At 69.2% G+C, this 56,396-nt stretch carries 47 protein-coding genes, 11 pseudogenes and 1 riboswitch; of the genes and pseudogenes, 29 read left to right on the plus strand and 29 right to left on the minus strand.

The window, feature by feature from the left end:
- Window positions 1-986 precede the first annotated feature (986 nt).
- Window positions 987-2,021: an IS110 family RNA-guided transposase gene (locus tag LMU33_RS04405; protein WP_228617640.1), complete on the plus strand. Its 1,035-nt coding sequence runs from the start codon at window positions 987-989 to the stop codon at window positions 2,019-2,021.
- Window positions 2,022-2,465: 444 nt separating this feature from the next.
- On the opposite strand, the gene LMU33_RS04410 is transcribed toward LMU33_RS04405, so the two are convergent.
- Entirely contained in the window at window positions 2,466-3,962 is a 1,497-nt protein-coding gene (locus LMU33_RS04410; RefSeq protein ID WP_228617507.1) for a carboxylesterase/lipase family protein, read from the minus strand.
- A 42-nt stretch (window positions 3,963-4,004) separates the two neighbouring features.
- Window positions 4,005-4,652 (minus strand): TetR/AcrR family transcriptional regulator, encoded by a 648-nt coding sequence (locus LMU33_RS04415; RefSeq protein ID WP_228617509.1) that lies wholly within the window; start codon window positions 4,650-4,652, stop codon window positions 4,005-4,007.
- A 343-nt stretch (window positions 4,653-4,995) separates the two neighbouring features.
- Here LMU33_RS04415 and LMU33_RS04420 point away from each other — a divergent pair.
- Window positions 4,996-5,259: pseudogene (locus tag LMU33_RS04420) on the plus strand (AMP-binding enzyme); the annotation flags it as partial.
- Window positions 5,260-5,465: 206 nt separating this feature from the next.
- The gene (locus LMU33_RS04425) at window positions 5,466-6,482 is read left to right on the plus strand and encodes an extracellular catalytic domain type 2 short-chain-length polyhydroxyalkanoate depolymerase (RefSeq protein ID WP_228617511.1); all 1,017 of its coding nucleotides are present in this window, start codon (window positions 5,466-5,468) and stop codon (window positions 6,480-6,482) included.
- Between the two features lie 154 nt (window positions 6,483-6,636).
- On the opposite strand, the gene LMU33_RS04430 is transcribed toward LMU33_RS04425, so the two are convergent.
- Complete coding sequence (locus LMU33_RS04430; RefSeq protein WP_228617513.1) at window positions 6,637-8,244, minus strand: GMC family oxidoreductase; 1,608 nt, start codon at window positions 8,242-8,244, stop codon at window positions 6,637-6,639.
- A gap of 73 nt (window positions 8,245-8,317) precedes the next feature.
- Window positions 8,318-9,754, minus strand: a complete 1,437-nt coding sequence (locus tag LMU33_RS04435) for an aldehyde dehydrogenase (protein ID WP_228617515.1) — start codon at window positions 9,752-9,754, stop codon at window positions 8,318-8,320.
- Between the two features lie 435 nt (window positions 9,755-10,189).
- Here LMU33_RS04435 and LMU33_RS04440 point away from each other — a divergent pair, with 435 nt between their 5' ends.
- Window positions 10,190-10,801: a TetR/AcrR family transcriptional regulator gene (locus LMU33_RS04440; protein WP_228617516.1), complete on the plus strand. Its 612-nt coding sequence runs from the start codon at window positions 10,190-10,192 to the stop codon at window positions 10,799-10,801.
- A 128-nt stretch (window positions 10,802-10,929) separates the two neighbouring features.
- Here LMU33_RS04440 and LMU33_RS04445 read toward each other — a convergent pair whose 3' ends face one another.
- Window positions 10,930-11,916 (minus strand): NAD(P)H-dependent flavin oxidoreductase, encoded by a 987-nt coding sequence (locus LMU33_RS04445; RefSeq protein ID WP_228617518.1) that lies wholly within the window; start codon window positions 11,914-11,916, stop codon window positions 10,930-10,932.
- An 894-nt stretch (window positions 11,917-12,810) separates the two neighbouring features.
- Between LMU33_RS04445 and LMU33_RS04450 the strand changes: the two are divergent.
- Window positions 12,811-13,176, plus strand: a pseudogene (locus LMU33_RS04450) (hypothetical protein); the annotation flags it as partial.
- Between the two features lie 195 nt (window positions 13,177-13,371).
- On the opposite strand, the gene rpsN reads toward LMU33_RS04450, so the two are convergent.
- Window positions 13,372-13,677: a 30S ribosomal protein S14 gene (rpsN, locus tag LMU33_RS04455; protein WP_228617520.1), complete on the minus strand. Its 306-nt coding sequence runs from the start codon at window positions 13,675-13,677 to the stop codon at window positions 13,372-13,374.
- Window positions 13,677-13,913 (minus strand): 50S ribosomal protein L28, encoded by a 237-nt coding sequence (rpmB, locus tag LMU33_RS04460; protein WP_228617521.1) that lies wholly within the window; start codon window positions 13,911-13,913, stop codon window positions 13,677-13,679. The genes rpsN and rpmB overlap by 1 nt, the downstream gene beginning before the upstream one ends.
- Window positions 13,914-13,993: 80 nt before the next feature.
- Here rpmB and rpmG point away from each other — a divergent pair, with 80 nt between their 5' ends.
- Genes rpmG through rpsR form a run of 4 tightly spaced genes read left to right on the plus strand, consistent with a single transcriptional unit; the run spans window position 13,994 to window position 15,850 of the window.
- Window positions 13,994-14,158: a 50S ribosomal protein L33 gene (rpmG, locus tag LMU33_RS04465; protein WP_014150502.1), complete on the plus strand. Its 165-nt coding sequence runs from the start codon at window positions 13,994-13,996 to the stop codon at window positions 14,156-14,158.
- 5 nt (window positions 14,159-14,163) lie between these two features.
- Window positions 14,164-14,421 (plus strand): type B 50S ribosomal protein L31, encoded by a 258-nt coding sequence (locus tag LMU33_RS04470; RefSeq protein WP_228617523.1) that lies wholly within the window; start codon window positions 14,164-14,166, stop codon window positions 14,419-14,421.
- On the plus strand, window positions 14,418-15,587 hold the full coding sequence (locus tag LMU33_RS04475; protein WP_228617524.1) for a CobW family GTP-binding protein: 1,170 nt from the start codon (window positions 14,418-14,420) through the stop codon (window positions 15,585-15,587). Before LMU33_RS04470 ends, LMU33_RS04475 begins: the two co-directional genes overlap by 4 nt.
- A gap of 20 nt (window positions 15,588-15,607) precedes the next feature.
- On the plus strand, window positions 15,608-15,850 hold the full coding sequence (gene rpsR / locus LMU33_RS04480) for a 30S ribosomal protein S18 (RefSeq protein ID WP_228617526.1): 243 nt from the start codon (window positions 15,608-15,610) through the stop codon (window positions 15,848-15,850).
- A 30-nt stretch (window positions 15,851-15,880) separates the two neighbouring features.
- On the opposite strand, the gene infA is transcribed toward rpsR, so the two are convergent.
- The 4 genes and pseudogenes from infA to rpmF form a co-directional block, all read right to left on the minus strand.
- On the minus strand, window positions 15,881-16,105 hold the full coding sequence (infA, locus tag LMU33_RS04485) for a translation initiation factor IF-1 (RefSeq protein ID WP_228617527.1): 225 nt from the start codon (window positions 16,103-16,105) through the stop codon (window positions 15,881-15,883).
- 73 nt (window positions 16,106-16,178) lie between these two features.
- Window positions 16,179-16,975, minus strand: a pseudogene (locus tag LMU33_RS04490) (GNAT family N-acetyltransferase).
- 145 nt (window positions 16,976-17,120) lie between these two features.
- Window positions 17,121-18,301, minus strand: a pseudogene (locus LMU33_RS04495) (GTP-binding protein).
- Between the two features lie 6 nt (window positions 18,302-18,307).
- Complete coding sequence (gene rpmF, locus LMU33_RS04500) at window positions 18,308-18,478, minus strand: 50S ribosomal protein L32 (protein ID WP_069782271.1); 171 nt, start codon at window positions 18,476-18,478, stop codon at window positions 18,308-18,310.
- Between the two features lie 53 nt (window positions 18,479-18,531).
- Here rpmF and LMU33_RS04505 point away from each other — a divergent pair.
- Both LMU33_RS04505 and LMU33_RS04510 read left to right on the plus strand, forming a co-directional pair.
- A pseudogene (locus LMU33_RS04505) lies at window positions 18,532-18,696 on the plus strand (transcriptional regulator); the annotation flags it as partial.
- Window positions 18,697-18,698: 2 nt separating this feature from the next.
- Window positions 18,699-19,008: pseudogene (locus LMU33_RS04510) on the plus strand (cation transporter); the annotation flags it as partial.
- A 385-nt stretch (window positions 19,009-19,393) separates the two neighbouring features.
- Here the strand turns inward: LMU33_RS04510 and LMU33_RS04515 are convergent.
- A pseudogene (locus tag LMU33_RS04515) lies at window positions 19,394-19,879 on the minus strand (HoxN/HupN/NixA family nickel/cobalt transporter); the annotation flags it as partial.
- 52 nt (window positions 19,880-19,931) lie between these two features.
- Window positions 19,932-20,122: riboswitch (cobalamin riboswitch) on the minus strand.
- Window positions 20,123-20,201: 79 nt separating this feature from the next.
- Here LMU33_RS04515 and LMU33_RS04520 point away from each other — a divergent pair.
- Complete coding sequence (locus LMU33_RS04520; RefSeq protein ID WP_228617529.1) at window positions 20,202-20,561, plus strand: ArsR/SmtB family transcription factor; 360 nt, start codon at window positions 20,202-20,204, stop codon at window positions 20,559-20,561.
- 90 nt (window positions 20,562-20,651) lie between these two features.
- Here the strand turns inward: LMU33_RS04520 and LMU33_RS04525 are convergent, their stop codons facing one another.
- Together LMU33_RS04525 and LMU33_RS04530 are read right to left on the minus strand one after the other, a co-directional pair.
- Window positions 20,652-22,094 carry a PepSY-associated TM helix domain-containing protein gene (locus LMU33_RS04525; RefSeq protein WP_228617531.1) on the minus strand — a complete coding sequence of 481 codons (1,443 nt, stop codon included), beginning with the start codon at window positions 22,092-22,094 and terminating at the stop codon, window positions 20,652-20,654.
- Between the two features lie 186 nt (window positions 22,095-22,280).
- Complete coding sequence (locus tag LMU33_RS04530) at window positions 22,281-22,490, minus strand: hypothetical protein (protein ID WP_228617533.1); 210 nt, start codon at window positions 22,488-22,490, stop codon at window positions 22,281-22,283.
- 351 nt (window positions 22,491-22,841) lie between these two features.
- Between LMU33_RS04530 and LMU33_RS04535 the strand changes: the two genes are divergently transcribed.
- The 10 genes and pseudogenes from LMU33_RS04535 to LMU33_RS04580 all read left to right on the plus strand — a co-directional run bounded on the left by LMU33_RS04535 (window position 22,842) and on the right by LMU33_RS04580 (window position 31,394).
- Window positions 22,842-23,441, plus strand: a complete 600-nt coding sequence (locus LMU33_RS04535; RefSeq protein WP_228617534.1) for a hypothetical protein — start codon at window positions 22,842-22,844, stop codon at window positions 23,439-23,441.
- A gap of 39 nt (window positions 23,442-23,480) precedes the next feature.
- Window positions 23,481-24,221: a YcnI family copper-binding membrane protein gene (locus LMU33_RS04540; RefSeq protein WP_228617536.1), complete on the plus strand. Its 741-nt coding sequence runs from the start codon at window positions 23,481-23,483 to the stop codon at window positions 24,219-24,221.
- A gap of 202 nt (window positions 24,222-24,423) precedes the next feature.
- Window positions 24,424-24,666 carry a hypothetical protein gene (locus LMU33_RS04545; RefSeq protein WP_228617538.1) on the plus strand — a complete coding sequence of 81 codons (243 nt, stop codon included), beginning with the start codon at window positions 24,424-24,426 and terminating at the stop codon, window positions 24,664-24,666.
- Window positions 24,666-26,921, plus strand: coding sequence for a heavy metal translocating P-type ATPase (locus LMU33_RS04550; RefSeq protein ID WP_228617540.1), 2,256 nt, complete (start codon window positions 24,666-24,668; stop codon window positions 26,919-26,921). The genes LMU33_RS04545 and LMU33_RS04550 overlap by 1 nt, the downstream gene beginning before the upstream one ends.
- Entirely contained in the window at window positions 26,918-27,439 is a 522-nt protein-coding gene (locus LMU33_RS04555) for a copper chaperone PCu(A)C (protein WP_228617541.1), read from the plus strand. The genes LMU33_RS04550 and LMU33_RS04555 overlap by 4 nt, the downstream gene beginning before the upstream one ends.
- Before the next feature lie 216 nt (window positions 27,440-27,655).
- Window positions 27,656-27,961: pseudogene (locus LMU33_RS04560) on the plus strand (hypothetical protein); the annotation flags it as partial.
- A gap of 8 nt (window positions 27,962-27,969) precedes the next feature.
- A pseudogene (locus LMU33_RS04565) lies at window positions 27,970-28,236 on the plus strand (sigma factor-like helix-turn-helix DNA-binding protein); the annotation flags it as partial.
- Window positions 28,237-28,429: 193 nt separating this feature from the next.
- Window positions 28,430-29,509 (plus strand): ABC transporter substrate-binding protein, encoded by a 1,080-nt coding sequence (locus tag LMU33_RS04570; RefSeq protein WP_228617543.1) that lies wholly within the window; start codon window positions 28,430-28,432, stop codon window positions 29,507-29,509.
- 2 nt (window positions 29,510-29,511) lie between these two features.
- Complete coding sequence (locus LMU33_RS04575) at window positions 29,512-30,582, plus strand: FecCD family ABC transporter permease (protein ID WP_228617545.1); 1,071 nt, start codon at window positions 29,512-29,514, stop codon at window positions 30,580-30,582.
- A complete protein-coding gene (locus tag LMU33_RS04580) occupies window positions 30,579-31,394 on the plus strand; it encodes an ABC transporter ATP-binding protein (RefSeq protein ID WP_228617547.1) in 816 nt (271 codons plus the stop codon). Before LMU33_RS04575 ends, LMU33_RS04580 begins: the two co-directional genes overlap by 4 nt.
- Window positions 31,395-31,451: 57 nt before the next feature.
- On the opposite strand, the gene LMU33_RS04585 is transcribed toward LMU33_RS04580, so the two are convergent.
- Window positions 31,452-31,667, minus strand: coding sequence for a heavy-metal-associated domain-containing protein (locus LMU33_RS04585; protein WP_228617549.1), 216 nt, complete (start codon window positions 31,665-31,667; stop codon window positions 31,452-31,454).
- Window positions 31,668-31,957: 290 nt separating this feature from the next.
- Between LMU33_RS04585 and LMU33_RS04590 the strand changes: the two genes are divergently transcribed.
- The 4 genes from LMU33_RS04590 (at window position 31,958) to LMU33_RS04605 (ending at window position 37,572) form a co-directional block, all read left to right on the plus strand.
- Window positions 31,958-33,376 carry an MFS transporter gene (locus LMU33_RS04590; protein WP_228617551.1) on the plus strand — a complete coding sequence of 473 codons (1,419 nt, stop codon included), beginning with the start codon at window positions 31,958-31,960 and terminating at the stop codon, window positions 33,374-33,376.
- Between the two features lie 16 nt (window positions 33,377-33,392).
- The gene (asnB, locus tag LMU33_RS04595) at window positions 33,393-35,219 is read left to right on the plus strand and encodes an asparagine synthase (glutamine-hydrolyzing) (RefSeq protein ID WP_228617552.1); all 1,827 of its coding nucleotides are present in this window, start codon (window positions 33,393-33,395) and stop codon (window positions 35,217-35,219) included.
- 11 nt (window positions 35,220-35,230) lie between these two features.
- Window positions 35,231-36,493: a cytochrome P450 family protein gene (locus LMU33_RS04600; RefSeq protein WP_228617554.1), complete on the plus strand. Its 1,263-nt coding sequence runs from the start codon at window positions 35,231-35,233 to the stop codon at window positions 36,491-36,493.
- Between the two features lie 140 nt (window positions 36,494-36,633).
- A complete protein-coding gene (locus tag LMU33_RS04605; RefSeq protein ID WP_228617556.1) occupies window positions 36,634-37,572 on the plus strand; it encodes an L-tyrosine/L-tryptophan isonitrile synthase family protein in 939 nt (312 codons plus the stop codon).
- 34 nt (window positions 37,573-37,606) lie between these two features.
- Here LMU33_RS04605 and LMU33_RS04610 read toward each other — a convergent pair.
- Window positions 37,607-38,040 (minus strand): annotated as a pseudogene (locus tag LMU33_RS04610) (HoxN/HupN/NixA family nickel/cobalt transporter); the annotation flags it as partial.
- Between the two features lie 314 nt (window positions 38,041-38,354).
- Here LMU33_RS04610 and LMU33_RS04615 point away from each other — a divergent pair.
- Entirely contained in the window at window positions 38,355-38,909 is a 555-nt protein-coding gene (locus tag LMU33_RS04615) for an NAD(P)H-dependent oxidoreductase (protein WP_228617558.1), read from the plus strand.
- Window positions 38,910-39,472: 563 nt separating this feature from the next.
- Here the strand turns inward: LMU33_RS04615 and LMU33_RS04625 are convergent.
- Window positions 39,473-41,143, minus strand: coding sequence for an ISAzo13 family transposase (locus tag LMU33_RS04625; protein ID WP_228617560.1), 1,671 nt, complete (start codon window positions 41,141-41,143; stop codon window positions 39,473-39,475).
- 683 nt (window positions 41,144-41,826) lie between these two features.
- Between LMU33_RS04625 and LMU33_RS04630 the strand changes: the two genes are divergently transcribed.
- Window positions 41,827-42,849, plus strand: coding sequence for an Lrp/AsnC family transcriptional regulator (locus LMU33_RS04630; RefSeq protein ID WP_228617562.1), 1,023 nt, complete (start codon window positions 41,827-41,829; stop codon window positions 42,847-42,849).
- 329 nt (window positions 42,850-43,178) lie between these two features.
- Here the strand turns inward: LMU33_RS04630 and LMU33_RS04635 are convergent, their stop codons facing one another.
- The 10 genes from LMU33_RS04635 to LMU33_RS04680 all read right to left on the minus strand — a co-directional run bounded on the left by LMU33_RS04635 (window position 43,179) and on the right by LMU33_RS04680 (window position 53,456).
- Entirely contained in the window at window positions 43,179-44,693 is a 1,515-nt protein-coding gene (locus tag LMU33_RS04635; RefSeq protein WP_228617563.1) for a GMC family oxidoreductase, read from the minus strand.
- A 114-nt stretch (window positions 44,694-44,807) separates the two neighbouring features.
- Window positions 44,808-46,172, minus strand: a complete 1,365-nt coding sequence (locus tag LMU33_RS04640; RefSeq protein ID WP_228617565.1) for an aldehyde dehydrogenase family protein — start codon at window positions 46,170-46,172, stop codon at window positions 44,808-44,810.
- Window positions 46,172-47,272 carry a phenylacetate--CoA ligase family protein gene (locus tag LMU33_RS04645; protein ID WP_228617567.1) on the minus strand — a complete coding sequence of 367 codons (1,101 nt, stop codon included), beginning with the start codon at window positions 47,270-47,272 and terminating at the stop codon, window positions 46,172-46,174. Before LMU33_RS04645 ends, LMU33_RS04640 begins: the two co-directional genes overlap by 1 nt.
- 106 nt (window positions 47,273-47,378) lie before the next feature.
- Window positions 47,379-48,026: a phenazine biosynthesis FMN-dependent oxidase PhzG gene (phzG, locus tag LMU33_RS04650; RefSeq protein ID WP_228617568.1), complete on the minus strand. Its 648-nt coding sequence runs from the start codon at window positions 48,024-48,026 to the stop codon at window positions 47,379-47,381.
- A 13-nt stretch (window positions 48,027-48,039) separates the two neighbouring features.
- Complete coding sequence (locus tag LMU33_RS04655) at window positions 48,040-48,861, minus strand: PhzF family phenazine biosynthesis protein (RefSeq protein ID WP_283844074.1); 822 nt, start codon at window positions 48,859-48,861, stop codon at window positions 48,040-48,042.
- An 11-nt stretch (window positions 48,862-48,872) separates the two neighbouring features.
- Window positions 48,873-49,226, minus strand: a complete 354-nt coding sequence (locus tag LMU33_RS04660; protein ID WP_228617571.1) for a hypothetical protein — start codon at window positions 49,224-49,226, stop codon at window positions 48,873-48,875.
- Window positions 49,223-51,088, minus strand: a complete 1,866-nt coding sequence (locus LMU33_RS04665; RefSeq protein ID WP_228617572.1) for an anthranilate synthase family protein — start codon at window positions 51,086-51,088, stop codon at window positions 49,223-49,225. The genes LMU33_RS04660 and LMU33_RS04665 overlap by 4 nt, the downstream gene beginning before the upstream one ends.
- A complete protein-coding gene (locus tag LMU33_RS04670) occupies window positions 51,085-51,708 on the minus strand; it encodes an isochorismatase family protein (RefSeq protein WP_228617574.1) in 624 nt (207 codons plus the stop codon). The genes LMU33_RS04665 and LMU33_RS04670 overlap by 4 nt, the downstream gene beginning before the upstream one ends.
- A gap of 24 nt (window positions 51,709-51,732) precedes the next feature.
- Window positions 51,733-52,914, minus strand: coding sequence for a 3-deoxy-7-phosphoheptulonate synthase (locus LMU33_RS04675; RefSeq protein ID WP_249813281.1), 1,182 nt, complete (start codon window positions 52,912-52,914; stop codon window positions 51,733-51,735).
- 32 nt (window positions 52,915-52,946) lie between these two features.
- Window positions 52,947-53,456 (minus strand): PhzA/PhzB family protein, encoded by a 510-nt coding sequence (locus LMU33_RS04680; RefSeq protein WP_228617576.1) that lies wholly within the window; start codon window positions 53,454-53,456, stop codon window positions 52,947-52,949.
- Window positions 53,457-53,794: 338 nt separating this feature from the next.
- Between LMU33_RS04680 and LMU33_RS04685 the strand changes: the two are divergent.
- Window positions 53,795-54,124 (plus strand): annotated as a pseudogene (locus LMU33_RS04685) (transposase); the annotation flags it as partial.
- A gap of 23 nt (window positions 54,125-54,147) precedes the next feature.
- Here the strand turns inward: LMU33_RS04685 and LMU33_RS04690 are convergent.
- Both LMU33_RS04690 and LMU33_RS04695 read right to left on the minus strand, forming a co-directional pair.
- Window positions 54,148-55,386 (minus strand): IS110 family RNA-guided transposase, encoded by a 1,239-nt coding sequence (locus LMU33_RS04690; protein WP_228617577.1) that lies wholly within the window; start codon window positions 55,384-55,386, stop codon window positions 54,148-54,150.
- Window positions 55,387-55,562: 176 nt separating this feature from the next.
- Entirely contained in the window at window positions 55,563-55,943 is a 381-nt protein-coding gene (locus LMU33_RS04695; protein WP_228617579.1) for a hypothetical protein, read from the minus strand.
- Window positions 55,944-56,396: the final 453 nt, after the last annotated feature.

Here is a 56,396-nt window from a genome sequence, read left to right on the forward strand (position 1 = left end):
CGCGGCTTGCCCACGTCGTACGACGTCATCCCCGACCAGGCCGTGTGCAACGGCAGTACCGCGATCACCTGGGCCAGGCTGTGCAACTCGTTCAGGCGACTCCGGCAGACGCCGCCGGAACTACTCCGGAGGTGGGACTGAGCAAAGCCTGCGGTCTCGGGTCGAGATGCCGTCGGAGTGGGGAGACTTGGCGGGTGCTGTCCCGTGGCGGGGCCACACCCGCAGGCTTTCGTGTCTGCGCAGGGCTCGCCGACGACGGCAAGAACGGCGGAGGCGGTGAAGACGCGGTTCTGCAGGCCACCCGCATCACACTGCTTCTGCTGACTCAGCGAATCGGACAGCTCACGAGCCGATCCACGACTTGAAGGACCGCCTGGCCCTGCGCGTGGTACGCCACGCACCGCAGCTGCTCACCGTGGTGGGCGTCGGTCCGGACACGGTTGTGGCTTTGCCGATCACGATGGGGACAACCTGGAACGCCTGCGGAGCGAAGCATCATTCGCCGTGCCGTGCGGGGCCAGCCCTCTCGGCGTTCCTCGGGCCGTTCGTGCCATGGTCGACGAAGGACAGCTGGTAAGGCGGGCCACAAGGCTGTCCGTCAATGCCGGTCGCGAGTGGACGAAGAGTCGACTCATTGTCGGCCGGTCCCAGGCAGGTTGAGCGCCGGTTCGTTCGAAGCCATCCGGCAGTGATCGGGTCACGCCGTCGTGCCGGGGTCGATGGGACGGTTGCGCGATGCCGTTCCGGACGGGGTCTGACTCTTGAGATATGTGACCGAAGTGTCCAGTCACGGACGTGTCGACTGTCGTTGCGGGATGGTTTCTGCTGTCACCGAGCCACGGGGCGTGTCCCTATAGGGGCCTTGCCGACTTCCAGGCGCCATCACGGTTCAGACCGCCCGAGCGGGCCGGTGCCACTCACCCAGTACGTCACACGCGGGAGGCGGACCACCGTGACGACCAGACAGCGCAGCACATACTCCAGTACTGGGCGTGGACACGCACGGTGAAGTGCACGTCGCCGCCGTGGTGTCCCCGCTGGGCAAGATCCTGGGCACCGAGTCCTTTCCGGCGACGGTGGCCGGCTACCGGCGGCTGCTCATGTGGGCCCGCAAGCGGGGGACGGTCCGCCGGGCCGGTGTAGAGGGCACCGGCACTTTCGGCGCGGGCCTGTCCCGCTACCTGCTGGCCCAGCAGGTCGAGGTGTACGAAGTGAACCGCCCCGACCGCTCGGCCCGCCGGCTGCTGGGGAAGTCGGATCCGCTCGACGCGCAGGCCGCCGCACGGGCCGTGCTCAGTGGCCGCGCCCGGGCCCGGGCCAAGTCCGGCGACGGTCCGGTGCACAGCGCCCGGATGCTCAAGCTCGCAAAGGACTCCGCGGTCAAGGCCCGCACCCAGGCGATCAACCAGCTCAAAGCCGTTCTGGTCATCGCCGATCCCGCCCTTCGGGAACGACTGTCCAGCCTGGGCAACCGCGAGCTGTTCCGCACCTGCGCACGCCTCGGCCTACCCGGCGGTGGCGGAGACGAGGACGCGGTGACCCAGGCCACCAACCTGACGTTGCGCATGCTCGCCGAGCGCATTGAGCAGCTCACCGGGCAGATCGATGAGCTGAACCAGCGACTGACCCGGCTCGTCGAACGCCACGCCCCACAGCTGCTCGTACCGGTGGGCATCGGCCCGGACAGCGCCGTCACCCTGCTGATCACCATGGGAGACAACCCCGAGCGGCTGAGCACCGAGGCCTCCTTTGCTGCCCTTTGCGGGGTCAGCCCCGTCGAGTATTCGTCGGGCCGGCGGCGCACGCGACGGCTCAACTACGGCGGCGACCGGCAGGCGAACGCGGCCCTGCACCGCATCGTGTTCACCCGGCTGCGCCACGACCCGCGCACCCAGGCGTACTACGAACGCCGCACCCAGGAGGGCAAGACCCGACGCGAGATCATCCGATGCCTCAAGCGATATGCCGCCCGAGAGGTCTTCAACCTGGTCGGGACGGTATCCAGCGTCCCCCTGTCATAGGGGCGTCAGTGATACGGCGAGGCCCCGCCCAAGTCCGTCCTGACGGGCCTTTGGCCAGGCCGTGAGACGACGAAGTGCATCGGAGCGCTCCGGTGCGGCTTCGTCTGAGATCGGCTGCGCCGGCGCGCACGATGCGGTTGGCGCTTCATGCGGTCCGTGTTCTTGTGTGGGTACTCCAGTCCATCGCCGGCGGCCACGTCACGAGGGCGGAGGCTGCAGAAGAATGGGTGTCTCCCGTGCTGTGATCGACGGCATCGTGGGGGGCCGGAGCTACCGTCACCTTCCCCGGCCTACGCCCCTGCCGCTACCACGACCGCGCACCTACCGCGGCAGCGCAGAAACACCAGAGCGCAGAGCCTTACGGGAGGCACAATCCTGGACATCAGTGGAAGGACATCTGTACGACGTGAAGTCCGGCTGCGCGAAGGCGGACGGCGCGCGCCCTCAGCGCAGACCGTCCCACAGGGTCCGAAGACCGTGGCGCGGGTCGCGACCGGTGGCCGCCGTCGCCGCGAAGCGGCGGACGGTCCGCTGCGGAGCAGCGTAGGCGGGCCAGCCGGGATCGCCGGCGGTCGCGAAGGAGACCCAGGCGGCGTGCATGCTGTCGGCGATCTCCTGGGGCGGGTGGTCGCCGAGCAGGGGCGCGAAGGCCGGGTCGGCCAGGTTGTCGAAGACGAAGGGGACGTCCAGCGCGTGGCACGCGCCCAGCGCGCCGTCGAAGGCGGGGGAGGGCCAGGCGAACTCGTAGACGAAGGCGCGAGCACCATGGCGTGCCTGGGCCTCGGCCAGGCGCAGCGCGGGCAGGCGGTAGAACCAGTCGGTGGCGATGTCCGCGAACACCTCGCCGGGGCTCGCTCCGGGAACGGCTGCGCGGTAGGCGGCGACGCCGCTGCCGGGCGGCAGGCCGTACCCGGCGGCGGCGCGTTCCACGAGCTCGTCGGTCACCAGAGCGCCCAAGCCGGAGGGCACGGTGAACAGGCGGAACTCGTCACTGGTGCAGCCCACCAGGACGTCGACACCCGCAGCCGCGCCCGCGGCGATCGCGTCCATCGGTGCGTGGGGGAGGGTGTCGCTGTCGACCACCGGTTCGAAGGGCATCAGGTTGAGTGCGGCCTCACCCCACAGTGCCGGGTCGGGGCGGGCGGCGATCTCGCCGCGCAGCCGGAGCTGCGCGGCCAGCAGTCGGTCGAGGGGCACGGCGGCGAGGGCGGGCCGGGTCGGCGGTACTTCGAGGATCGCCGCGAGGCGGGCGGCGACCAGGGTGGCGCTCTCGGAGGAGAGCGCGTGATGGGCCGCTCCGCTCTGCAGCGCCGCGCGGTGGAAGAGGCCCTTGGCCGCGGGCATGGCCAGGAGGACGCCGATGCTCATGGCGCCGGCCGACTGGCCGAACACGGTGACGCGGTCGGGGTCCCCGCCGAAGGAGGCGATGTTGTCGCGGACCCATTCGAGCGCCGCGATCTGGTCCAGCAGACCCAGGTTGGCCCGTGCGGGGTCGCCGGGACCGAGGTGCAGGAAACCCTCCACGCCCAGACGGTAGTTGAGGGTGACCAGGACGACGCCGTCGCGGGCGAACGCGGTGCCGTCGTAGCCGGTGAGCGAACCGCAGCCGTTGCTGAAGGCCCCGCCGTGGAGCCAGACCAGGACCGGCAGCCGTCCGGCCGGTTCCGGGGTCCACACGTTGAGGTTGAGGAAGTCGTCGCCCGGGACGAATGTCTCGGGGAGCAGGCGGTCCATCGGTGGCGGGTAGGGTGCCTGAGGCGCGGTGGGGCCGTACGCGCCGGCGTCACGGATCCCGTCCCACGCGGCCGGCGGCCGCGGGGGCGCGAAGCGCAGCGGCCCGGTGGGAGCGGCCGCGTAGGGGATGTTCCTGAAGCCGGCGATCCCGGCGGGGCCGGTGACACCGCGGACCAGGCCGTGGCGGGTCGCGAGGACCGGTCGCATGGGCACTCCTTCGCGCAGAGGGGGTACGGGGAGCCGGTCTGCTCAGTGTCCGGCGCTGACGATGCGCAGGGCGAACTGCGCGTACTGTTCGGCGACCTGTTCTCGGGTGCGCTGGAGGGCGGGGCCGAACCACTGCGCGACCTGCACCCCGAGGCCGCCGATCGCGGTGACCGCCAGAAGCGGGTCGTCGAGCTCGAACTCGCCGGTCTTGATGCCGCGGTCGAGGACGCCGGCGAGCAGGCGGCGGCATTCCTCGCGCAACCGGAGCGAGGGCGCGGCCAGTTCGGGTGACAGGGCGTGCAGTTCGCTGTTGGTGACCACCGCCAGCAGTGGATAGTCGGTGTGGAGCAGCACATGAGCACGGACCAGGGCGGCCAGCTGCCGGGCGGCGCTGTCGTCACGGGTGCCGTCGGCCGCTTCCGTCAGCCGGGTCCGCATCTCCTCGTGGCCGATGCGCACCAGCTCGGCCAGCACGTGCCCCTTGGACGGGTAGTGCGCGTACAGGGTGGCGGAGTTGATGCCGACCATGCCCGCGATCTGCCGGATCGAGGCGCCGGCGAAGCCGGACTCGGCGAACAGCTCCAGACCCGCCTCGAGGATCTTGCCCCGGGTGCCCGGCGGTGTGACGCCCTCAGGGAGAACCGCCTCCATCGCGACGACCCGGCGGGGCTCCCAGTCGGGAAGTTCCACGGCTGCTCCTGGAGACTCGGCGAAATTTCCAACCAATCGATTGGTTGACACCGTAACCCAGAAGCCGGATGGTGTCTCGCAACCTTCCTGAAACAACCAATCGATTGGTTGGAAACCTGGTCGTGCTGTCCGCTCCGGCAGCCGGCCGCGATCCCTGGGGAGCCCGCCCGTGAGCCGTCCCGTCACCCGCCCTGCCGAGCCGGCGAAGCTCGCAACCCTGCTGACCGCGAGCGCGGAACGCGTCCCCGCACGGATCGCTGTGCGCCTGGGCACGGAAACCCTCAGCTGCGCCGAACTGTCGGACGGTTCGGCACGGACGGCAGCCGTGCTGCGGGACCACAATCTGTACGAGCACCCCGCGGTCGCCGAAGCGGCCGTGGTCGGCGTCCCGCACCCCACCCTCGGGGAAGAGATCGCCGCCGTGGTCACCCTCCGCAGCGGCGCCGTCAGCACCCCCGACGAGCTGCGCGACTTCGTCCGCGCCCGCGTCGCCCCGTACAAGTACCCGCGTCTCGTCCGCATCGCCGACCTGCCCAAGGGGCCGACCGGCAAGATCCTCAAACGCGCGATCACGGTGTCGGCGGACCCTGCCGACGAGCCCGGCTGATCCGGACGGCCTGCGCGGTGCCCGCGCTCACCGGCTCACCCGTGTCCGCGTCCCCCGCTCCTGTGCTCGGCCGGGCCCCGCCCAGCCGGCCGGCACCGGGCGTTCCAGGACGGACGGCACAGCCCTTCCCGTCCTGCCGCCGCCGTGCCCCGTACGAGACCGTCCGCACGGGCGGTCCTCCCTCCTCACACAACGGAGTGTGCTCCATGAGATTCCGCTCCCTGCGCAGGGCGGCCCAGGCCCTCGCCGCCTTCGGCGCCGCATTCGCCCTCGCGGCGGCCGGCCCCGCCGTGTCGGCCCGAGCGGCCACGCCGACCCTTCCGGATCTGAACATCACCGGCACCTACGTCACCGGCGTCTCCTCCGGCGGCTTCATGGCGACCCAGCTCCAGGTCGCCTACTCCGGCACCTTCGACGGCGCCGGCGTCTTCGCCGCCGGGCCGTACGACTGCGGTCAGGGGCACGTGATCAAGTTCGTCACCTGCGACCTCGGCCTGGGCGTCGACGACCTGGAGCGGCAGGCCGAGGACTGGGCCTCCGAGGGCCGCATCGACCCGGTCGCGAACCTGCGGGACAAGCCGGTCTACACGTACCACGGCTACCTCGACCCGGTGGTCAACCCGCTCGTCTCCCGGGCCGGCGTCGACTTCTACCGGCACTTCGGCGCCGACGTCACCTACCACGACTCGGACCCGGCCGGACACTCGTGGCCCACCCCCGACGGCGTCGTCCCCTGCGCCCTCACCCTGCCGCCGTTCCTGAACAACTGTCACAACGACCCTCAGCGCGAGATGCTCACCACCTGGCTCGGCGGGGTCAATCCACGCAACACCGGGACCCCCGAGGGCACCCTCACGCACTTCGACCAGAACGCCTACGCCCCCGGCGGCTCGGCCCGTGCCCTGTCGATGGACTCCACCGGGCAGCTCTACGTGCCGCCGACCTGTGCGAACGGCGCCCCCTGCAAACTGGTGGTGGCCCTGCACGGCTGCCTGTCCGCCCAGCAGCTCCTCGGTACGGCCTTCGCGGAGAAGGGGAACCTCGACACCTACGCCGACACCAACAACCTGGTCGTCCTCTACCCGCAGGCCGTCTCCAGCGTCTGGCCGGTCAACCCGCAGGGCTGCTGGGACTGGTTCGGCTACACCGGATCCGACTACGCCGTACAGAGCGCACCGCAGATGACCGCCATCGTCAACATGGTCCACGCCCTGGGCGCCTGAGCTCCACCACCGGCAGTACCCGCAGCGCGCACCGAGCGCTGCGGGTACCGCACGTCCCAGGGAGCGGGAGGTACGGCGGCCCGCTCAGGGGCGTGCCGTGACCAGTGTGTCCACCAAGGCGCGGGCGGACTCCGTGGCTCCTCATACGTCGAGTTCAGCGCGGTCGCTCCCCGATCCGCTCGGCAGCCTTTTCGGCGATCATGACCGTGGGTGCGTTCGTGTTTCCACTGATGACAGTCGGCATGACTGAGGCGTCGACGACACGGAGTCGCTCGACTCCGTGGACCTCCAGATCCGAATTGACGACGGAGTTGTCTCCCGTTCCCATGGCACAGGTTCCCACCGGGTGATACGCCGTGGCACTCCATCTGCGGACGTGCGCTTCAAGAGCCGCGTCGTCCAGACGGTCGAGGTCGTCACCGGCGGGCAGGTACGACCGCCCCAGGTAGTCGGCGAACGGCGCGCAGTGGGCGATACCCATGACCGCTCTGAGTCCCGCGACCATGACCGACGCATCCGCGGGCACGTCGAAGTACCGGGGATCGATCAGCGGAGGGGTCTGCGGATCAGGCGACGCCAGACGGACGGTGCCGCGAGTCCGCGGGTGCAGGGGGACGGAGTTCATCGTGAACACCGGCCGGTCAGGTCTTTCCTGACCGCTGAGAATGAGTGCCGTGGCCCCTCCCACCAACTGGACGTCAGGACGGCTGCTGCGGCCGTCCGTGACGTTGAGGAACGCGCCTACCTCTCCGTAATTCGAGGCGAAGGGCCCGTCGCCGTGCGCGCGCCACCGGTCGAGGTTGTCCGGGGTGAGCAAATCCCGCACGACATCGGTGGAGTTCCGGGTCTCCCACACGACAGGAGTCATCAAATGGTCCTGGAGGTTACGCCCGACCCCGGGCAGGGGGACTCGGACGTCTATCCCCACATCGTGCAGCTCGTCGGGATCGCCTATGCCCGACAGAAGCAGCAGCTGGGGCGAGTTGATGGATCCGCCGCAGAGCAGTATCTCCCTGGCGGCGTGAGCCGTGCGTTCCTGTCCGTTCCGGACGTAGGTGACGCCGGCTGCGCGTGATCCGTCGAGCGTGATCTTTGTGGCCAGGGCGCTGGTGCGTACCACCAGATTGGATCGGCCAAGGGCCGGGCGCAGATAGGCGTCGGCCGTGGACCATCGCCGCCCGTGATGGCATGTCACCTGATACAGGCCGGCACCGACAGGGGACGCACCCGCGAAGTCGTCGTTGCGGTCCAACCCCCACTTCACGGCGGCATCCAGCCAAGATTGTGAGAGTTCGTGGGTGTAGACGCGGTCCTCGACGTGCAGGGGACCGTTCGAACCGTGGTAGGGCTCGCCGAGGCGGTGGTTCGACTCGGACTGCATGAAATAGGGCAGGACGTCGTCGTAGCCCCAGCCTTTGGCTCCGTGCTCGTCACGCCAGCTGTCGTAGTCGTGCCGGTTGCCACGGGTGTAGATCATGACGTTGGTGGATGATGAGCCGCCCAGTGTCTTGCCCCGGGGCCAGGAGAAGGTGCGTCCCGGCTGGGGCTGCTCGAGCGTCCGGTAGCTCCAGTCGCTATGCGATCCGAAGAGCATTCCGAGTGCGGCTGGGATGTGGATGAGCTCGTCGGTGTCAGGGCCGCCCGCTTCGAGGAGCAGCACCCGAACGCGGTCGTCGCGACTCAGGCGGTCCGCGAGCACACAACCGGCGCTGCCGGCGCCCACGATGACGTAGTCGAATCCTTCGGTTCCGGTGGAAGTCATGCTGGTTCCCTCGCCCGGCGAGCGGCCGTCGCCCGGACTCGCCCGAGTGGGGCGACCGGCGCCGGCTGTCGCATCAGGGGTCGTAGATCGACTGGAGTTGCTGGTATGCGTGAAGCCCCTCGGGCCCCAGTTCGGTGCCGAGGCCGCTGGCCTTCCTGCCTCCGTAGGGGGAGGTCAGGTCGGGCAGATAGCCGTTGAGCCCGACGGTGCCGGTCCGCAGACGGCGGGCCACCTGGGCACCGTGGTCCAGGTCCGTGGTCCAGACGGTGCCGGCGAGGCCGTAGGCCGACTCGTTCGCCAGGCGCACCGCATCGTCTTCGCCGTCGTAGGGCGTGATCGTGAGGACCGGGCCGAAGATTTCCTCCTGCGCGATGGTCGACGAGTTCTCGACGTCGGCGAATACGGTGGGTTCGACGAACCAGCCCCGATCGAGGCCGGGTGGCCGGCCCCCTCCGGTGGTGAGCCGAGCCCCTTCGTTGAGGCCGGTCTTGATGTAACCCAGGACTCGTTCGCGCTGGCGCCGGCTGACGAGCGGGCCGATCTGGGTGTCGGGGTCGAGCGCGTCACCGACGACGGCGTCACGGGCCATCGCCGTACAGAATCCGACCACTTCCCGATACCTGCTGCGTGGGGCCAGGATCCTGGTACTGGCGTAGCAGGTCTGACCGTTGTTCAGCAGACTGGCCATGAAGAACTGCTCTGCGGTCGCGGTGAGGTCGGCGTCGTCGAGGACGACGGCCGCGGACTTGCCTCCCAGCTCCAGGGTCACCGGTCGCAGCAATTCGGCGCAGGCGGCGGCCACTTGACGCCCCGCACTGGTGGACCCGGTGAACGACACCTTGTCGATGCCAGGATGGGAGACAAGATACGCGCCGGTGTCGCGGCCGCCCGGAACGATGTTGATCACGCCGTCGGGGATCCCCGCTTCCTCGACGGCCTCCGCCAGCAGCACCGAGTCGAGGACCGTCTCCGGAGCCGGCTTGAGGACGAGCGCGCAACCGGCCGCCAGAGCCGGGGCCATCTTGAAGAAGGCGATGGTCTGAGGGAAGTTCCAGGTCATGATGGCGGCTACGACGCCGGCGGGTTCCCGGCGGACCAGGGTGGTGCCGCGGGGCAGTCCGGTGCGCAGTTCCTCGGACGTCATGCTGCCGGCCAGACCCGCGTAGTAGCGCAGCAGGGCTGACGGCACCACACCTTCGAAGGACCGGGCGACAGTGATCGGCATGCCGTTCTGCGCGCTGACGGCGGCGGACGTCGCCTCCTTCCTGGCACCGAGCGCATCCGCGAGACGGATCATGGCGGCCGCGCGATGTTCAGGGCCCCAGGAGGACCAGCCGGCCGGTGCGTCGAATGCGGCACGAGCGGCTCCGACCGCTCGGTCGATGTCGTCCTGGGAACCGTCCGGCACGGTACCGAGATGATCGCCGGTACTCGCGGATGCGACGTCGATGACACGGTCGCTGGACGTGTGCACCCAGCGTCCGCCGATGAACAGATGGTTGGGATCCATGGTGAACTCTCTCCACGGCATGCCACGGGACCACGACACTCCGTGGTGTTCGATGGGTGGATGACCAGCGGGCACGAGGGTGCTCAGCGCGGTACGCGGGCCGCTGATGGTCATGGTTTCCTGCGCGGCGGCCCGGCGCGTCGAATCTGCGGGTGGGCCACGTCTGCGACGCCCCTTGCGCCTGGTGCCGGCCTTGGGGGAGCGCTTTCATGATTCACAACTGAATAAATTCGACGTTACACCCATCTGGGGTAATCTGTCACCAGATGGAAAGAATATTAGCGAAATGGCCATAGACATGGCCGTCGCCCGATGGGGGAAGTCAGGCAGCCGGCTCAAGACCTCCCACGAGGCCCCTGAGCATCGTGGCGGCAGGCCGGGCCCCGGTGCATGACATCGCCCCATCAGCAGTACGCCTCAAGGAGGTGGCACATCGTGAGGACATATGGCGGAGTCACGGCGGAAGAGCGCGCTTCGCTCCGCCGTCGGCGCCTCATGAAAAGCGGCCTGGAACTCTTCTCCAGCCGCGGATATGCCCACACCTCCATCCGTGCGGTACTCCGCCACGCCGGACTGAAGGACAGGTACTTCGCGGAGAGCTTCACATCCCTCGACGATCTCATGGCGGCGCTCATGAGAGACATCTACGAGGAACAGATCACCCGGTGCGCCGGCGCGATCGCCACGGACCAGCCGCTGCGCGACCGGGCTCGGAACGTGATCGACGCCATCGTCGCGCTCTCTGTGGAAGAACCGAGAAAAGGGCGCGTCAAACTCACGGAATCCCTGGGAGCCGGTCCTCTCACAGCACACGAACGGCGGCTGGGGCTGCAGCGCATGAGCGACCTCGTGGAATCCCTCCTGACGGAAGGGCTTCACGATCCTCGGATGGACCCCACCACCCTGTCCGTGGCCCTCGTGGGCGCCGTCAGCGAGATGCTGCTGAGCTGGTTCAACGGAGAGCTGGGCATCTCAAGGGAGGAACTGGTGGATCAGGGCCTCCTCCTCTTCGAGGCCATCACCGGGCACGCCTCGGAAACATCATGAGAATGACAGAGCAGCCGGCGTCAGCAGCTCCCAGCGACCATCCGGAGCCGCCTTCCTGCCGACGGTGACTCAGGCGTTCACGGACAGGCCCCCGAGCATCGGCGTGCCGGCACGAGCGGGGTTGCTCGTCAGCCAAGCAGCGATCGAGGCCGTGAGGCCAGGATCGCCTCGGCCTCGTCACCGATCGTCCGGACCACTTCTGCGGCGGGACGGACGGCATTGACGAAGATCGCCGACTGGCCATAGAGAATCGCGCTCGTGTCAGGGTTGGGCGGGCCCTCCACGGGACTGACATTCTTGGGAGGCGCGAATTCCTCCTTGCGGTCCCGCAGAGCCGCCTCGCGCTCTGACCACTCATCGGTGAACCGATTGCGGCGAACTCGTTCACCGATGGTCTCCGGCCACGGCAGCCCCGACACGATGTCGTAGCTCCGTGTCCATACGGTGTCACTGCCGTCACTCTCCACGATCAGGCGCTTGTGGGCATCGTGTACCTCGACCGCTTCGGGCGTGGCGAGAAACGCCGTGCCCAGCCATGCGCCGTCCGCCCCGGCGGTGAGGACGGCCGCCAGTGTTCGGCCATCGCCAATTCCTCCTGCGGCCAGCACCGGAACATCGGGGTAACGCCTCACGATCCCGGCCAGGAACGGCAGAAGGCCCATCCTCCCGGTATGGCCACCGGCCTCCGTGCCCTGCGCCACGAGGACATCGGCACCGGCGGCGACGGCCGCCTGCGCGTCCTCGTAGTTCTGTACTTGGCACATCACCCGCGCTCCAACGGCCTTGGCACGAGCAAGCCACGGCTGCGGGTCCGCGAACGACAGCGCGATGACCTCTGGTCGCTCTTCCAGAGCGGCCTCGAAATGCGGTTCGGTGAAGGGGAGGAACGGCGTGATGAAGCCGACTCCGAAAGGAAGGTGGGTCGTAGCGCGGATGGTTGCGATCTCCGCATGGATCCAGTCCGGCCCTTTCCAGGGATGCGTACCCCCGAAGGAGCCGAGCCCGCCGGCCGCAGAGACAGCGGCGGCGAGTGTTCCGCCGCTGTGCAGTGCCATCGGGGCCGCCATCACCGGGTAGGTGATACCGAACATTTCGGTGAATCTCGTATGCAACATGGGCCGACGCTAGCGAACACAGTGCGCCCGGCCTACCAGCAGCGCGCCGATTCGCTTGCGCCAAGCTACTCGATTGCGGAAGCGGAACCACGGAGCGCCCGACCCGGCCGGATTTCTAGGTGATGTCGGCCGAGGATCGTGGACGGTGCGCCGGCCAAGGCAGGAGTCGGCGCAAGTGGCGGATCCTGTATGTCGCGCGGACGCCCGAGTCTTGTTGGAGGGGGCTCGGGCCCGTGTGCGCGCATGCTGATGTTGTGTGGCCGATCACGGCGCACCGGGCAGCTTTTGCGACAGTTTGACATTGAAGGGCTGTCCTGTTCTCTGGGCCTGTTCTTGAGGCGGTGGGGGTCAGGTGAGGGCGGTCAGCGCCGCGGGGCCGTGCTGGAAGAGAGTGCGCCGTTCACCGAGGCCGAGAAGGCTGCCATCGGCTCCGGCAACTGGGAACGGCTGACCGGCCACGTGACCACGGCTCGGGGCGGCCGGCGGTAGCCATGAGGGCGGGCGGTGGCGCATCGACGTCCCGCTGATCCAGGCCGTTCCGCCGATCCGCGGCAGGAGCGGCCAACCGCTGTGTCATCCCCGACGCCTCTACGCCGACCGCGGCTACGACCATGACGTGTACGGTGACCGGGTCCGGCGGTTGGAAATCACCCCGGTCATCGCTCGACGCGGCACCGGGCACGGCTCCGGTCTCGGAATCCACCGCTGGGTCGTGGAGGCCACGCTCGCGTTGCTGCACTGGTTCCGGCGCCCGCGCATCCGCTGTGAGATCCGCGACGGCATCCGCCAAGCCTTCGTCACCGTGGGCTGCGCCATCATGCTGGCGTCGGCTGAAGGCCTCACTGTGATCCCGGTCCTTGGGGCGGGGCGTCGCTGTCGCTGTCGAAGTCGGGTACGGGTGAGGCGGCCCACGGCGGTTCGTACTACGCCTGGCTGGACGGTTGCGGCTCCTCGCACACCGACACGCTGTCCCAGTCGGTGACGATCCCGGCCGGCTGCAAGGCCACGCTCACCTTCTACCTGCACATCGACACCGCGGAGACCACCAGCAGCACCGCGTACGACGAGCTGACGGTGACCGCGGGTTCGAAGACGCTGGCGACCTACTCGAACCTCAACCACAACTCCGGGTACGCGCAGAAGACCTTCGACCTGTCGTCCCTCGCGGGCTCGACGGTCACCCTGAAGTTCAACGGCGTGGAGGACTCCTCGCTGCAGACCGGCTTCGTCGTGGACGACACCGCCCTGACGACCAGCTGATCCCCGGTACGGCCACGGGCCCCGCACACGGAAGCCGTCCGCGTGCGGGACCCGCCGTACCCACCTGGTCGTCGCACAGCGCCACAAGCCGGTGCCACCGCCCGCCGTTCAGAGCGGTGGAAGGCGTGTTCGAAACCGGGTACAGATTCGGACTGCGTCGCTGGCGCGCCCGTTGTGAGCCCCTGGCGTGCCGGGTCACCAACTGCTGTTGGTCACGCCAGGGAGCTCGCCCGCGTGAGCCATCTCGCGTACGCGGATACGGGACAGGCCGAAGGTGCGCAGGTAGCCGCGGGGGCGTCCGTCCACGGAGTCGCGGTTGCGCAGGCGGGTGGCGCTGGCGTCGCGAGGCTGTCGGCGCAGTTCCCGCTGGGCGGCGGCGCGGTCCTCGTCGGAGCTTCCGGGAAACGCGATGATCGCCTTCAACGCGGCGCGGCGCGCGGCGTAGCGGGCCACGACGATGCGTCGCTGTTCATTCTTCGCGATCTTGCTCTTCTTCGCCATCAGACCTTGCCTCCCTGGGCGCGGATGCGGGCCACCGCGGCCTCGATGCCGATCGTGTCGACCGTCTTGATGCCCTTGGCGGAGAGGGTGAGCCGGACGTGGCGGCCTTCGCTCGGCAGCCAGTAGCGCTTGCGCTGGATGTTGGGGTCGAAGCGGCGCTTGCTGCGCCGGTGCGAGTGGGAGATGTGGTGCCCGAAGCCGGGCTGACGACCGGTGAGTTGGCAGTGGGCGGACATGGCTGTTCCTCCTTGGGGTGGATGCAGCAGCACACTAGCGCCAGATGAAAATGAAAACCAATCTCTGTATGATGCTGTCCATGGCCCGTAACGAACTGCGCCCGATCATCAAGCTGAGGTCCACCGCCGGTACCGGCTACACCTACGTGACCCGCAAGAACCGCCGTAACAACCCCGACCGGCTGACGCTGCGCAAGTACGACCCGGTCGCCGGCCGCCACGTCGACTTCCGTGAGGAGCGCTGAGCACCGTGAAGCCCGGAATCCACCCCGAGTACCGCCCTGTCGTCTTCCGTGACCGCGCCGCCGACTACGCCTTCCTCACCCGGTCGACCGCCACCAGCGACAAGACCGTCGTGTGGGAGGACGGCCACACCTACCCGGTCATCGACGTCGAGATCTCCTCGGCGAGCCACCCCTTCTACACCGGCACCCAGCGGGTCCTGGACACCGCGGGCCGGGTCGAGCGCTTCGAGCGGCGCTACGGACGCGGACGGGGCGAGCAGTGAGCGGGGGTCAGGCGCGGCTGCCGGTGGCGGTCGTCGGCGGGTTGCACGCCGACGCCCGCCGGGCCGCCGTAGAGCAGATCCTGCGTACGGTCCCCGGCTCGGTCGCGCTGCACCACGACCTGACGTCCGCCGTCGACAGCGCGGTGCACCGCACGGTGCGCGACGCCGGCGGACTGCTGGGCAGTGGTGACGCACCCCTGGTGAACGGCTGCGCCTGCTGCGCGCTGCGCGAGGATCTCGTCCCCGAACTGCTGCGGCTCGCCGAGGAGGGCAGGTACCGGCTGGCCGTCGTGGAACTGTGGGACTCCGTCGAGCCCCAGGCCATGGCCGCGGTCATCGCCGCCGCGGGCGCACCGCTGGCCCTGACCGGTGTCGCCACCGCGGTCGACCCGGCGCTCGTCCTGCCGTACCTGTCCAACGGCGACGACCTGGCCGGCGTCGGCCTCGCCGCCGCGCCGACCGACCAGCGCACCGTCGCGGACACCTTCGCCCGGCAGCTGGAGTACCCCACGGTGATCGCCCTCGGCGACGACGATTCGGGCGGCGAGGTCGCCGACGACACCGACCACGCGCTGCTCGCCCAGCTCACACCAGGCGCACGAAGCGTACGGGTGGACAGTGCCGGTGCCCTGGGAGCAGCGCTGTTGGCTGGCTTCGACGTGGCGGCGGCCGCCGCCCGCGTGCATCCTGCGTGCGCGCTGCTGCCGCAGTCGTGTGACGAGCACGGCGTGAGCACCTTCGTCTGGCGGCGCGAACGACCCTTCCACCCGCAGCGCCTGTACGCGGCGCTTGAGGACCTCACCTGCGCCGCCGCGCGCAGTCGTGGGCGGTTCTGGCTGGCGGACCGCCCCGACACCCTGCTGTCCTGGGACGCCGCCGGCGGCGCGCTGTGCGTGGAGTCGGCCGGCCCCTGGCTGGCCGCACTGCCCGACGCCGCCTGGGAGATGGTGCCTGCCGAGCGCCGCCTCGCCGCCTCCGTGGCCTGGCACCCGGAACACGGCGACCGCTGCCAGTACCTCACCTTCACCTCGCCCGGCCTGGACCGCGACGGCCTGTCGGCCCTGCTCGACTCGTGTCTGCTCACCGACGACGAATACGCGGCGGGCAGGGCCCGCTGGACGCAACTCCCGCATGCCTTTGATGACTTGCTCGACCCCGTGACCTGAATGAGAGGACCGATCTCACCATGACCCGACGCACCGGCATCCGGCGTCAGACTGCAAAGCGTCAGCGCACCAACCCGCTGGACGCCGCCGGAATCACCTACGTCGACTACAAGGACACCGATCTGCTGCGGAAGTTCATCTCGGACCGCGGAAAGATCCGCAGCCGTCGGGTGACCCATGTTTCACGTCAGCAGCAGCGGCAGATCGCGCAGGCCGTCAAGAACGCACGAGAGATGGCGCTCCTTCCCTACAGCTCCCGATAGGGCGAAGGGCGATGGGCGCCGCACCTTCTGTTACGCCCTGTACCGGTAGCGGATCCGGCCGCGGGTGAGGTCGTAGGGGCTGAGTTCCACGAGCACCCGGTCGTACGGGAGGATCTTGATGCGGTACTTCCGGATCTTCCCGCTGATGTGGGCGAGCACCGTGTGCCCGTTCTGGAGTTCCACCTTGAAGGTGGCGTTGCGCAGGCACTCGATGACGGTGCCTTCGGCCTCTACGCCCCCTGTTGCCTTTGTCATGGTCTCTCACTTCTCCCGTTCTGTGACGGCGAATTCAGTAGGAAGCGGTCGCTCGGTGCGATGCGGCGGAGCGTCAGCGGCGGACGAGCTCCAGGGCGCTGGCCGCGCGCCGGGCGCCGTTGCGCTCGAACAGGGCGGTGGCCGCCGTGTTGGACTCGTCCACCTCGGCCCATGTCGAAGCGGTCCCGGAGTGGTGCAGCGAACCCAGCGCGTGGGCCAGCAGCGCCCGGGCGATGCCGCGGCGGTGCCGATCGGCCCGGGCGGCGATCAGCCCGATCCGTGGCTGCCGGGTCAGGGGCGCCACCCGGATCAGTCCCACGTACTGGTCCAAGTGCCGCGCCACCGCGTACTTCGACGGGTCGAGCACAATGGCCCCCGCCGGGCGGGGCAGTACCTCGGCCGGCATCGTCCGCCATCCGACGGCCGCCTCGACCTCGTCGCGGATGAGACCGTCCAGGGCGCGCAGCGGGCCCTCCTCCGCCTCACCGGCGGGTACGATCGTCACGCCCGACGGGGGCCGCACCGAGCCGAGCCCGGTGATCTGCGGGTCGGTGGCACGAGATAGCCCCACTCGCGGCGCGCGGTGGTGAAGCCGGCCCGCTCCGAGGCGGATCTCGAGTCGTGGTCGGCCTCGTCGACGACGGTGTACAGCGGTGTCGGCAGGTCCGCGAGCATCGCGTCGGCGATGCGGTCGAAGACGGCGCCGTGCCAGGCGTCGATGCTGATGAAGAGCCGCCCGTCGGGTCGGCGCGAAGCGACGCCGCGGCCGGCCGTCAGGTCGTCCTCCACAGCGTGCCACTGCGTGTCCGAGACCCGCGTGACCACAACCGGATGGTTGTCCGTGCCCGGAGTGGAATGCACAAAGTCCATAGGTGTTGCCTCTCAGGAGCGCCTTGTCCGAGGCGCTCCTGAGAGGCAACACCTACGTCAATCGCCCACCGTGACTCCGGAGCTCTTGGTGTCCATGCCGGGCCGGGCGGCGCCGTGGCTGCGTTCGCCGCCCGGCCCGGGGTCCTCAGGGGCCCGCCACGAGCTCGGGACGCTCGTGCTCGCAGGTGTCGTCGATGCCGTAGGTGTCCCAGGTGGGGAACGGGTCCGTGGGCGGCAGGCTCTCCTCGTCGGCCATGAGGCAGTCGGTCAGTGCCGCGTGCAGTGCGTCCGCGTGCAGGTGTGTGCCGATGAAGACCAGTTCCTGGCACTCGGGGCTGGTGGCGTCGCGTGCGGCGGAGGGCTCGAAGCGTGCGACGGAGCCGGCCTGTGACCACAGGCCCGTCACGTGCGGGCGGCTGGCGAGGGCGAAGAAGCCCTTGGAACGCAGGATCTGTCCGTACGCGCCGCTGTCGAGTTCCTCGGTCACGAACGTCCACAACCGGCCGGGATGGAACGGCAGTTCGGAGCGGAAGACGGTGGAGGAGATCCCGTACTCCTCCGTTTCGGGGACGTGGTCGCCGTTGAGTTCCCGAACCCAGCCGGGGGCCTGTTGGGCGCGTTCCAGGTCGAACAGGCTGGTGCCCAGTACGTCGCTCACCTTCACGTGGCCGTGGACGGCCGGGACGACACGTGCGGCCGGGTTGAGGCGGGTGAGTGTCGCCCGCAGCCGGTCGGCCGACTCCTTGTCCACGAGGTCGAGCTTGTTCAGGACGATGACGTCGGCGAACTCGATTTGGTCCATCAGCAGGTCAAGACAGTGCGTTCGTCGTCCTCGTACTGGTCCAGGCCACGCTCGACGAGTTCGTCGCCGCTTGCCAGTTCGGGCAGGAAGTTCGCGGCGTCGACGACCGTGACCATGGTGTCCAGGCGGGCGAGGTCGCCGAGAGTGGCGCCGTCGTCGCGGGCGAAGGCGAAGGTCGCGGCGACCGGCATGGGTTCGGAGATGCCGGACGACTCGATGAGCAGGTAGTCGGAGCGGCCCTCGCGGGCCAGCCGGTCGACCTCCTGAAGCAGGTCGTCGCGCAGGGTGCAGCAGATGCAGCCGTTGGTCATCTCGACCAGGCGTTCCTCTGTACGCGACAGGGCCGCCTCGCCGCCCCGCACCAGGGCGGCGTCGATGTTGACCTCGCTCATGTCGTTGACGATGACCGCGACGCGCAGTCCCTCGCGGTTGCCGAGGACATGGTTGAGGAGGGTGGTCTTGCCCGCGCCGAGGAAACCGGACAGGACGGTGACGGGCAGTCGGCCGGAGAGGTCGGGCGGCATCAATGCTCAGCCCTCGGGACGCAGGAGGCCGCGCTGGTACGCCTTCACCAGCCGCTGGGGTACCAGGTATGACACTCCGTCGACGGTGATGGGCGCGAGCGCCGGCGTGGTCGCCTTCCACTGTGCGCGGCGGTGGCGGGTGTTGCTGCGGGACATCTTCCGCTTGGGAACGGCCATGGGGGTCCTCCTGGTTGGGATGGCGAGTACAGGCTACCTGAAAATGAACACCATTACGAAGTAGCGGTCTGGTCGTCACCGTCCCCGACGGCCGTCGCACGCGCTACGAACTCGCCGACGAACGTCTCGGCCACGCGCTCGACGACCTGCGCACCGCCGTGGTCGCCGTCGAGGGCGACCGGACGTGTGTCGATGCCGACGAAAAGGGGTGCTGCTGACTGTGAGCGCAGAGATATCCGTGTCCCTCGGCCCCGACCCGGCGAGGCGCGGCGCGCTTGCCAGGCGGATACGGCGGCTGGTTGCCGCGACCATCACCTGGCAACGCCGTCGAGGTGGCGGTCGCCCTCACGGCCGGGACCCTGGCTTCGTCCGCCGCGCTGATCGGCTTCGGCCTCGACTCCGTCATCGAGGTCTCCTCGGCCGCCACCGTCGCCTGCCAGTTCTCCGCCCGCGAGCACGCGGTGCGCGAGGCCCGGGAGAAGACCGCGTTGCGGATCATCGCGCTGTCGTTCTTCGCGCTCGCCGCCTACGGGGAAACGCTGGTATTCCACCGACAGCACCCATCAAGGCCAGACCCTCACGCCACGCCAGCACCTGCGACTTCGGCCTCGCCGCAGCCCCTGTCGGCTACCGTTGACTCACCACATGAGCCGAGCGTGAACCCCTGAACCGTCTTGTAATGCGCGGCGATTTTGGTGGACGTCCTGTGCCGTAAGGGGGCCTGCCTGGCACAGTACCGCCGTCGGCTCCGCGCGCCGCATGAAATGCCGGTCCCGGGCCATCATTACCTGTTCATGCTCACTGCTCTCATCGCCGCAGCGATTCCATCGTCCGTGTGCGCTACCCGCTGGACGAGTGGGTTCCCTTCCTCGACTTCGTCCAGGCAGAGCCCGCCCGCCTTCCGCAGTGGCGTCGTCAGCCGGCGTCGGCGATGTGGATGCTCCAGCGTTCCTCGACCTTGGCCAGGCGCCAGTAGGCGATGGCTGCGGCCCAGACGAGCACGAACAGGCCGACGATGATGTAGCCGACGTTGTCGAGGTTCAGGCCCGCGATCCAGCCGGTGACGTCGTCGTTCAGGTCGAGCTTGTCGTGCAGGACGCCGACCAGTTCGATGGTGCCGACGAAGAAGGCGACGGCGATGGACAGGCCGGTGATGGTGAGGTTGTAGAACACCTTGCGGACGGGGTTGGAGAACGCCCACTGGTAGGCGAAGTTCATGAAGGTGCCGTCGAGGGTGTCGAAGAGACTCATGCCGGCGGCGAAGAGGAGGGGCAGGCACAGGACCGCGTACCAGGGGAGGCCGGCGGCGGCGCCGTTGCCGGCCAGGGCGAGGAGCAGAACCTCGGTCGAGGTGTCGAAACCGATGCCGAAGACGAAGCCGAGGGGGAACATCTGGCCGGGGTGGCACGCCTTCGGGCATGGTCATACGGTCACGCTCCAGCACCTCGTGGATCAGCTTCGTGCTGCCGTGGCCGGTCTCCTGGCTGACGGGTCATCGCGCCCGCCCCTGCCTTCCCGGCCGCGAGGCCAGTGGCATTGCATGGGGCGGGAGCTCCCCGATCACAGTGGCGAGGGCCGCTCCGGACTGAGTCCCTGAGGGACTGTCACCGGTCTTCCCGAACACCACGGCCCGCTCACCCTAGAAGGCCGGAGGTCGAGGCTGCAAGGCTGCATAATTGTGCAGGTATTGAGGCGGGATTTCGCGGACTGCGATGATGGGACCATGCATCTCGTCCCCGCGGAACGCGCCGGGCAGCGCACCATCGACGGCCATCGGGTCTGCGACGCCATCGCCGCCGTCGGCGAGCCCGAGCGCGTACGGGCCTGGGCCGACCGCTTCTCTCTGCTCTCGGATCCCGGGCGCCTGTCCCTGCTGCTCGCCCTTCACGAGGCCGGTCCCATCGCCGTCTCCGACCTCGCCGTCGTCACCGGCATGAGGGACACCGCCGTGTCCCAGGCCCTGCGCCTGCTGCGAACCGCAGGCATCGTCCACGGCGAGAAGGACGGCCGAATCGTGCGCTACCGGCTCGTCGAGGGCCCGATGGCCGCGCTGCTCGAACACTGCGCGTCCCGAGAAGCATGACGAGAGCGGGGAGAAGCATGACGAGACCCGCGGCCGCAGGCGATCGCGGCAGGCGTCGTGCAACGCCCCGCGCAGGTGCGGCCGATCGGTTCAGACGTGTGCGTGCCCGGGACGCCGGCGTGTGACCCAGCCGAGGACGATGTCCACCGCGAGGAAGCCGGCGAGCGGGATCCCGAGCAGCGGGACGCAATAGCCGACGACGGCGACCACCGCGACGCAGGCCACCAGCACGTACACCGGCACCTGCCGCCAGGCGCCGCGGGGAATCGGGCGCCCGAAGGCGGAGTCGCGGCCGCGCTGCCACCACATGCGGTAGCCCCAGAGAATGAGGAGGATCAGGGCCAGGGCGAGGCCGGCCAGCGCGATCCGGTTCACGAGGCCGAACAGGGTACCGGTGTGGGCGTCGATGCCCCACCGGGTCAGTTTGGCCAGCACCGGGTAGTCGGAGAAGCGCAGGACGTCGGTGACCTTGCCGGTGGCCGGGTCGACGGCGATCGAGTCCTGCTTCTCCGGCCAGCTGCGCTGGATCTGCCGTACCACATAGGCGGAGGAGGAGTCCGCGGGCGGCACGATTTCGACCGGGTCGGACAGGCCCTCGGCGCGGGCCGTCTTCAGGACGGCGTCGAGACCCACGTCGGACCGTGCGCCGGAGCGCGAGCCCATGTCCATGCCGTTCATGTCCATGCCCGCCATGGAGCCGTGTCCCTCGTGCGCGCTGCTCACCGTCGCGGCGACGGACGGCGTGGACTGGCCGAGGGCCTCGCGGAGGTCGCCGATGTTCGCTCCGGCGTACGTCGACCAGGTCAGGCCGGTCGCCGACAGGAAGAACAGGCCGCCGGCCGCCCACACGCCCACCGTGCCGTGCAGGGTCAGGGAGCGCCGCCGCCCCGTGGCGCCGCGCACCTTGCGGCGGGCGCGGCGCCGGCCGAACCACAGCACCAGCCCCCCACCCGTGATCACCCAAAGCCAGCTCGCGGCGAACTCGCTGTACAGGCGGCCGGTATCGCCCAGGTGCAGGTCGCGGTGCAGCTCGTCGATCCAGGTGCGCAGCGGCAGGGCGCCGGTGGAGCCGTACTGCTCCATCGCGCCGCGCACCTTGCCGGTGTAGGGGTCCACGAACACGGCGAGCGTGTGGTCGGCGGCTGTGCCCTTCACCCCGGACAGCGGTACGCGTGTGGTCGCATCAGGCTGCGGTGACGGCCGCACGGCGGAGATGGTGCCCTCGGGGTGGGCCTTGCTGGCGGCGGCCACCTGCTGGGAGATCGGCAGCTCGTGGTCGCCGACCGGGACGGTCAGTTCGTGGGCGTACACGATCTCCTCGGCCTGGAACGAGCCCGCGTACAGCAGTCCGGTGACCGCCGCGACGAGCAGGAACGGCGCGACGAACACGCCCGCGTAGAAGTGCAGGCGCAGCACCAGCGGGCGTAGCGCGCGCAGGGCCGGGGGAGCCGCCGCAGAAGCGGGGCCCAGGGCCGGCTCACCGGCATCGCCGGCGGTGCGGGGTGGGGCGGTGGTGGGCGGTTGGACGGACATGGCGGCTGCTCCTGGGGCGTACGGGTGTCACGTCAGCTGTCGGCTGATCGGAACGGTGAGTTCCGTGGTGTTGGTGTGATGTGGAACCCCGGGTCGGTCGCGAGGGTCGGGCGGCCCGGCGTCGCGCAGCGACGGGAGCAGGGAGTCGCCCGTGCGGGCCGCCTTCGCGTTGCCTGCGGCGGTCGGTCAGGCGATGCCGTCCAGCTTGCCTGCCTTGGCGTCGGCGACGATCGAGGAGAACTGGTCGGCGCTCATCTGGACCTGCTGACCGAAGTCGTCGGTCAGGACGATGCGGCGGTCGGTGGGGGCGGCCGGGTCGACGAACAGCTGGGGACAGCCGCAGTCGCACTCGCCGCAGAACGTGGCGACGGGTTCAAGCCCGCTCGTGTCGGTCATGCTGATCCACCTCCGTGGCATGGGGTTTGCGGCACTCCGGTGTCCGGACGGAACTGATGGAACGGACGCACCGGTGGGTGGCCGCTGGGGACTGCCCCGGGGATACCCGGCGCGGATGCGGAGGATGCGCGACCCCGTCGTGTGCAGGGGGCGCGGAGGCGGCGGGTGTGCGCCCGTGCTCCTTGGAGCGCTACCGGTGCTTCGATTTCGCCAAGGTGGCTGGGAACTGAACGGCACCCCCGTCCGACTTGTAAGGAGGAGGCAGGTCGACCAGGTATGAGTCCGTGGGCGGTGATGCGTGTGCCTGGGCCGGGGGAGAGATCCTTTGGGCGCGTGGCAGCATCATGTGCCGTGAGTGTGTCCCTGGCTGTGCGGAGCGTGCGCGCGGCGGTGTTCGCCGTGCTGTGCGTGCTGCTCGCTGCCGGAGGGCATGCCATGGCCACCGGCATGGCGCCGCCGGTGTGGGTGCAGGCCGCTGGGTTCGTGCCGGTCTTCGCGGTCGGCTGTCTGCTGGGTGGCCGTGAGCGGTCGCTGGCCGCCATCGGCACGGGGACTCTGGCCGCCCAGGGCGGGTTGCACATGGTCTTCCACGCCGCCGAGCCCCATCACGCCGCGATGGTCATGCACGGCATGCGGATGGTCCAAGCACCCCATGCACTGACACCGCACGCCACCGCCGCGCATGCCGGGGCGGCCCTGCTGCTGACCTGGTGGCTGCGGCGCGGTGAGGTGGCACTGTGGTCACTGCTGCGGTGGGCGGTCGCGTTCGTGCCGGGGCTTGCCGCCTGGTGGCAGGTGGCCGGCGGTGCGTGGAGCGCACCGGCCGGTCCAGGGCTGGTGCGTCGGGCCGCCGGTGAGCCGTGGGCGTTGCGGCAGGTGCGGCTGAGGTACGCCGTTCACCGACGAGGGCCGCCGCCCGGGATGTCGTACGCGCTGTCGTACGCGATCTGAACCCGACATCCCTTCTTCCGTACGGAGATCCCTCATCTCATGTCCAGGACCCGCACCATCCTGCGCCGCGCCGGCGCCGTCACGGCCCTGACCGCCGCCGGACTTCTCGCTGCCGCGGGCGTGGCCTCGGCGCACGTCACCGTCCACCCCGACAGCTATGCCAAGGGCGCCACCGACGGCGTGCTGACCTTCCGTGTCCCGAACGAGGAGGACACGGCCTCCACCACCAAGGTCCAGGTCTTCCTGCCTACCGACCACCCCGTGCTCGGCGTGCTGGTCCACCCGCAGGACGGCTGGACCGCCCAGGTCACCAACACCAAGCTCAAGACGCCCGTCAAGACCGACGACGGCACCATCACCGACGCCGCCTCCGAGATCACCTTCAGCGGCGGAAAGATCGCGCCGGGTCAGTACGAGGACTTCAACGTGGCCTTCGGGCAGCTGCCCGATGACACCGACCAGCTGACCTTCAAGACCTTGCAGACGTACTCCGACGGCAAGATCGTCCGCTGGATCGAGGAGGCACAGGGCGGCCAGGAGCCGGAGAACCCGGCGCCCGTGCTCAAGCTCACCGCCAAGGGCGCGGACGAGAGCGGCAGCACCTCGACCGCCTCGCCGGCGAACTCGAAGAGCTCCGCGATCGCCAAGTCGACCGCTTCGAGCAGCGACTCGACCGCCCGGGGCCTCGGCGTCGGCGGGCTGGTCGTGGGCGTGCTGGGCCTGACAGCGGCTGTGTTCGCCGTCCTGCGCGGCCGCTCCACGGGATCCCGGGCCGAATAGCGCAGGTGCCCTGCCGACAGCCGGAACCCGGAAACCGTCGGCAGGGCACCCGTCTTTCGACGCGCGACGCCAGAGCACGGTTGTTGGTTATGTGATGTGCGCCATAGGTGTGCTCCGGAACTCGGGCGTCCGGTGGCCCGACTCCTGAAGCGGTACGGCTCGATCCGACCGGCGCCGTACGACGTGATCGGAGACGCGGTTGATGGACGAATCCCGGCAATCCTCCTCCAACGCGGGTGCGGTACTGCGGAAGCTGGTCCCACCCCCTGCCCTGTGCGGGTTCCTTCTCCTGCTGGCGCTGATGTTCGCGGTGTCCTACGCCGTCGGTTCCGCCGCCGGACCCGTCGCTCCCGGTATGCACGGCACCGGCGTACGGCCTGGCGGCGACGGCAGTGCAGGCGGAGGCACGGACGACATGGGTGACATGCACGGGGGAGGCCACTGATGGGAGCGGAACCCGTGGGCACCCTCGTCACGACCGACCTGACCGTCGGCGGTATGACCTGTGCTGCCTGCGTGAGGCGGGTCGAGAAGAAGCTCGGCAAGCTGGACGGGGTCACGGCGACCGTCAATCTGGCCACCGGGCGGGCCCGGGTGAGTCATCCGGCGGAGATCAGTCCGGCGGAACTCGTCGCGGCCGTCGAGAAGGCGGGCTATACGGCTGCCCTGCCCGAGCCGCCCAAGAAGCAGAAGCGCGGGGACGCCGCCGAGGGCGAGGGCGCCCGGCAGGAGCGCGACCGGCTGGTGATCACCGCGCTGCTCGCGCTGCCGGTGCTGGTGCTGTCGATGGTGCCCGGTCTTCAGTTCCGGAACTGGCAGTGGCTGTGCTTCATGCTCGCGGCGCCCGTCGCGGTGTGGGGAGCCTGGCCGTTCCATGTGCGGGCGGTGCGCGGGCTGCGGCACTCGGCGGCGACCATGGACACCCTGGTGTCGCTGGGGGTGGTGGCCTCTTTCTCCTGGTCGGCGTACGCGCTCTTTCTCGGCGGTGCCGGTGAGCCAGGGATGCGGATGCCGTTCACCCTCGTGCCCTCGGCCTCGGAGGGCGCCGCGCACATCTACCTCGAAGCGGCTGTGGGCGTACCGCTGTTCGTCCTGGCCGGCCGTTTCCTGGAAGCGCGGGCCCGGCGCGGGACGGGGGCGGCGCTGAGGTCGCTCGCCCAGCTCGCTGCCAAGGAAGTCTCCGTACGCGAGGACGGCACCGAACGGCTGGTTCCCATCGAGCAGTTGGGTGCCGGACAGGTCTTCGTCGTACGGCCCGGAGAGAGGGTCGCCACCGACGGCGAGGTCGTGGAGGGCGCCTCGGCCGTGGACCTGTCCCTGGTCACCGGTGAGAGCGAGCCGGTTGAAGTGGGTACGGGTTCGGCCGTGGCCGGCGGGGCCGTCAACGCCGGCGGCCTGTTGCTCGTCCGGGCCACCGCAGTCGGCGCCGACACCCAGCTCGCCCGGATCACCCGCCTGGTCACCGAGGCGCAGGCGGGCAAGGCGCGGGCGCAGCGGCTGGCCGATTCGGTGGCCGGTGTCTTCGTACCCGTCGTGCTGGCGCTGGCCGTCACGGCGCTCGGCTTCTGGCTCGGTGCGGGAGCCGATCCGCAGGCGGCCGTCACCGCGTGCGTGGCGGTCCTCGTCGTCGCCTGTCCCTGCGCACTCGGCCTGGCGACCCCGACCGCGCTGATGGCCGCGACCGGCCGGGGCGCTCAGCTGGGCGTTCTGGTCAGTGGACCGCAGGCTCTGGAGGGGCTGCAGCACATCGACGCGGTCGTATTGGACAAGACCGGCACCCTCACGTCCGGCCATATGAGCGTCGCCCGGGTGACCGCCGTGCCCGGCGGGCTCGGGAAGGAGGCGGTGTTGCGGCTGGCGGGCGCGGTCGAGCGGGGCTCGGAGCACCCGCTGGGCCGAGCCATCGCCGCGTATGCCGGGCGGGCCGCGCAGGGACAGCCGCCGCCGGACGTGACCGAGTTCGGCGCCACACCGGGGCAGGGCGTGCGCGGACGGGGCGAAGGCCGTCTGGTCGAAGTCCTCGTGCCGGACGATGACTTGCCCACGACCCTCGCGGACGCCATGTCCAGGGCCGAGGCCGCCGCCCACACACCCGTCCTGGTCCGCGTCGACGGGGTGGCCGAGGCCCTGATCGAGGTAGGGGACGTCGTACGCCCCGGAAGCTACCGTGCCGTGGACCGCCTGCGGCGGCTCGGCGTCCGACCGGTGCTCGCCACAGGTGACCGGGAAGCGCCCGCGCAGGCCGTGGCGTCGGCCCTGGGCATCGACGAGGTGCACGCCCGCTGCACCCCCGAGGGCAAGGCCGACCTCGTACGGGACTTGCAGGAGCAGGGCTACCGGGTCGCGGTGATCGGCGACGGTGTCAACGACGCCGCCGCCCTCGCCGGTGCCGACCTCGGCATCGCCATGGGCAGCGGTACCGACGTGGCCATCGGGGCGGCCGACGTGACGCTGGTGCGCGGCGACATCGAGGCCCTCGCGGATGCGGTCCGGCTGGCCCGGCGCACGCTGGGCACCATCCGCTCCAACCTGGTGTGGGCGTTCGGCTACAACGTCGTCACCGTGCCGCTCGCCATGGTCGGCCTGCTCAACCCGATGCTCGCCGCGGCTGCCATGTCGGCGAGCTCGCTGCTGGTGGTCGGCAACAGCCTGCGGCTGCGCGCCTGGCAGCCCACGCCCGCCCGGAGGCGTACCCGATGACCGAGCAGAACCCCTGGCGGCCGTCGCGCCGCCGGCTGACCGACACACTGCTCGCCGCGGCCGTGCCCGTGGCCGCGTGCAGTCTCGCCCTGGGCGGCCTGACCACCTGGGTCGGAGCCGGGAAGGCGGGCAGCCCGGCGCGGATCGCCGTCACGTCCGGGCGGGTGTTCCTGCCCTACGGCGGCAGTACGGAGACCGCGGCGTTCTTCGACGTCTCCAACCTCGGCGGCGCGGACGACCGGCTGGTGAAGGTGACGTCCACCGACACGCGCGGAGAGATCACCCTGAGCCGTCACCGCACCACCGACAGTGGGGCCGCGTACAAGGCCGACGTGAACTCGGTGACCGTCCCTGCCGGTGGTGAGCTGTCCATGTCTCCGCAGGGCATGGACCTGACCCTGCGGGCGCGGGCGGGGTGGCAGGCGGGTGACCTGGTGCCGTTCACGCTGCACTTCGAGCGCAGCGCACCGGTCAGGACGATCACGGTGGTGATCCGCTCCGGCGACGGAGTCTCCTGATCAGCTGCCTCCGGGGGCAGTTCGGCCCTGACGGTTTTGCTGTTGCAGGAAATCCGCGGCCTGAAAGTGCTTCCCAGAAAGATGTCGGGTAGGAACCCTCGTCAGTTCCGGCGTGGCGTCGTGGTCTGGATCACAGGCTGGGTAGTGAGTGTGGTGCCCGGTGGATTTCCGTACCCACGCATGACGGCCGAAGCCCGGATGCGAGGATGAGGCGCCATGACAGCAGGGTGGTGTGCTCGCACGGTACGGGCCGCGGTGTTCGCGGCCATGTGCGTGCTACTCGCCGCCCTGGGCCACGTCCTGATGTCCGGCGCCGACGTGCCCGCGTGGGCGCTGGCCGCGGGCGGGGCCGTGACCGGTGCCGGCGGCTGGTGTCTGGCGGGGCGTGAGCGCGGGCTGCCGTTGATCGTGACGGCCGTGGTCGCCGCCCAGGCCGGGCTGCACGAGGCGTTCTCCTACGCGCAGTCGGCATCCGGCGGTTCGGCCCCGGTGGACGTGAGCGGCATGGGCTCCATGGGCATGGCGCCGGCAACTGGTGTGCGGCCATTGAGCTGGCTCAGTCGTGCGATCTGCCCGGTTTCGACGACGGCATCGCACTGCTCGATCTGCTGGCTTCGCTGCCCGATGACCGGCGGGAGGCGTTCATCCTCACGCAGCTGCTGGGCTTGCCCTATGCGGAGGCCGCCGAGGTCAGCGACTGCCCGGTCGGCACGGTCCGCTCCCGCGTGGCCCGCGCCCGGGCGACCCTGATGGATCTGCTCGATGAGGCGGAGAGGCCCGTCGTGCCGGCGGCCTGATGCTCAGGGAGGGTGTCGGTGCCGACCGGGAAAACCCCGGCACCGACACCCTCGTCAGCATCTGGGAACGGTTCTCCTGCTTCGCGTCGCCAACTTTCCGGGAACTCACGGGAACTCGCGTGGCGTTCGCTCCGACTTCTGGAGCGGGTGACGGAGGTTCGCCCGCGTACCGAGTGGATCCGGGAGTTGTTCGATGCGTTCTCGTGTGTGGGGCTCTGCGGCGGCCGTTGTGCTCGGCGGCCTGCTGGCGGCGGGCTGCGGCGGCGGGGAGAAGAGCACGGGGAGCGAGGGCGCGGGGAAGGCCGAGGACACCGTCTCGGGCGCCTACCCGGTGTCCGTCACCGACTGCATGGGCGCCAAGACCACGTTCGCAGCCGCTCCGAAGAAGATCGTCACCAGCAACGCCTCCAGCCTCGAACTGCTGCTGCGCCTCGGCGCCGGCGACAAGGTGATCGGCACCGGCTTCCCGCCGGGCAAGGGCACCTTGCCCGGCACGCTCGACGCGCAGGCGCAGAAGGTGAAGGTGCTCAGCCAGAGCGTCATCCCCAAGGAGAAACTGCTCGGCTCCGGCGCCGACCTGTACATCGACACCTTCACCTCCATGGGCAGCATGGGCGGCGGAGGAATGGGGGATGCGCCCACGGCGGAGGAGTTCAAGGCCGCCGGGATCAAGCACATCTACCTGAAGTCCACCGCGTGCGCGGCACAGAGCAAGAGCCCGGTGACCGACCTGTCCGCGGTGGAGGCCGACATCACCTCTCTCGGCGCGGTCACCGGCACCAGCGCGCGGGCGAAGGAACTCGTCGCCGGGATGAAGGAGAAGATCGGCGCTGTCCGGAAGGCGGTCGGAGGTACGGCGGAGAACAAGCGGCCGACGTACTTCTTCTTCGACTACGACGCCGGCACCAAGCAGCCCTCCGTCACCTGCAACCGCCAGGTCGCCAACGCGGTGATCACCCTGGCCGGCGCCCGCAACGTCTTCGCCGACTGCGACGGCGACTACAAGCAGGTCGGCTGGGAGGACGTGATCGCCAAGAACCCGGACTGGATCCAGCTGGGGGTCCGCGACCGGGGCAGCGAGGCGGCGAACAAGAAGGCGTTCGACGAGGCCGAGCAGTGGCTGAAGTCCAATCCGGCGACCAAGGGCCTCAAGGCAGTGGAGGAAGGCCACCTCCTGCGCGTCGGCTCCGAGCAGACGACCATCGCGGGAGTCGAGAACGCCGATACGGTCGAGGAGATCGCCAAGGCCCTCTACCCGGGCAAGGTCGGCTGACCATGACCTCCACGCTGGAGCGCCCAAAAGCCTCAGCTTCGGAAGAGTGCAGTCTGCCCGCGACACCACTGGCGGTGGTCCTCGCAGTGGTGTTGCTGGCCGCGCTGACGGCCGCGGTGGCCTGGGGCTCGACGTCGATCCCGCCCGGCGAGGTGTGGGGCGTGGTGCGGCGAAGACTGTCCGGTGAGGCGCCGCGGCCCGGCACGAACGACCTGATCATCTGGCAACTTCGCGTTCCGCGCGCCCTGCTCGCCGCTCTGGTCGGCGCCGGACTCGGTCTCGTCGGTACGGCCGTACAGGCGCTGGTGCGCAACCCGCTGGCGGACCCGTACCTGCTGGGGATCTCCAACGGTGCCTCCCTCGGGGCGGTCGCCGCGATCGTGCTCGGTGCCGGGGCGGGCGGGGCTCTCGGCCTGGGCCTGTCCGGCGCGGCCTTCGCCGGTGCGCTGGCCACCTTCGCGCTGGTGTGGGCGGTGGCCCGGCGCGGCGGGGGCTTCGCACCGCTGCGACTGGTGCTGGCCGGAGTGGCGATCGGCCAGTTCCTGTCCGGCTTCACCAGCTACCTGGTGTTGCAGGCCGGGGACGAGCAGCAGACCCACAGCGTGCTGTTCTGGCTCATGGGCAGCCTCAGCGGAGCGAACTGGCAGATGCTCGCGGTCCCCGCCGTCGCCGTGCCCGTCGCTCTGCTGTGGCTGCAGGCGCGCGCCCGGGGCCTGAACGCCCTGCTGATGGGCGACGAGACCGCGGCCGGTCTCGGCATCGACGTCACCCGGCTGCGCCGCGAACTGTTCACCGTCACCAGCGTGCTGACCGGCGTCCTGGTCGCCGTCTCCGGCGCGATCGCCTTCGTCGCCCTGATGGTGCCGCACGTCTGCCGCCTGGTCGTCGGCGGTGACCACCGGCGCCTGTTGCCGGTCTCGGCTCTGTTCGGGGCGGTGCTGCTGGTGGTGGTCGACATCGTCTGCCGTACGGCCATGGACACGCAGGAGCTGCCGGTGGGCGTGGTCACTTCGCTGCTCGGGGCTCCGGCCCTGCTGTATCTGCTGGACCGGCGCCTGGGGAGCGGCAGTTGAGGATCGACATCGAGGACCTGCACGTCGCCTACGCCGGCCGTACGGTCGTCGCGGGTGCACACCTGATCGCCGCCGAGGGCGAGATCACCGGCCTGGTCGGGCCCAACGGCAGCGGCAAGTCCACGCTCCTGCGCACCGTCTACCGGCACCTGAAGCCCACCGCCGGGCGAGTATTTCTGGCCGGTACCGACCTGCGCGAGCTGAGCCCGGTCGAGTCGGCGCGGCACGTGGCCGCGCTCCCGCAGGAGCGGGGGAGCGACTTCGAGCTGACCGTGCGCGAGGTCGTCGGCATGGGCCGAACCCCCTACAAACGAGCCTTCTCCGGTGAGGACGCCGCCGACCGGGACATCGTCGCCCGCGCCTTGGCCGACGTCGGCATGGACGAACAGGCGGGGCGCCGGTTCACAGCCCTGTCCGGAGGGGAACGCCAACGCGTCCTGCTCGCCAGGGCCTTCGCCCAGGACCCCGACGTCCTGGTCCTCGACGAACCGACCAACCACCTCGACATCCGCCACCAGGTCGAACTTCTCGCCCTGCTGCGCGCCCAGCGCCGTACCACGCTGGTGTCGCTGCACGACCTCAACGCGGCTGCCTCCGTCTGCGACCGCCTCCACGTGCTGCACGCCGGATCCGTCGTCGCCTCCGGCCCGCCGCGCGAGGTCCTCACGCCCGCCCTGCTGGCGGAGGTCTTCGGGGTGCGGGCGGCCGTGGTCGACCACCCCCTCACCGGGGATCCCTTGATCGCCTTCGACCACCGGGCACCCGCCGACGCGGAGCCGGCTGTGGCAGTGGAGACGCACACCGGCGCGTGAACACGGTGGGGAAGGACGGCGGGGGTGGTGCCGTCCTTCCTGCTCTCCGGGTTCCGGTCAGGCGGCCACCGAGTCCGTGACGCCGTAACCGGCCTCGACGATCGCGGCGCGCAGCCGTTCGTCGTCGAGGTCCGTGCCGTGCACGGTGACGGCGTTGGCGGAGAGGTCGACCACGACCTCGCTCACCCCGGGTACCTCGGAGACCTCTTCCCTGATGCTCGCCGCGCAGTGCTCGCAGCTCATTCCGGTGACGTGGTACTGCTTCTGGGCCATGGCGCAACTCCTGGAAGCTTATGGGGGGTTCGGCGTGACGTACGGTCGCGCGAACGCGGATGTTCAAGCCGTCGCCGTCACCTCAGTAGTCGGATGAGCGGAGCCTGAAGTTCCGCCGTGAGCAAGCTGATTCCGATGCTCCTCGTGGGGCTCAACTGGCCGACGGGGCTACTTCCAGCCCTCCCGCCACATTTTTTGGGACAGGTCCGGGAACTCACGTGCGATCCCTCCCGACATGTGGGACGAGGCTGCCTTCCGGCAGCCCGCCCACGAAGGTGAGGGGCGGAAAGGTGACAGACCACAGACCCGGTTCGGAACAGCCCGGGCACATACCCGACGGCTCTGCCGGCGAGGACCGCTGGCTGCTGGTGGCCGTGGCGGGCATGCTCTCGTTCGTGGCGATGCTCGACATGAACATCGTCAACGTGGCGCTCGCGGACATCGCCGATGGCCTACACGTCTCGGCTCCGACCGCTCAGTGGGCCGTGCTCGGATACCAGCTTTCCGTCGTCGCACTGCTGTTGCCCGTCGGACGCTGGCTGGACGGCGTGGGGATGCGCTCCGCCGTACTCGCCGCGACCGCCGGCTTCGCCATGTGCAGCGCGCTGGCGGCCGCCGCTCCCTGGGCCGCCTGGCTGATCGCCGCCCGCATTGCGCAGGGCGCGTTCGGCGCGGCGCTGTTCGTACTGATGCCGGTCCTCGCGCTCCGCTCCGTACGGCCCGAAAAGCGAGGGCGGGCGATGAGCGTGCCCGCGACCCTGGGCCCGCTGGGGGCGGTGACCGGGCCGGCCGTGGGCGGGCTGCTCCTGGACCATCTGGGCTGGCACGCCGTCTTCCTCGTCAAGATCCCCTTCTGTGTCCTCGCCCTGGTGGTGGCCTGGCGCGCGATGCCGCCGGACGGCGCCCTGCGCCGGCCCGATCGGCGCTCGGCAGCAGACGCTCTCCTGGTGGCCGCCGGTGTGGCGGCGCTGCTGCTGGCGCTGACCCTGGCCTCGGGCCATCCGGCGTGGCTGGTACTCGCGCTCGCAGCAGTCCCGCCGTTGTGGTGGTGGCTGCGTGGTCCGGGCGGCCGTCCGGTGACCGGCGTGCTGGGTGTCGCGGGACTGTTCCGGGCACACGGGGCGGTACTGGCGCTGGCGGCCGGCTTCGCCGCCATGCACTACGTCGTCGCCCTGAACCTCCAGCGCGACGACGGCGTCAGCGCCACGACCACCGGGCTCACCGTGCTCGCCTTCCCGCTCGGTATGGGCCTGGCCGGACCGCTGGGCGGACGCCTCGCCGACCGGTATGGCGCCCGCCCGACAGCGGTCACCGGCGCCGCGCTCACCGCCGCCGGCCTGGTCCTCCTCGTTCCGCTGGGCGGCGACTGGCCACCGCTGGACGTCGCCTGGCGGCTGGCGCTGGCCGGCATCGGCATGGGACTGAACGGCGGCCCGACCCAGGCCCTGGTCATGGGTGCCGCCCCGCCGGAGCGGACCGCGACCGTCGGCTCGACCGTCCAGCTCGCCCGCAGCCTCGGCTTCACCCTGGGCCCAGCCCTGGCCACCGCCGCCTGGGGCTTTGCCGGAGCTGCCAACGGCGTGCACGCCGGACTCGCCGTGGCCGCCACCGCCGCTTGCCTCGCCGTACCTCTGCTGGCACTTCCCGCCCGACGCCCGGCCGCTGGGCCGGAGAAGACCACCGACGCGGCTTCCGCCGCCCATCGTTGACCAAGGAGTCACCCGTATGTGCGGAATCACCGGCTGGGCGAGCTTCCACCACGACGCCCGCACCCAGGCCCCGGTCATCGAGGCCATGACCGCCACCCTCACGCCCCGCGGCCCCGACGCCGGAGGTATCTGGCTCGGCGAACGCGCAGCGATCGGTCATCGCCGCCTGGCCGTCATCGACCTCGAGGGTGGCGTACAGCCGATGCCCGATCGCCCCGAGCAGCCGGACATCGTGCTCACCTACAGCGGCGAGGTCTACAACCACCACGCACTCCGGGCCGAGCTGCGTGGCCGGGGCCATGTGTTCCGCACGCGCAGCGACACCGAGGTGGTACTGCGGGCCTTCGCCGAATGGGGCGAGGCAGTGGCCGAGCACCTGGAGGGCATGTTCGCCTTCGCCGCCTGGGACGAGCGGGCGCAACGGCTGCTGCTGGTGCGTGACCGGCTCGGCGTGAAGCCGCTGTTCTGGGCCGCCGTCGACGGCGGCCTGGCCTTCGCCTCCGAACCCAAGGCCCTGTTCGCCCACCCCGAGATCCAGCCCCGCGTGGACGCCGACGGGCTGCGGGAGGCGTACAGCCTGCTGTTCAACACCGGGCCGACCGTCTGGTCCGGGGTACGGGAGGTCGAACCCGGCGGGCTGCTCGTCCTGGACCGCGACGGCATCCGCGAACGCCGCTACTGGCAGCTCGAGGCCAGGGACCACGCCGACGACCGGGAAACGACGGTGGAGCAGATCCGTGCGCTGGTCGGCGCGGCGTCCCGCAGCCAACTGGAGGCCGACGTCCCGCTGTGCAGCCTGCTCTCCGGCGGCATCGACTCCACCGTCCTGACCGCGCTGCTCGCCGACGAACTACGACTGCGGGAGGGGACGGAGGCGAGGATCCGCTCGTACGCCGTCGACTACAGCGACCAGGCGGATCAGTTCACGGGCGACGTCCTGCGCACCGGCCACGACACCCCGTACGCCACCGAGGCCGGCGCCTTCATCGGCAGCGACCACAGCACCGTCGTCCTCGACCCGCGAGCCCTGCTCGACCCCGAGCACCGCAAGGCGGTCGTCGTGGCCCGGGACTCGCCGATCGGGGTGGGCGACATGGACACCTCTCTCTATCTGCTGTTCGGCGAGATACGGCGGCACTCCACCGTCGCCCTGTCCGGCGAGGCGGCCGACGAGGTGTTTGGCGGCTATCCGTGGTTCCACAATCCGAAGGCTCTGGCGGCCGAGACCTTCCCCTGGCTGCTGGTGACGGGCGACGAGGCCGCGATGCCGCTCAACCCCGAACTCGACCTGCGCATCGGCGAATTCCGTGACGACACCTACCGCAGCGCGTTGGCCGCCGTACCGCACCTGGACGGTGAGAGTCCCGCCGAGCACCGGCAGCGCGAGATGCAGCACCTGTCCCTCACCCGCTGGCTGCGCCAGCTCCTGCACCGCAAGGACCGGCTGAGCATGGCCCAGGGGCTGGAGGTGCGCGTGCCGTACTGCGACCACCGGCTCGTTGAGTACGCCTTCTCCACGCCCTGGGCGCTGAAGAGCTTCGACGGCCGGGAGAAGAGTCTGTTGCGCGCTGTCGGCACCGGCCTTGCCCCGGACTCGGTGCTGTACCGGCCCAAGAACCACTACCCGGCGACCCACCACCCCGACTACAACCGCGGCCTGCAGGCGATGGCTCGCGACGCGCTCGCCATCGAACAGGTCCGCGCGCTGGCCGACAAGACCCGGATCAAGCCCTGCCTCGACACGCCGCCCGACCGGCTGGAGTGGGGCCACCGCCTGCGCCTCGAACGCGTCGTCGACCTCGCCCTGTGGCTGGACCACCATCGCCCCGAACTCGCCCTCTGAGGAGCCTCCGCATGACCCTCCAGGAACCGATGCCCGGCACCGATCCGGACATCCTGCCCGACCCGGTCCCGCTGATGGGCTGCCCCTACAAGGCCGACCCCTACCCCCTGTACGAGCAGATGCGCGAGGCCGGCCCGGTCCACCGCGTCCTCTTCCCCAGCGGTGTGCACGCCTGGCTCGTCACCGGCTACGACGCCGCCCACGCCGCGCTGAACGACGAGCGGCTGGGCAAGAACCACGACCGCGGCAACGACCGCTGGCGCGCCCGGGCCTCGATCATGCCCGAGCCGCAGCACTCCCAGCTCCAGGTCCACCTCCTCCACCAGGACCCGCCCAAGCACACGCGCATGCGGCACTTCGTCACCGACGCCTTCACCCCACGCCGGATCGAGAGCCTGCGCCCCCGCTTCCAAGAACTGGCGGATGCGCTGATCGACACCATGCCCGAAACCGGCCCCGCCGACCTCGTCACCGGCTTCGCCGCCCACTTCCCCTTCCAGGTCCTCGCCGACGTCATCGGGCTTCCACAGGATTTGGCGGCTCGCTTCGACCGCGACTGGGGCAAGGTCGTCCAGCCGGTCGGCCCCACCGACCCCGGACGCCCGCTGTACGAGGCGCGTCTGCACGGCCTGCAGAGCTACATCGCCGACGTCGTCGCCCACAAGCGCGAACACTGGGACGACGACCTGCTCAGCCGCCTCGTCGTGGCACGCGACCGCCGCGAACTGTCCCAGGAAGAGCTGGACTCGATGATCTTCCAGCTCCTCGTCGCCGGCCAGGAACCGGTCACCAACCAGATCACCACGGCCCTGATCGCCCTCTTCCGCAACCCGGACCAACTGGCCCGGCTCCGCGACGAACCGGACCTGCTGCCACGCGCGGTCGAGGAACTCCTCCGTTACGACAGTGCCTTCGAACTGACCACTTGGCGCTTCTTCGACAAGGACAGCGACCTGTACGGCACGAAGGTCCCGGCCGGCGACTCCGTGATCGTGTCCCTGTGCGCCGCCAACCGCGACCCGCGGCGCTTCCCCGCCCCCGACACCCTCGACCTCGACCGCACCCCCAACCCCCACCTCGCCTTCGGCCACGGCATCCACTTCTGCCCCGGCGCCGCCCTCGCCCGCGCCGAACTCCAGATCGCCCTGGGCACCCTGCTCACCCGGCTGCCCGGCCTGCATCTCGCCATCAAGGCCGAGGACATCGAGTGGATCCCCGCCGTCCTCGGTCGCGGCACCAACAGCCTGCCCGTCGGCTACGACCGACGCCTCTGACACCGACGTAACGCTGACCGTGTCCGGCCACACCGGCCGGACCGGCCTCGGCTGACCCACACCCGCTGACCACTGGCGCCTGGCGTGCATTCCCGCCACGGCGCCATGTCGACATGCCCTCGTACTCCAGGAGGAACGACATGCCCCTGACGACCGCGTCGGACGCCCTCCCCACCCGCATCGGCACCGAGATCCTCAACCTGCTCCTGCCGCATCACCGCACGACCGATCCCGCTCCCGTTCCCACCCCTGCGGAAGCATTCCCCCATCAGCTGCGCCGCATCGCCGACTTCGTACGCGAGGGCGCCCCGGTCGTCTTCACCCTGCCCGCCTTCCCCTGTAAGTCCCCCAACCCCGCCAAGGTCCTCGGTCACCTCCCCGACCAGGGCGAACGCCTCTCCCTGACGTTCCTGAACACCCTGTGCACCGAGATCGAGCGGATCTACCCGCCCGGCGCCCGGGTGATCATCTGTTCCGACGGCCACGTATTCGGCGACCTCATCCACGTCCCCGACCACCACATCGACGCGTACGCCGACGACCTTCGAATACAGATAGCTCAACTGGGCCTGGACGGACTGTCCGTCTTCGACCTCCGCGACATCCTCGGCGACCTCCCGCACGACACGAAACGTGCCCACGTCCACGACCGCCACGCCCCCACCCTGGACGCTCTGCGTGCCGAGGCCCGTACCGACGACCAGACCCTCGCCCTCTACCGGGGCATCACGCGCTTCCTCGTCGAGGACACCGCCGACTGGACCGGCACCCGGTCCGCCCTCCAACGCGAATGCCGGCAACGCGCCTACGGCGTCATCCAGCGCAGCCGCGCCTGGGGCGACCTGATCGCCGAACACCACCCCCACGCCGTACGCCTCTCGATCCACCCGCAACCCGTCGGCGCGCCGAAATTCGGCATCCGCCTCCTTGACGCCCCCGACGCCTGGACCACCCCCTGGCACTCCACCGCACTCCACCGCGCCGACGGCACCTGGACGCTCGTGCCCCGGGCGACGGCGGCCCGGCTGGGTCGTCTGATTCAACGCGACGGCAGACCCAGCCACTTCGTGCACAACTGATCAGGCCGGGGTCGCGGCGACGGCCACCGTGCCGTCAGCCGGTGTCCGCGGCGCGGGCGCTCCAGCGTTCCTCGACCTTGGCCAGGCGCCAGTAGGCGATGGCTGCGGCCCAGACGAGCACGAACAGGCCGACGGTGATGTAGCCGACGTTGTCGAGGTTCAGGCCCGCGATCCAGCCGGTGACGTCGTCGTTCAGGTCGAGCTTGTCGTGCAGGACGCCGACCAGTTCGATGGTGCCGACGAAGAAGGCGACGGCGATGGACAGGCCGGTGATGGCGAGGTTGTAGAACACCTTGCGGACGGGGTTGGAGAACGCCCACTGGTAGGCGAAGTTCATGAAGGTGCCGTCGAGGGTGTCGAACAGGCTCATGCCGGCGATGAATGCGCAGGCAGGCACGGTCTTCCACTCGGATCACGGGCGTAGAGAACTCCATGATCTGGGAGACCGCGCCTGTCACGCTTCCCGGCCCGCCCAGTCCGACAGACCGTCACGAACCGGACGCCGGCCGACTGTGCCGAAGCCCTGGGACGTCGGGGGTGCGCGTGAATATCCACCACCAGGACGGTCGCCGGTGGAACGAGTCCGTCAATATTGCGTGACAAACGCCGCTCGGATCACCGACCGCCTTTACTTACAGAGACACAGCCGCTCGTTCCGAAACGATCGCCCTTTCAAAGCGCTCGAGAAGAACGCATGACCGCGGACACGGCCGACCCGCTCGCCAACATTGACAGTGATGACGCACACGGGTTCGCGTCCTACACGAGAAAAGGAACAGTCAGTGACCACCAATCGCACCCTCGTCATTGTCGCCCACCCGAACCTCACGGAATCCCGTGCCAACGCCACCCGGCTCGCCGAGATCAGGGACTTGGACAACGTCACCGTCCACGACCTCTACGAGGCTTACCCCGATTTCAACATCGATGTCGCACGCGAGCAGCAGCTGCTGCGCGAGCACGACACCGTTGTTCTCCAGTTCCCGGTCTACTGGTACAACGTAACCTCGATGCTCAAGGCCTGGTTCGACGCGGTGCTGGTGTACGGTTTCGCCTTCACCTTCGACGGTTCCGCCTCCGCGCTGCACGGCAAGAAGGCTTGGCTGGCCGTCACGGCCGGCAGCACCCCGGAGACCTACGCCGCGGACGGCCTCGCCCGACGGACCCTCGAGGAGTACCTCGCCCCGGTCGCTCAAACGCTGCAGTTCTGCCAGCTTGACTACCAGGGTTTTCACGCCGTCTACGGCATGATGTTCGACCCGTCGGACGAGAACCTCGTCCTGGACGCCAAGGAATACCGCAGGCTCATCGCGACCAGTGAGACGCCGGTCGGCTGACCTCGGTTATTCGTGAATCTCGATTCTTCGTGAATTCTTCGAGCTTTCACGATGGATCACGACGTTTATTCCGGGGCCCAGCCTCAGGCCGCGCATTCCTTCATGTCACCGCCGCTTCCTTCGCTGAACTCGACGGAGTTCAGCGAAGGAAGCTCGACTCAGGCTCGGTGAAGCAGCCTTGAAACCCTACGGGCGGCGGCCGAACCAACAGTGGCTGCGGCCCTCACGGCGTTCGGCGGCCTGGAAAGACGCGGAGATCTTCGCCACCAGGTCGCGCTGCTCGAGCATCGCGTGGCCGCGCGCACGAAGCCGACATGGGCGGATCGGGCGTTGTTCGCCGCGTTCCTGGCTCCGATACCTCGAGCCCGGCACGCGGGCCTGTGACTTCCCGTCAACAATTGCCGCATCACTGGGGAGTTGGCCGGTCTCGGGATCACGGTGGCGCCCTCCACCGTCTGGGAGATCCTCAAGAGGCACGGTATCGACCCGGCTCCACGACGTAACGGACCGAGTTGGGCCACGTTCCTGCGCTCCCAGGCTGAGCCGTGGGAGCTGCCGGAAAATTACTTCGGGATCTTGGTGCTCTCCGGGACGAGGGTGTGTCCGGCGATGGCGGCGAGTTGCTCGGCGGTGGTCACGGTGATGGCACCAGTGGGTACCGTGTGCCCGAGAGCCGCGAGGTCGCGGCCGACGTCGCGGACGGCGGCGCCGATCACGGCCTCGGAGACGCCGAGGAGGGACGCCAGCGGCGGCTGGGGCAGGGACCAGCGGGTCTTGAGGACGCAGACGAGGAGGCGGTCGGCGATGGAGAGGCAGTGGCTGCCGGTGCCGGGGCCGGTCTTCCTGCCGGGGATCATGATCGGCGGGTGCTCGTCCAGGTAGTCGCGGTAGCGGCCGAGCAGAGTCTGCCAGGCGGCGGGCTCCATGCCGGTCAGGCTGGGATGGTGCAGCCATGCGGGGGCCTTGTCCCCCGCGGGGAAGCGGCCGAACTCCGGTGACGAGCTCGGGGGTTCGGGGCCGAGCGGTTCGGGGCCGAGCGGTTCGGGTCGGATGCTGTAGTTCCAGGTGCCGTGCCACTCGTGCGGCTCCAGGGGGATCCGGTCCATGACGTGGTCGGGAACGGTGGTGCCGGTCGGGTGGGCGCCGGAGTCGAGTTCGGCGCGGACGGTGGGCCCGGTGCGGGTCGTGGTCGCGCCGATGGTGTTGACGACGACTTCATGGCTGGTGAGCGGCCTGCCGCGCCAGTTGGTGCTGATCCGGGAGAACAGGCGGTGCTCGATCTTGTTCCACTTCGATGTCCCCGGAGGGAAGTGGCAGACCATGACCTCCAGGCCGGCCGCGCAGGTGAAGTCGGCGAGCTCCTTCTTCCAGGCCCGCACCCGGCAGCCGTTCGCCCCGCCGGCGTCCGCGGTGATCAGCAGCCGGGTTGCGTCCGGGTAGCGGGCCCGTCCCTCCGCATCCCACCAGCGGCGCAGGGTGGCCACGGCGAACGCCGCCGTGTCCCCGTCGCAGCCCACCGAGACCCACCCGGCGTCCGCGGCCAGGTCGTAGATCCCGTAGAGCACCGCCTTCTGCGCGCCCTTCTCCGGGAAGTCGTGCGCGCGGACCTGCACGGGCTGACCGGCGCGGTGCCACTCGCGACCGGCCACCGCGTAGTCGCCGAGCACCTCCTTCTTGGTGTCCACGCTGATCACCGGCTCGCCTGCCTGCGTGAACTCGCAGACCCTGTCGTTGATGTAGCGGAACTGGGCATCCCGGTCGGGATGCCGGGCACCCTCGATGGTCCGCGAGGCCGCCCGCAGGCAGAAGCCCTCCTCCTTCAGCACGGCGGCCACGGTGTCCGCGCCGATGCGGTACCCCTGAGCCGACAGCTCGGCGGCCAGTTTGCGGGTCGACTTGGTCGTCCACCGCAAGGGGGACTCCGGATCTCCGCGCTTCCCGGGCTCCACCAGCGCCAAGAGCGCGGCTACCAGGCCGGGGTCGTGCTCGCGCAGCCGCTTGCGCCCCGCCCCGGGCCGACGCACGCGCACCGAGGGCGACATCCCTGCGTCCAGTTCAGCCGCCCCGCGCGAGACGGTGTCCTCCGAAACCCCTGCGGCACGCGCCACCACACGGATCCCGCCGTGTCCCAGCGCCCGCGCATCCGCGCCGAGTACCAGACGCCGGCGTCGCTCATCCAGATGCGGCAGTAACCGTGCGAACTTCTCCACCAGCGCCGCCTCGATCCCCTCCATACCGGGATCCTACGACCCAACCACCGCACAGAACATCGAAGTTATTAATCGTCAGGTCCCTGGGCAGACCGCCGTACCCACGCAGAGCGAGAACATGTACACTCGCCTCCTAGATTGACCTAGTGGATTCCGCCGACCAAGCCCTGGCGATGAGTCAGGACCCCGGCGAGTTCCTCTTGACCTATCGGTGTCCACTTCGTGGTGATGGTCATGGTCCGTAGTAGTTCATGAGCTGGTCGGGGGGCTGGTGTAGTGGCAGCGGCTGCATTGGAATGCCAGGTCGTGCAGGGTGGAGAGGTTCCCAGGCAGGCGTGCAGTGCGGGCCTGGCGGCGCCTCTCCTCGAGGGTGCGATCCAGAACGTGGTGCCGGTACTCGGCGGACCAGTGCAGCTGTTGACGGACCGCCAGGTCGGTGGGTCTCGCGTTCGAGGCCGGCAGGCTGGTGCTACGGAACACGTAATCAAACCACGATCGTGCGACTCCATGCTCGTGCGCCAAATCCGGCAAAGCATGACGATCACGAGAACTGGCTGACCATCACCATGGCACGAAACTCGCCGGGGCCCTGGTGATGAAAAACGCCGTCGCCGACAGCCAAGTCCTTGACGAGGTCATGTCTCATGCTACCAGGGGGGAAACTGGTGCCGCAAACCGTTCTGAGCGTCCCTGGCCCTATACGGCCAGTGGGCGAATTCTCTGAGCCAACGGTCCCCGCAGTCGATGAATTGGACCACTGCATTATTCATGCCCTGCGTATCGACGGTCGGGCGCCGTTCAGCCGGATCGCCGAGGTTCTGGGCGTCTCCACGCAAACAGTCGCCCGTCGCTACGGGCGGCTGAGCAGCGAGCTGTCGCTTCGCGTTGTCGGGGTGGTGAACCCGCGGCAAGCGTCAGGTGGGAAGTGGATTCTGAGGCTCACGGCCAGCCCGAACACCGCTCAGAGCGTCGCGCAGAGCCTGGCTCGGCGGGACGACACCACCTGGGTGCGGCTCGTGTCCGGGGGGACCGAAATCTGCTTCGTCATGAGCTCCACGGCGCACCATACGCTGCTGTTCCGCGAGATCCCTCGTGCGGCCAACATCGCCGATGTGTCGGCGCACCGCCTGCTGCATACCTATTTAGGCGGTCCCACCGCATGGCAGGGGCACACTACCGCTCTCACCAACGAGCAGCAGGAACAACTGCGCCGAGCACTCGACTCGTCAGATGACGCTGACGAGTCCAAGTTCCGCTCATCCCTGACCCAGGCGGACTGGCACCTCCTGGCCGCGTTGCAGCATAACGGCCGCATCAGCTACACAGGCCTCGCCTCCGAGACCGGCCAGTCTCCCTCGACCATTACGCGCCGACTCGCTGCCTTGCAGGCCAGCGGCATGCTCACCTTCGACGTCGAGATCAGTGCGGAGGTATACGGCATCACCACGCAAGCCCTGCTGTGGATGTCGGTCGCCCCCGCGCACCTGAACCAGGTAGCGAGCACCCTGATCCAACACAGGGAGCTAGCCTTCCTGGCCTCTACCACCGGCCCAACCAACCTGGTGGGCCTCGTCTTGTGCAAGAGTCCCAGTGAACTGCATGACTACCTGGCCGATAGGCTCAGCGCCCTGGACTCCATCCGCATGCTCGAAACAAGTCCCGTCCAGAGGACCCTGAAGACCCGCAGTCCGTTCCTGCAGAGCAGCCCCAGGCGCAGCAATTCAGCCTGACGCGGGTTCGGAGCCTCCATCAGTCGATCAGTCCAGGGTTTCAGCATCGTGCGAAATGTCGAGTGGCCCGGGGGAATCTCACGCAGATCCGTAGCGTGAGCCTCGTTTCCTCAACCAGAGGTCTGAATACGTGGCCTGGCCTGCGTGAAGTGCGCCGAATCTCCGCACCCATCGAATGCGGCGCTCGCCGCGCCCCAAGCCGAGCTTGCCCAGCTGAACTCCCGTCGAGTTCAGCTAGGCAAGTGGCGGTGAGTGCAGGAACGCGGGGCCTGGGGCTCGGCCCCAGAATGATCAAAGTGAGTGGCCGGCCTCTCGGCAGCCTATGGCTATCAGTGGTTGTAGACGAGGTGGGCGATGCGTTCGGCGAGCATGATCGTGGTGAGGTTGGTGACGCTGGAGGGCACGTACGGGATGATCGAGGCGTCCACAACACGCAGGGCGGCGAGTCCGTGCACGGCTCCGCGGGAGTCGACGACGGCCTGAGGCGAGTCGGCGGCACCCATAGGGGCGGTGGAGGTGGGGTGACCGTAGATGGAGAGGCTGGATTCGATCACCCGCGTCAGTTCCTCGGCGTCGTCGGGCAGTTCGCGCGGCATCAGCAGCCCGGCGAGCGACGGCGCGAGTGCCGGGTCGCGGGCCAGATCACGGGCGATTCGTACGCCTTCGCGCATGCGTCGGCGGTCGCGCTCGGTGCCGAGGTAGTTGTGGTCGATCAAGGGCTGGGCAAGCGGATCGCGGCTGGTGAGGCGCACCGTGCCCTGCGCGTCGGGGAGCACGAGAGCCGTGGACAGGGCGATGACGCCGCCGGCGGGCATGAACGGAGCCCCGTTGGGATGGACGGCGACGACGTGCAGGTCGAGTTCACCGTCCGCGGCCTCGCTGGAGGCGGTCCACAGCAGCGCGCCGAGGGCCGGAGCCATCTCCCCTCGCCCCGGGGCGAGTGCATAGACCGCGGGGCAGAAAGGGTGGTCTTGCAGGTGTTGTCCGACGGGTAGGTCGGCGAGGGACTCGATGCCGAGCGACGCCAGTTCGCCGGCGGGGCCGATGCCGGAGCGCAGCAGGATCGCCGCGCTTCCGTAGGTCCCGGCAGAGAGGATCACCTCGTCGGCATTGTGCACGGTCCCGTCGGCGGTGACCACTCCGGTCGCAGTGCCACCGCGGAACAGGACCCGGTCGACGGTGATGGCACCGTGCACGGTGAGATTCGGGCGAGCGCGCACCTCAGCGGTGAGGTAGACCAGTGCGGTGTTCTGTCGGATCCCATCGAGGACGTTGACCGCGAAGGCTCCGACTCCGTCCTGCTCGGCACCGTTGAAGTCGGTGATCCGCTTGTGGCCAAGGGCGACTGCGGCGTCGATGAAGCCACGATGCGCGGGGGTCAGCTCGGAGTCGGTCAGTTGGCGCACGGGCATCGGCCCGCTTCGCCCGTGGAACTCGTCCTCGCCGGTGGGGGTGTTTTCCAGGGCGCGGAAGTACGGCAGGACGTCAGCGAAGCTCCAGTCGACGAGCCCGTTCTCGGCCCAGCGGGCGAAGTCGCGGGCGCGGGCGCGGAGAGCGGCGCCGGCGTTGACGGCGGAACTCCCGCCCATCACCTTGCCGCGCAGAGCGACCATCGAGGGGCTCAGTCGCCCACCCCGTGAGGTGTATCCCCAGTCGTGATCGAGATCGGCGATGCGGTTGGCGTCGAGCAGCGCGTCGGGGAACTGAGTGGGGCCGTAGTCCGGCCCGGCCTCGAGCAGCACGACGCGCCGGGCGGGGTTCTCGCTCAGGCGCGCGGCGAGCACTGCGCCGGCCGACCCGCCGCCGACGATCAGGACGTCGGCCGGTTCGACGGAGTGGGACAAGGTATGACCCTTTCGATCTCGTTGGAGTTGGAGGGAGCGTCCCGGTGGCGAGCCGCCGCGGGCGACATCGGAACCGCGCTCACGGTGCGGACGTGAGCGTTGCCAGAACCACTTTCAGTTCCGGATGACGCCCTTGTTCCGCATGAGGAAGTCGGCCAGGTAGCCGTCGTGCGGTACCGAGGGATCCATCCAGTGGGTGTGCTGGCTTCCCAGGTACAGGTTGCTGATGGTCGGCTCGCCGAGCAGGCGGTCGATGAGCTGGGTGTCGTGGGTCATCGCGTTGAGCACGAGCGTGTTCTTCAGCGGCTCCGTGCCGGCCTCGGGCGTCCACGGCGCGATCCACACGCAGGGGAACGGCAGTTCCACACCTGCCTGCGGAGCGGCTGGATCGTCGAGTTGGTGGACGGCCGGCATCAGCGCGGCGCTCCCGTCCCCGAGTTCGCCCACGACGCCGTCGCCGCCGAGCCAGGGCCGGGCGCCGGCCGCCTTCTTCAGCAGGTACGTTTCGATCGCCTTGGCGACCGCGACCGGTTGTACGGGGAGTACGGCCTTGTCGTCCTCGGGCGGCAAGGGCGTCGCGGCGGACAGCCGCGCCGCGACCGCCTCGGCGAGCGGAGTCGGGTCGCCCTCCACGAAGATGGCTGTCGTGTTCACGCATCCGGTCCCGCCGTGGCCGCTCACGGATGAGACGATCACGTCCAGGTGGTCGCGCCAGTCCACGTCGGCCGTGATGAGGATCTTCGACCGACCCGGCCCCTGCGGCAGCACCGTCGCGGCCTCGCCGTACTTGCGGGTCACCTCTTCGCCGCCGTACACCATCCCCAGGTCGGCGCCGTGCAGGATGGCGTCGGCACCGGCGTGGTCGGTGGGCAGGAGCACCACCTGGTCGTCGGCGAATCCCGCGCTCCGCAGTGCCGCCACGAGCCGGTGCGGGGTGAAGGGATCGCGGCTCGACGGGCGGACGGCGACGCGGTAGCCCAGCGCCATTGCCTCCGGCCAGATGCTGTGGGTGCCGGGGTGGTTGCCCGCGGCGTGCACGGCGAACACGTCTCCGCGCCGTGTCCACACCGAACGCCCGGTCCGCGTCAGCGGATCGCGCCAGTTGTCGACCGCCCCCCGCGGGCGCGCGTACTGGACGCTCGCATGAGCCTTCGCCACCCGCTCGGCGACCGTCGTGGTCGCCGTGACGACGGAGGAGATCGGGACGCCACCGACCCTGCTGACAGCGTGTTGATACTCCTCGACGGTCAGGCCGTCGATCGTCGCGGTCGCGAAGAGCTTGGCCGCACGGATCAGCGCGTCGGCCCGTTCGTCGGCCGGCATGCCGCTGCCCCGGCGCAGCGCCGCCATGGTGCGGTTGACGTACAACGGCGGCACGAGGCTCAGTTCCGCGAGGGCAGTGCCTGCCACATCGGTGACCGTCTGTATGTTCCTGGAGCGGTAGGCACCCGTTGCACCGAGCGCGGGCAGGTCGATCATCAGTAAACCCCCTCGATGACGTTCTCGTCCTCGAAGACCGCGATCGTGGAGATGTCGGCGACCGAGTCCCCGACCAAGCCGTTCACCTGAGGAATCCGAGTGGCGAGGTCACGTTCCAGGTTGCTGGGCAGCAGGAAGGACTTGCTGACGTGGTTGACCAGCACCCGGCCCCGCTCTCCGTAGGACACCGGCTCGAGGCTCTTCGGATCGACGACCGTGAAGGTCACGTAGGGGGAGAACGAGTCGAAGACACACGGATCGTCGACGGAGATCCCGGCGCGCTCGCCCGCGACCCCGATGATCATCGTGCTTCCGTACTCGCCGCACAGCGCGACCTCGGGGAACACCTCGGTCTTGAAGAGGTGCCGGGTGTCGGCGTCCATCTGAGTGCCTCCCCACCTGATGCACTTCACCCGCTCGTTCACCAGGGCGACCAGCTTCTCGTCCCTGGCCAGCCGTTCCAGCAGCGGGGGCGTGATGGTGAGCAGGCCGATGTCCTGCGTTCGCAGGACGTCGGCGGCCTGGTCGATGAGGTGCTGGGCGTAGGCGTCGACCTGCCCGAACTGACCGTCGGCGATGAGCCGTTTCACCCAGCGCGGATCGAGGTCGATCGTGAAGCCATGGCGGCCGTGCGTCACGGCGTGCTGCCGGAACAGGGTGCCCACGACGTGCGGCCCGGTCGGGATGACTCCCAGCCAGTTCCCTCCGCGCGGCACACCGTGGCGGTCCAGGTTCGCGTTGCTCCAGCTCACCATGCGGTCAAGCCAGTCCCGCATCAGAACGACCCGCTTCGGAGCGCCGGTGGTGCCGCCGCTTTCGAAGAACCCGACCACGTCGGGCTGGTTTCCGTATCCCCTGGGAACCAGGTCCTCGCCACGGACGTCGCGAAGCTCCGCGGCCACGTTCGGGAAGAGCCGGAGGTCCTCGTGCGTCTTGACATCGGCTCGCGGATCGAAGCCGAGAGTAGCGGCTCGGTCCAGCCAGAACTTGCAGCCGGTCTCGGGATTGAAGTGCCACTCCATGGCGGCACGGATGAACTCGTCCGGATCGGGCTGGACGTCGAACGGAAGATCCAGGATCTGGTCTGCGGTAAGCGGCATTGTCTCTTCCTCATGGAAAGGGTCGGGCGTATCCGGGCACGACGACGATGCCGCCGAAGCCGTGAAAGGCGGTGAGCGCCAGGAGGGTTTGTCGAAGGAGCGGGGACTACGGTTGCAGCCGGCTCGTACGCCACTCGAGCGAGTCGCGGTCATAGCGCAGCCTGCGGTGCAGCCGGTCCGAGCTCGCGGACCAGAATTCGACGACGTCGGGCTGCAGCCGGTAGCCGACGAAGAACTCCGGCCGGGGCTGGGGCTCCCCGGTCAGCTCCAGGCTGCGTGCCCTGGCGCGCAGGACCTCGACGTCCTCCAGGTCCTCCAGTGGCTCACTCTGCTGAGTGACCGTCGACATGGCGTGCAACGGAATCGGCCGGGCGGACCACAGGGCGTCCGACTCCGCGTCGGGCAGCAGCTCGACCGGACCGGAGAGAATGATCTGCTGACCGGTCTCCCTCCAGTACAGCAAACCCGACGCCCACCCCGTAGCAGCGAGTTCGCGTCCCTTCTGGCTGCAGCTGTGGCTGGTGAACACCACACCGAGGTCAGTGACATCGGTGATGGCGACTATCCGGTTGGAGGCGCGGCCGCGGGAGTCCGCAGTGGCCAGCGCCAGCGCGCTGGGCTCGCGGACTCCGATTTCCCGTGCCTCGGAAAGCCAGCTGCGCACCAGCTGGAGAGGCTCCGACGGCGGCTGGTCGTACTCGGGAAAGGGGAGGTCGACCTTCCCGCTGAGGGACTCGTATCCACTTGCGTCCATGAAAGGGCCCCCGCTAGACATTGATTGTTCCCTCGGCAACCATGACGGCGTGCCCGCCGACGTGGACCGAGCTGATTGACTCGCCGACCCCCTCGGCGGTCGCCCTCATGACCGACGGGCGTCCCATTTCCACGCCCTGGGTAATTTTGATCTCCTGCCCGTACTCGGCGAACCCGTGTCGGGCCAGGTGAATCGCGAGAGGCCCGGCAGCGGAACCGGTCGCCGCGTCCTCGACCACACCGTAGGCGGGGGAGAACATCCGCGTCCGCCAACCCCCGTCTGCCTTGGCGAAGCAGTTGGCGGCCATATCGGGGAAGCGCGAGAGGGCGCGATGATCCGGGTGGAGAGCGGAAAGCGCCTCAACGTCGCTCAACCCCACGAAAACGTGACGCGGCCCGTTGTGGTAGATCTCGACCGGAGCCGTCGACGACCCGACCCCGAGGGCGGCCAGGAGTTCCGTGGCGAGATCGTAGGGCTTCGAACTGGGAACCGGCTGCTCCATCTGGACCCACGCGGCGCCGTCGCGGCTGCCCAGCTCGAACGGGATGACACCCATCGCGGTCTCCAGCTGCAGCCTGTCGCGTCCCCAGGTCCGACCGAGCGCGAAGGCTGTGCCGAGCATCGGGTGGCCGGCGAACGGCAGTTCGTTCACCGGGGTGAAGATCCTGATCCGTGCGTCGCCGTCCTGCTCGGCCGGCAGCACGAAGGTGACCTCGGAGAGGTTCATCTCCTTCGCGATGCGTTGCATCGTCTCACCGGTCAGATCCTCGCTGTCGAAGAAGACGGCGACCGGGTTGCCCAGCAGCGGCTCGCTGGCAAAAGCGTCTACGACCATGTATCGGTGCATTACCGGCGCTCCAGGGCTTGTGCCGGTACCGAGGGCCCGGCGGAGAAGGCGAGGCCGAGCGAGTCGATCCCCTCGGCCACCGCTGCGACGTCGAAGCTGGTGCGGTGGTCGGGTGCGTACCCGATCAGCTCGGCCGCCCGGTTGGGGGGCAGCTGCTGATCTGCCGGAACGTCCGAGTCCCACCACATGACCGCGCCCCAACGGCCGCGTTCACGGTCGGCGATCCACAGCTTCAGACGCAGTCCCTTGACCTCGTGCCACGGCTCGACGGAGCCGTCACGAAGATCCTCCTCCAGGGATTCGACGGTCTGGTGGGACCTGGCCAGATCCCACCAGACGACATCCACTCTCATCGGCCGAGCACCCCCTGTATCGCCTCTCGGATGATCCGCGGGCCGTCGACGGTGAGCACCGACTCGGCGTGGAACTGAACCGAGGCGAAGCCCGGCCCGCGTAGCGCGTTCACCTCGCCGGTCTCCTGGTCTCGGCTCACCTCGACCACGCCGATCCCTTCGACGGCGCGCTCGCTCACCGTGCTGTGCGCGGCGAACGTGTTGTAGAAGCCCACTCGTTCGGGCACGCCGAACAGTTCGATCTCACGCTGTACGCCCTGGTTGGGTACCTCGCGGCGGTGCAGCTCGAAGCCGAGCTTCGTGCTGAGTACCTGATGGCTCAGGCACACGGCCAGCATCGGCCGGCGACTCGCCAGCGCGGTGTCGATCGACTGCCGCAGCTTGGCGATCTTGGGGTGGGAGGTCATCCGCGGATCTCCCGGACCGGGGCCGAAGACCGTCAGGTCGTACGCCGCCACGTCGTACGACTCGTCGAAGCGGCGGACCTCCACGGACAACCCCAGTGACCGCAACTGCTGGTCGAGCATCGCGGTGAAGGTGTCCTCCGCGTCCACGACCAGTGCCGTCACGCCGTCCAGCGACGCCCCGGCCGACGGGCGGTCATCCTTGTCCCGGAGCCAGAAGTCCGCGATCCCCTCGTTGCGGCGCTCCAGGGCGGCGCGGACCTCCGGGTTGGCCGCGTAGCCGGATGAACGGTCGGACTTGAGCGCGTTGAGCAGGGTGGCCAGCTTGATGTGGGTCTCGGCGGCCTCAGCCATCGGGTCGGAGTGGCGCACCAGTGTGGCCCCCACGGAGATGTTCATCCGGCCGCCGGGATCGATGTCGGCCGTCCGGATCAGGATCGCCGAGTCAAGTGTCTGCTGTCCGGCCGCGTCCCGTCCGATCAGCGCGGCGACCCCGCTGTAGTAGCCGCGTCCTTTCGGCTCGTAGCGCGAGATGACCTTGGCGGCGCTCTCCAGCGGGCTTCCGGTGACGGTCGGGGCGAACATCGTCTCGTGCAGGACCTCGCGCACATCGCGGTTGGTCCTGCCCTCGATCAGGTATTCGGTGTGCGCCAGCCGCGCCATTTCCTTCAGGTACGGCCCGTGGACGCGCCCGCCGTCATCGCACAGCCGGGCCATCATCTTCAGTTCCTCGTCGAGGACCATGTAGAGCTCGTCGGTCTCCTTGGTGTCGGCGAGGAACTCCATGACCCCCTGCAAGCTGGGGCCGCCGGACGGATACCGGTACGTTCCGCTGATCGGGTTCATGACGGCCGTGCCGCCGACGAGCGAGACGTGGCGCTCCGGTGTCGCACCGACGAGAGTGTTGCGGCCGGTGTGGATGATGAAGGTCCAGTAGGCCTTCTCCTCGCGCTCCAACAGCCGCCGGAAGAACGACAGGGCGCTGGTCGGCGAGTAGTCGCCGATGTCCGCGACGAACGAGCGCTTCATCACGAAGTTGGCACCCTCGCCGGTGCCGATCTCCTCGGTGACGATCTGACGCACCATCTGCGCATAGGCGTCGTCGTCCATGTCGAAGTGTCCGTCGGTCAGTTCCGTCGGGACCTGCGGGAAGCCGGCGAGCGCTTCGGCGACCGGCACCGTGTCGCGAGCGGTGAGGCTCATCGCGAGCAGGGGCGTGGCGTCGTCCCGCGCGGCGAAGCCGCGATCGGCCAGTTGCCGGTAGGGGACGAGCACCAGCGTGTCGAGCGCGGGACCCGGCCCGGAGTCGTCGGCCAACGGGATGTCGTCCAGCGACTTGTACTCCGCCACCTGGCCGGTCAGGATGTCCAGCGTGCCGGCGGAGCCGCTTTCGGGACGGTGGATGATCGCGAAGGCGGGCAGTTCCAGCCCGAGGACCTGCTCAAGCAGAGCACTCATGCGAGCACGTCCTCGGTTCGGACCACCATGGCGCAGCACCGTGCCGCGTATTCGAGGGTCATTTTGTGGCGGTCTTCGGAGAAGTCGCCGAGCGCGTCGGCGACCAGGAAGGGCTGGAGGTCGTTGGAGAAGGCCTCCAAAGCGGTCGACAGCACACCGATGTGCGCGTAGACGCCGCAAATGATCAACTGATCACGTTGAAGCGCGCGCATACGCTGCAGCAGCTCCGACCCGAAGAACGCACTGTAGCGCCATTTCGTGCTCATCCAGTCGTCCGCGTCGGGTTCGAGTTCGGGAACTACCGCGCGTTCGGACTCGTCAGTGCGCATGCCGGGGCCCCAGAAGTCCTTCAGGAGTCCACGCTGCCGGTCCGTCATCCCGCCGGGCTGGGCGGTGTAGGCCACCGGCACCCCCAGCGCTCCGCAGCGCTTCTTGAGGTCGGCGATGTTACTCACCAATTCGCTGCGCATGCCCTCCTCAAAGGGCTTGAGGAAATAGCTCTGCATGTCGTGGATGAGGAGCACCGCCCGATCCGGGTCGACGGTCCAGCGCACGGTGTTTTCCGGCAGCGCATCCCTCGGCGGCAGTCTGTAAGGCGCGATCGGCGGTATTCCCGTCATCAAAAGCCTCCCTCTCTAGGAATCTCAGTACTCGGACCACGCCGAGACCACCTTGATGGCCTGGGGGGTGTTGAGTCGCGGATCACACAGGCTGGTGACGGGGCCCGACCCCAGCTCGGCCGTGTCCAGCACGCACTCGGTCACGTCGTCGGGGGTCGCCTCGAGGTGAAGCCCCCCGGCCGGAACCCCCGCCAGGTCCAGGACCCGCCGGAAGCCGCGGACTTCCCGGGCGACGGTTTCCACGAGCCGGTACTTGGTGCCGTCAGCCGCGCAATCGGTGTTCCCGTGCATCGGGTCGCTGAGCCAGATCACCGGGTGCCCGGCCGACTGCACAGCCTCGACGAGCCGGGGCAGCCTGTCAGCGACGAGGTCGGCGCCCATGCGCACGATGAGTGAAAGCCGGCCCGGCTCCCGCTCCGGGTCCAACCGGTCGCACAGCTCGACGATCTCGCCGGCGGTCATTGACGGGCCGACCTTGCAGGCGACCGGGTTGACCACCTGGGCGAGCAGTGCGACGTGCGGGCCGTCGATCTGCCGGGTCCGCTCGCCGATCCACGGCCAGTGGGTGGAGCTGAGCAAGGGCCGACCGCCGTCGAGCTCTCGGAGCATCGACATCTCATAGTCCAGGAGCAGCGCTTCATGGCTGGTCCAGACAGCAGATCCGTCAAGCCGAGGCGCTGACCCGACCCACCCGAGCTGCGTCATGATCTCCCGCGCCGCCATGTAGCCCGTGAGCATGCGCAGTGGATCGGGACGCCGGCTCTCGTGGGTAGGCTCCGGCCCGTTGATCATGTGCCCGAAGAAGGACGGCAGTTCGGCATCGCCGATTTTTTCGACCTGGCTGGAGCGGGGCTTGGAGAACTGTCCTGCGATCCGCCCGACCCGCAGGGTCTGCTTGCCGGTGGCGGTCTCCAGGCTCTGGGCGAGCAGGTCGATGAGTTCGGTCTTGGCTTGAATGTGCCCAGCGGTGCACTCGGCTGGGTCCTCCGCACAATCCCCGGCCTGCAGCACCTGCGTCTCGCCGGCGGCGACGCGGGCCAGGTGGGAGCGGAGGTTCTCTACCTGCGCCGCGGTCACCAGCGGTGTGACGGATGACAGCATCGCTCGTACGAGCTCGACCTGTGAGGGATTGTCCCATTCGGGCTGGTGGCGCGCCTGGGACCTCTCGATTTCGGCAAGGATGTTTCCCACAACGACCTTCTCCATTGGTTGACAAGAAGACGCCCGGCGAACGGCGTTCAGGTCGGTATGTCGGCCCGCTTGACCTGAGGGACGGCGATGCCCAGCGCCCTGAACTGCTGGCAGGGGTTCATGAACTCGCGCTGGCGCTTGATCTTCCCGTTCTCGAACAGGAAGGAGTGCAGGAAGTGATTGCGGTAGTGGCCGTCGGGATAGTCGGGGAAGCGGATCGTTCCCTCGCCGTCGCATTCGACCCAGAACTGGTTGGGGTCCTGCGTGTCGAAGATCTCGATGTTCGTCCAGGCCCAGTCGGGGAAGCACTTGAGCGACCACTGGCCGTGGTCACCCAGTCGATCCCTGCCCGTGATGACGATCGGCTCTCCGGTTTCGGTCGTCCAGAGACCACCGGTGCCGTCCTCGGTGAACAGAAGGTGCCGGCGCAGGCGATCCTGCCCGCGGGTATTCATGTACTGCTCCACGATCGCACGGTTGCTCGCTCGCAGTTCCGCGTCGCCGCGGGAGCTCGACAACGTATCGGTGGTTTCAGCGGTGCCGGTGATGTCGACCATTGGCTCTTCCTGTAGTGCCGAAGTAAAGCGGGACCACCGCGCGCACAAGGGCAGACGAAACCAGGCATGACGACGCCGAAAGAGCACAATCATGCATTGGTTCATGAGATTTCTGTTGAATCCCCTCCCGTGCACGACGGGTAGGCGAAATCTTGTTCATACCCCGGCTCGTTCGGGAAGCCGCTCACCGCTGTCTGGCCGAAAAATTCCAGCCGGTATCACCGTCTGATGGATCTGCTCCATGGCGGGCGCGAATCTGCCTGAGCACTCGTAACACGATCTTGTGGCTGTGGGCTGGTGGGCCGTGTCCGGTGTGACGATTCGTCCGTTGTGGTGGTGTGAGTGCACCGTGGATGGTCGATGACGAACTGTGGGCGCTGATCGAGCCGGTCCTGCCACCGTGGCCGGAGCGCTCCCCGGGACCGCGGCCGGTGGACGACCGGCTGTGCCTGCAGGGGATCCTGTTCGTGCTGTTCACGGGCATCACGTGGCAGCAGTTGCCGCCTGAACTGGGCTTCGGCTCGGGGCAGACCTGCTGGCGCCGGCTGTGCCGGTGGAGGGAAGCGGGAGTGTTCGACCAGGTCCACCGGACACTGCTCGCGGAGCTGAACGCGGCCCGGCGGATCGACTGGGCGCGCGCCTGCGTGGACTCCTCCCACGTGCGCGCGAAAAGGTGCCCCTATGGTTTTCGTCAAGCGGAGGCCGGGGTGGGCGGCTGGTAGAACGTGCCGTCTCGGAGCATGGCGAACAGGACGTCGATGCGGCGTCGGGCGAGGCAGACGAGGGCTGCGACGTGGTGCTTTCCCTCGCGTCGTTTCTTGTCGTAGTAGGCGCGTGAGTCAGGCTGTGACAGGGAGGCGAACGCGGCGAGGTAAAAGGCTCTCTTGAGCTGCTTGTTGCCTCGCTGGGAGGGGTGTTCGCCGCGGATGGAGGAGCCGGATCTGCGGGTGGCGGGTGCCAAGCCGGCGTAGGCGGCCAGGTGGCCTGCGGTGGCGAAGCCGCTGCCGTCTCCGACGTCGATGAGGATGCGGGCTGCGGTCCTGACCCCGATGCCGGGCATGGAGGTCAGGACCGGGGAAAGAGGGTGCGCCTCCAGCAGTTCCTCGATCCTGGCCGCGAGGAGTTTGCGCTGGTCGAGCACGGAGGCGAGCGAGGCGGCGAGGCTGGGGACGATCAGTGCAGCAGCGTCGGTGCCCGGAACGACGACGGTCTGCTCATCGAGTGCATCGAAGATGTCTGCGACGAGCCGTTCGGCCATGCGCGGTGCTCTGGGCCGCAGCAGCGAGGTCAGCCGTCGCCGGCCAGCCTTCCGTAACTGTGCTGGTGAGCCATGGCGTTCGAGGAGGAACAGGACAGCCGGATGGTCCAGGCGCGGTCCCAGGACCCGCTCGAGAGAGGGATGGATCTGGGTCAGGAGCCCGCGCAGACGGTTCTTGATGCGGGTCACCTCGCCGGCCAGGTCGTCGTCGAAGCCCACGAGCATGGTCAGCTCGGCGACGGTCTCGTCGTCCGCCGCCAGGTCCCGCAGGGTGTGCGGCATGGTCCGGGCAGCATCGGCGATGATCGCCGCATCGCGGGCATCGGTCTTCGACTCCCCGGGGTAGAGGTCGGCGATCCGCCGCATCGTGAGACCTGGAAGATAGGCGACCCGGCAACCGACGTCACGCGCGACGCTCAGCGGCAGGGCGCCGATCGAGGCTGGCTGGTCCACCACGACCAGTACCGTCCCATGCTTGGCCTGCAGTTTCTCGAACACCTCTCGCAGCCGCGGCTCGTTGTTGGGCAGCTGCTTGTCGAACACTTTCTTTCCCGATGGAGTCAGCGCGGTGCCGTGATGTTCGCCCTTGCCGACGTCCAGACCGAGGTACACATCGATCTCGTCCGTGTCGTTCACACACCCCTCCCCAGCAGACGCTTCCCGGTCCCACATGCGGCATCAGCGTGCCGGCATCCACGTTACGAAGGCCTGCTCCACCCAGGACGGATACGAGCGGTCATGCCCCTGATCAGCGGTCTGCCAATGCCTCCGAGACCGGCGACACCACCTTTTCGACCATGACCGACAGGGGGAGCAAGTCATACCGGACCCGGAGACCGGGAACCCCATTACAGGGCCACGGAGAAGGTAACGGGGGTGCCGGGGCTGGCCCGTCGCCGGTCGATCGCGGCAAGCCGGGCAGTGAACACCACCTGATCCGCGACGGCGGCGGCACGCCGCTGAAAGTGATCAAGACCGGCGGCAACGCCCCCGCCATCACCCAGGCCCTCGCCCTGGTCGACGGCGTCCCGTCCGCGGCCGGCCGACCCGGTCGGCCACGCAAGCGGCCCGAGTCCCTTCCCGGTGACAAGGGTGACGACAGTCGGCACGTCCGACGCGAGCTGACCCGGCGTCGGATCCCGCCTGTCATCTCCCGTCGAGGCGAGCCCGACATCCGCGGCCTGGGCAAGCTCCGCTACGTCCTCGAGCGGACCTTCGCCGCGCTCCACCGGTTCAAGCGCCTCGCCACCCGCCGGGAACGACCCTCGACCTCCACGGCTCACTCGTCCCGCTCGCATGCGCCCTCACCTGCTGGCGAAGGATCAACAAGGGGACGGCATGATCGTGTTACGAGCTCTGGGCCCCGGTCCACCGATCGGGGCCCAGAGCGACGGCCAGTCGACCGTTCGGGAGTTGGCCCGCCTGCAGGCCGGCCTGCACTCCTGTCCCTGTGCGAGGGACGCCCGCGACTACTACCGGCAGCCCGGAGCTCCGGCCCGGCGCCGGTGCCCGGACACGTGCCGCCGGCCTGGTCGCCGACGCGCGCTGGAACCTCGCATCCGACGTGAATTTCGGCCACGCGAGCCGCGCTCGATGGAACGAACAGGCCAATACTGCGCCACGTGCGGTGGCCAAAGCTATGGGGCACTTATGTTCGCGATGCGCACCGCACACCTCGATGA

The sequence above is a fragment of the Streptomyces barringtoniae genome (genome assembly GCF_020819595.1).
GTDB lineage: Bacteria > Actinomycetota > Actinomycetes > Streptomycetales > Streptomycetaceae > Streptomyces > Streptomyces barringtoniae.

Excerpts from the sequence above, each read along its gene's own strand:
- LMU33_RS04410 (WP_228617507.1), bottom strand. The coding sequence starts at position 3,962 with ATGCGACCGGTCCTCGCGACCCGCCACGGCCTGGTCCGCGGTGTCACC.
- LMU33_RS04425 (WP_228617511.1), top strand. The coding sequence starts at position 5,466 with ATGAGATTCCGCTCCCTGCGCAGGGCGGCCCAGGCCCTCGCCGCCTTC.
- LMU33_RS04430 (WP_228617513.1), bottom strand. The coding sequence starts at position 8,244 with ATGACTTCCACCGGAACCGAAGGATTCGACTACGTCATCGTGGGCGCC.
- LMU33_RS04435 (WP_228617515.1), bottom strand. The coding sequence starts at position 9,754 with ATGGATCCCAACCATCTGTTCATCGGCGGACGCTGGGTGCACACGTCC.
- LMU33_RS04445 (WP_228617518.1), bottom strand. The coding sequence starts at position 11,916 with ATGTTGCATACGAGATTCACCGAAATGTTCGGTATCACCTACCCGGTG.
- rpsN (WP_228617520.1), bottom strand. The coding sequence starts at position 13,677 with ATGGCGAAGAAGAGCAAGATCGCGAAGAATGAACAGCGACGCATCGTC.
- rpmB (WP_228617521.1), bottom strand. The coding sequence starts at position 13,913 with ATGTCCGCCCACTGCCAACTCACCGGTCGTCAGCCCGGCTTCGGGCAC.
- rpmG (WP_014150502.1), top strand. The coding sequence starts at position 13,994 with ATGGCCCGTAACGAACTGCGCCCGATCATCAAGCTGAGGTCCACCGCC.
- rpsR (WP_228617526.1), top strand. The coding sequence starts at position 15,608 with ATGACCCGACGCACCGGCATCCGGCGTCAGACTGCAAAGCGTCAGCGC.
- infA (WP_228617527.1), bottom strand. The coding sequence starts at position 16,105 with ATGACAAAGGCAACAGGGGGCGTAGAGGCCGAAGGCACCGTCATCGAG.
- rpmF (WP_069782271.1), bottom strand. The coding sequence starts at position 18,478 with ATGGCCGTTCCCAAGCGGAAGATGTCCCGCAGCAACACCCGCCACCGC.
- LMU33_RS04520 (WP_228617529.1), top strand. The coding sequence starts at position 20,202 with ATGCATCTCGTCCCCGCGGAACGCGCCGGGCAGCGCACCATCGACGGC.
- LMU33_RS04525 (WP_228617531.1), bottom strand. The coding sequence starts at position 22,094 with ATGTCCGTCCAACCGCCCACCACCGCCCCACCCCGCACCGCCGGCGAT.
- LMU33_RS04530 (WP_228617533.1), bottom strand. The coding sequence starts at position 22,490 with ATGACCGACACGAGCGGGCTTGAACCCGTCGCCACGTTCTGCGGCGAG.
- LMU33_RS04540 (WP_228617536.1), top strand. The coding sequence starts at position 23,481 with ATGTCCAGGACCCGCACCATCCTGCGCCGCGCCGGCGCCGTCACGGCC.
- LMU33_RS04545 (WP_228617538.1), top strand. The coding sequence starts at position 24,424 with ATGGACGAATCCCGGCAATCCTCCTCCAACGCGGGTGCGGTACTGCGG.
- LMU33_RS04550 (WP_228617540.1), top strand. The coding sequence starts at position 24,666 with ATGGGAGCGGAACCCGTGGGCACCCTCGTCACGACCGACCTGACCGTC.
- LMU33_RS04555 (WP_228617541.1), top strand. The coding sequence starts at position 26,918 with ATGACCGAGCAGAACCCCTGGCGGCCGTCGCGCCGCCGGCTGACCGAC.
- LMU33_RS04570 (WP_228617543.1), top strand. The coding sequence starts at position 28,430 with ATGCGTTCTCGTGTGTGGGGCTCTGCGGCGGCCGTTGTGCTCGGCGGC.
- LMU33_RS04575 (WP_228617545.1), top strand. The coding sequence starts at position 29,512 with ATGACCTCCACGCTGGAGCGCCCAAAAGCCTCAGCTTCGGAAGAGTGC.
- LMU33_RS04585 (WP_228617549.1), bottom strand. The coding sequence starts at position 31,667 with ATGGCCCAGAAGCAGTACCACGTCACCGGAATGAGCTGCGAGCACTGC.
- asnB (WP_228617552.1), top strand. The coding sequence starts at position 33,393 with ATGTGCGGAATCACCGGCTGGGCGAGCTTCCACCACGACGCCCGCACC.
- LMU33_RS04600 (WP_228617554.1), top strand. The coding sequence starts at position 35,231 with ATGACCCTCCAGGAACCGATGCCCGGCACCGATCCGGACATCCTGCCC.
- LMU33_RS04605 (WP_228617556.1), top strand. The coding sequence starts at position 36,634 with ATGCCCCTGACGACCGCGTCGGACGCCCTCCCCACCCGCATCGGCACC.
- LMU33_RS04625 (WP_228617560.1), bottom strand. The coding sequence starts at position 41,143 with ATGGAGGGGATCGAGGCGGCGCTGGTGGAGAAGTTCGCACGGTTACTG.
- LMU33_RS04640 (WP_228617565.1), bottom strand. The coding sequence starts at position 46,172 with ATGATCGACCTGCCCGCGCTCGGTGCAACGGGTGCCTACCGCTCCAGG.
- LMU33_RS04645 (WP_228617567.1), bottom strand. The coding sequence starts at position 47,272 with ATGCCGCTTACCGCAGACCAGATCCTGGATCTTCCGTTCGACGTCCAG.
- phzG (WP_228617568.1), bottom strand. The coding sequence starts at position 48,026 with ATGGACGCAAGTGGATACGAGTCCCTCAGCGGGAAGGTCGACCTCCCC.
- LMU33_RS04655 (WP_283844074.1), bottom strand. The coding sequence starts at position 48,861 with ATGGTCGTAGACGCTTTTGCCAGCGAGCCGCTGCTGGGCAACCCGGTC.
- LMU33_RS04660 (WP_228617571.1), bottom strand. The coding sequence starts at position 49,226 with ATGAGAGTGGATGTCGTCTGGTGGGATCTGGCCAGGTCCCACCAGACC.
- LMU33_RS04665 (WP_228617572.1), bottom strand. The coding sequence starts at position 51,088 with ATGAGTGCTCTGCTTGAGCAGGTCCTCGGGCTGGAACTGCCCGCCTTC.
- LMU33_RS04670 (WP_228617574.1), bottom strand. The coding sequence starts at position 51,708 with ATGACGGGAATACCGCCGATCGCGCCTTACAGACTGCCGCCGAGGGAT.
- LMU33_RS04675 (WP_249813281.1), bottom strand. The coding sequence starts at position 52,914 with ATGGAGAAGGTCGTTGTGGGAAACATCCTTGCCGAAATCGAGAGGTCC.
- LMU33_RS04680 (WP_228617576.1), bottom strand. The coding sequence starts at position 53,456 with ATGGTCGACATCACCGGCACCGCTGAAACCACCGATACGTTGTCGAGC.
- LMU33_RS04690 (WP_228617577.1), bottom strand. The coding sequence starts at position 55,386 with ATGTGGGACCGGGAAGCGTCTGCTGGGGAGGGGTGTGTGAACGACACG.